We start from the raw sequence: 57,671 nt of genomic DNA, 5'->3' as shown, positions 1-57,671 counted from the left end.
GCTGCGACTTGTCGCCGGAAAAGGCGCGCGCCACGAAGCCCGCCCCCAGCGTCAGCGCCTGGATGCAGGGATCGATCGGCGTCTGCTCGTTGGGCACGCCCTTCTTGGTCGTCGAACCAATATCGGCCGAGGCCGAGAACTGCCCCTTGGTCAGCCCGTACACGCCATTGTTTTCAATGATGTAGAGCATGTTGAGATTGCGGCGGATGGCATGGGCGAACTGGCCAAAACCGATCGACAGACTGTCACCATCGCCGGAGATCCCGATATAGTGGAGATCGCCATTCACGGCATTCGCGCCCGTCGCCACGGACGGCATGCGGCCATGCACGCAATTGATGCCGTGCGACTGGCCCATGAAATAGGCCGTTGTCTTGGACGAACAGCCGATGCCGGAGACCTTGGCCGCGCTTTCCGGCGCCAGGCCGAGTTCCCAGAAGGCCTGCACCAGGGCGGCGGTGACCGAGTCATGGCCGCAACCGGCACACAGGGTCGACATCACGCCTTCATAATTGCGGACCGTCAGGCCCAGCTCATTCTTGGGAAGGTGCTTGTCGATGAAGGGTTTCGGCATGGAGGTCATGCGGCGTCTCCCAATTCGTCGAGATGGGCACAAATGCCCTCGACGATGAATTTCGGATTGGCGGACATGCCGGCATAGTCCAGCACGGAGACCAGCTTGTCCTTGTTCACATCGGTCTCGTTGACCAGAAGCGTGCGCAATTGCCCGTCGCGGTTCTGCTCGACGACGAAGACCTCGTCATGCTCGGACATGAAGGCCTCAACCTCGGCATTGAAGGGGAAGCCCCGCACCCGCAGATAATTGAGGTTCACACCCTTGGCAGAGAGCTGGTCCAGCGCCTCGATCACCGCCCCGTCACAGCCGCCGACCGAAATGATCGCCCGCCGCGTCGGCGCATCACAGCGCTTGATGACCGGGCCCGGCACGAAGTCCGCCGCCCGCTTCCACTTGCGCACCAGGCGGTCGACGACCTCCTTGTACTCCTCGCTGTCCTCGGTATAGCCGCCCTTCCAGTTATGGCCGGAACCGCGGGTGAAATAGGCACCCTTGGGATGCACGCCCGGCAGGGTGCGATAGGTGATCCCGTCGCCATCCTTGTCTTCATACCGGTAGAATTTCTCGATCGCTTCGAGCTCGTCCTTGCCCAGTACCTTGCCGCGATCGGGTTGGTAGCTGTCATCCCAGTCCAGCTCCGGCACCATCCAGTCATTCATGCCGATATCCAGATCCGTCATGAAGAAGATCGGCGTCTGGAAGCGCTCGGCCAGGTCGAAGGACTGGACCGCCATCTCGAAGCATTCCTTCGGATTGGCCGGGAAGAGCAGGATATGCTTGGTGTCGCCATGGCTGGCATAGGCCGCCAGCGTCAGATCGCACTGCTGGGTCCGCGTCGGCAGACCGGTGGACGGGCCTGCCCGCTGCACGTCGAACAGCACGACCGGCACCTCGCCATAATAGGCAAAGCCGATGAATTCGCTCATCAGGGAAATGCCCGGACCCGAGGTCGGCGTGAAGGCGCGCGCGCCATTCCAGCCCGCCCCAATCGCCATGCCCACCGAGGCCAGCTCGTCCTCGCCCTGCACGATGCAGAAATTCTTCTCGCCGGTTTCCTTGTCGACGCGGAACTTTTCGCAAAAGCTCTTGAACCCGTCCATCAGCGAGGTGGACGGCGTGATCGGGTACCAGGCACCGAAGGTCGCACCGGCATAGACACAGCCCAGGGCAGCCGCCGTATTGCCGTCGATCATGATATGCCCGGCCGTCGCATCCATCGCTTCGACCTTGAGCGGCAGCGGATCGGGATAGTGCTCGCGCGCATAGTCCAGACCCAGATTGATCGCCTTCATATTGGCCGTGATCAGATGCTCCTTGGTGCCGAACATCTCATTGACCAATCCCTTGATCACCTCGACATCCAGCCCGGTCAGACCGGCCACGGCGCCGACATAGGCCATGTTCTTCATCAGCACGCGGGTGCGGGCATTCTCGAAGACCTCATTGCACATCCGCGCCAGCGGCACGCCGATCGCGGTGACATCCTCGCGGGCATGCAGGTCCGGCCGCGGCCAGGTGCTGTCATAGAGCAGGAAACCGCCCGGCGAGACCTCGGCGAGATCCTGCTTGTAGGTCTCCGCATTCATCGCGACCATGAATTCCGCCGTGCCCGAACGCGCCATGTAGGCGTCCTTGGTCAGGCGGATTTCATACCAGGTCGGCAGGCCCTGGATGTTGGACGGAAACAGGTTCTTGCCCACCACGGGCACGCCCATGCGGAAGATTGCCTTCATCAGCAATCCATTGGCCGAGGCCGAGCCGGTGCCGTTCACATTGGCGATCTTGAGGACGAAGTCGTTCACACGCACTTCGCTGGCCGTTTCGACGAGGTCTTTCATTCCGCCGCTACCTTCCCGGCTTCATTGTCGACGTGCGGAATGAAGATGTCCGCATCCTGCATGTCCCAGGCCGCCGTCGGGCAGCGTTCGGCGCACAGGCCGCAATGCAGGCACAAATTCTCATCCTTGATCATCACCCGGCCGGTATCCTTGAGCGGCGCGGAGACATAGAGCGCCTGCTCCTTGTTCGTCGCCGGCACGCGCAAGCTGGCGCGCAGCGCGTCTTCCTCGCCATCGGGCACGATCGCCAGGCAATCGACCGGACAAATGTCCAGACAGGCATCGCACTCCTTGCAGAGCGGCGCCTCGAACACGGTCTGGACGTCGCAGTTCAGACAGCGCTGAACCTCGGTCGCGATCCGTTCCGCATCAAAGCCCAGCTCGACTTCCATCTTGCGGTTGGACAGGCGTTCCTGGAGCTCCACCAGCGGCATGTCGCGGCGGTGGGAACCGTCATAGGAATTGGAATACATCCATTCATTCACGCCCATCTTGGCCGAGGCCAGATTGACGCCGCGCGGCAGGCGCTCGTCCAGCGCCTCGCCCTCGCAATGCTTGTGGATGGAGATCGCCGCCTGGTGGCCGTGCTCGACCGCCCAGATGATGTTCTTCGGACCGAAGGCGCTGTCGCCGCCGAAGAAGACACCCGGCAGGGTGGAGGCATGGGTCGTCTCATCGACCAGCGGCACGCCCCACTTGTCGAACTCGATGCCCAGATCGCGCTCGATCCAGGGGAAGGCGTTTTCCTGGCCGATAGCCAGGATGACATCGTCGCACGGGATGATCTTGGTGCCGGCCTTGCGGGTCTCGGTGATCTCACCATCCGCGTCGAGCTCGTACTCCATGAGCTCGAACTCCATCCCGGTCAGCTTGCCGTCTTCGACGACGAAGCGCTTGGGCGAGTGGTTGACGATGATCTCGACATTCTCGTCCTCGGCATCCTCCAGCTCCCAGGGGGAGGCCTTGAAGAATTGCCGCGGCTTGCGGGCCATCACCTTCACATCATCCGCGCCCAGGCGCAGCGAGGTGCGGCAGCAATCCATCGCGGTATTGCCAACGCCGATGATCAGGACGCGCTTGCCGATCTTTTCGACATGCTCGAAGGCGACGCTTTCCAGCCAGTCGATACCGATATGGATATTGGCGTCGGCTTCGTCGCGGCCCTCGATCTTGAGGTCCTTGCCCTTGGGGGCGCCGGAACCGATGAAGACGGCGTCATAGCCCTCATCCATCAGGCCTTTCAGGCTTTCGATCCGGGAGTTGAGTTTGATCTCGACGCCCATCTTCTCGATATAGCCGATCTCCTCATCCAGCACTTCTTCCGGCAGGCGGAAGGAGGGAATGTTGGAGATCATCAGACCGCCGGGACGATGGTGCGCCTCGAACACGGTGCATTCATAGCCCAACGGCGCCAGGTCATTGGCCACGGTCAGCGAGGCCGGACCGGCGCCGACCAGGGCGATCTTCTTGCCATTCGTCTGCGCCGGTTTTTGCGGCACGAGATGGCTGACCTCGTCGCGATTGTCGGCGGCCACGCGTTTGAGCCGGCAGATCGCCACCGGCTCCTCTTCCACGCGCCCGCGCCGGCAGGCCGGCTCGCAGGGCCGGTCGCACACCCGGCCCAGAATGCCCGGAAAGACATTCGAACGCCGGTTGACGAGATAGGCTTCGGTAAATTTCCCCTGAGCGATCAGGCGGATATATTCGGGAACCGGCGTGTGTGCCGGGCACGCCCACTGGCAATCCACGACCTTGTGATAATAGTCGGGATCGCGCGTATCGGTCGGCTTCATGCTCCTCACCCCGGGCAATTGCCCGCAATTTGTTGCGCAGACCGCGAGAAAGGGCCCGCTTTTCTTGCGTCCATTCTCACATCCGTTACGCGCAGCGGGTCAAGCGAATTCCCTTGTAAAACCACGAGATGTGAACGGATATGTTTGCAGCTGAGAGTGAGTTGCAGAAATGCGCCTGACCGAGTCGAGGAGAATCGCTAAACTATGAGCTGCGAGCGAGTCGTGCAGGAATCCGAAATTGCAATATGTATTCGCACAGGTAGGCCAAACTACAGCAAGTTCACTCTGGGAAACGCTTATCTTTCCTTTGCTTGGCGTCGTAATAGGTGGCGCCATATCCTTGCTAACAGCGGTGTATTTTGACACCAAGAGCAAAAGAAAGCAAAGATTCGCGAATGGGATCATTTTTGTCACCCACGCAACAAGGCTTATAAATGACGTGGCTTCAATATACCGCCCAACAATGCGGCAAATAAACAAAGCCGGCGTTCTATTTGATGAACGCAATTATTGGGCCGCTATTCTTCCGTTCGTGTCCTCAAGAGACGACAATTTTACTACACCGATCGAGTGCACGAGCTTCGCAATTGAGGACCTGGGAGACGAAATAACAAATAACTTCAATCAATTGATTCTTTTCAGGAACTCACTTGTGCACGCTACGAATTACTACAGCAAACTCCGCCTGGAGCTCGCAGAAATGCTGGACGAGCATTCGACAATTGAGGAAGGAAATACAACCGGCGGGTTGATGACTTCGGCTTTTTCCAGCGAAGGAAATGCTGGTCTGCTAAGACGGATCGGAGAAGTTAGAGGACTAGCCTCAGAGCTAGTAGAAATCGCAAAAGATTCCAATAGATTGTCCAACTCTCTGACCGACCAAATCAACCAGAAGCTGAACCAAAAATTCCCCAAGAAGAACAAGTTATTTGGAAGCGGCACGAAGAGCGCATTTCCCTATCGCCTGGGAACTGCATAGAGAACGTTTCATTGGCGAAAAAGCGCCCTGGCTCATCCTGCCCCAGAGCCGCCAAGCCCTTGCTGGATAAAGCGCTCAAAAGTCGGATCAGGGGCAGCGCGAAGCGCCAGCAAACCTAAAGCTCATCCACCGAATGCTCATGCTCCCGCGCCTCACTCCTCAGCCAGGCAATAAACGCCTCCGCATCCGGCGAAAGCGGCCGGTTGCGCGCCGTCACGATGTGATAGGCCGAGCGCACGGGCGTCGTCCCGTCCGCGAACAGCGCCACCAACCGGCCTGAGGCCAGGTCATTCTGCGCCAGGGCGCGCTTGGCCAGGGCCACGCCGCGTCCGGCCACCGCCGCATCGATCACCAGGGCGGACTGGTTGAAGCGGACGCCCCGCGCTGTATCAACGCCGCGGACATTGCGGGCCTTGAGCCAGGAGGCCCAGTCGGCGCCGTCCACTTCGGTTTCCGGCGAGGCATCGTGCAGCAGGGTCTGGTCGGCCAGATCCCGCGGACGCCGCAACTCCACCCCGGCGCGCAACAGGTCCGGCGAGCAGACCGGCAGGACTTCCTCGGGCAGGAGGCGTTCCTCATTCAGTGTCATGTCGCCGCCCGGACCATAACGAATGCCCAGATCAGCGGCCCCGGCCGACAGGTCCACCCGTTCCGAGGTCGCCGCGATCCAGACTTCCAGCTCCGGATGGTTTTCCTGGAAGCGGAACAGGCGCGGCGCCAGCCATTTGCCGGCGAAGGAGGGCGCGACGGAGACCGTCAGGGCCCGGCGCTGCAGGGGCTGGCGCATCAATGAGACGGCCCGCTCCAGGGTTTCAAAGGCCTCCGACGCCACATTGGCGGCCGCCCGGCCGGCCTCGGTCAGGCTCAGCCCCCGCCCTTCCCGCACGAAGAGGGCGGCGCCGACATGCTCTTCCAGCGAGCGGATCTGCTGGGAGATCGCCCCCGGCGTCACCGCCAATTCATCGGCGGCGCGGGCAAAACTTTCCAGACGCGCCGCAGCCTCGAAGGCACGCAGCGCATTGAGCGGGGGAAGGCGGGAGGAACGAGCCATGGCCTCACTTTAGATTTTCTAATCTGAAATGCCAAGAAACGTCGTTTGAAATGGGGGCATCGAATAGAAATATTGCGTGTGTCGCGCCACGAGGGCGCAGGATCAACAAGAGTTTTCGATGCGTGTCTTTCCAGCCTCCATTCCCCTAGATGGGCGCACGGTGATCGTTGTCGGGTCAGGCCCGATGGCGGAACCGAAGGCACGCCTCTTCGCTCGCTCCCCGGCCCGGTTGCTGTGGTTCACCGGTACGGATACCGATCCTGTTGCTTCGGATATCGCCCAATATGCGGAGATTTTACGCCGGATGCCGACCCGGCGAGACCTTCGTGGCGCGGCTCTTCTCTTCATCGCAGGATCGGACGATATCCCGGTCGAGGCCCTGGCGCGGACCGGCCGCCGCCTGGGCATCCCGGTCAATATCGTCGACAGCCCGGCCGCCTCGGATTTCCAGACCCCGGCCATTGTCGACCGTGACGGCATTGTCGTCTCCATCGCTTCCGGCGGGGCGGCGCCCGTCCTCTCCGTGGACATCCGCGCCGCGATCGAACAGGTCCTGCCCGCCCGCATTGGCGGTCTGGCCGATCTGGCCCGCGAACTGCGCGGCACGGTGAAGTCGGTCCTGACGAAATTCGACGACCGCCGCGCCTTCTGGGAAAAAGCCCTGCGCGGCAAGGCCCGTGACCTGGTCCTGTCCGGCGACACCAGCGCGGCCCGGCGCGAAATGCTCCGCCAGCTCAATGGCGAGACCACCGATCGGACCGGCATCGTCCATCTGGTCGGCGCCGGCCCGGGTGATCCGGACCTGCTGACGCTGAAAGCCGCCCGCCTGCTGCGCGAAGCCGATGTCATCGTCCATGACCGCCTGGTCAGCCAGGGCGTGATGGATCTGGCCCGCCGCGATGCCCATCGCATCGATGTCGGCAAGACCAAGGGTCATCATCCCGTTCCGCAGGACGAGATCGGCCAGATTCTCATTCGCGAAGCCCGCAAGGGCCAGCGCGTCGTCCGCATCAAGGGCGGCGACCCCTTCATCTTCGGCCGCGGTGGCGAGGAGATGGAAATCGTCCGCGCCGCCGGCATCCGCGTCGAGGTTACGCCGGGCATCACCGCCGCCATGGCCTGCGCCGCCTCGGCCGGCATCCCGCTGACCCATCGTGATCATGCCCAGTCGGTCACCTTCGCCTCGGGCGTGGTGAAGAAGGACGGTCCGGACGCCGATTACCGCACCCTGTCCGCCCCGAACTCCACCAGCGTCTTCTATATGGGCGTCGGCGCCGCGCCGGAGATCCAGCGCAAGCTGATCGCGGCCGGCCGCGAGGCGTCCACACCGCTCGCCCTGATCGAGAACGGCACGCATGAGAATGAGCGCCGCGTCTTCGGCACGCTGGGCGAACTGGCCGATCTCGTGGTCCGCGAAGCCATCAGCGGCCCCACCATCATCATGGTCGGCGAGAGCGTCGCCATCGCCGCCTCCACCGCCACCGGAACCGACACGAAAACCCTGCTGGAGCAGAGCGCATGAAAACGATCACAGCCAACCGCCTCACCGATGGCCGGGTGATCTATCGCACCGCCGAGGGGGAGTGGACCGAGGATCTGGCCCGGGCCGAACGCCTGGCCGATGACGCCACCGCCGAAGCCCGCCTGGCCGAGGCCGAAGCCGAACCGGCCATCGCCGTCGGCCCCTATCTGATCGAGATCGAGGATGACGCGCCCGGCGGCCAGAAATGGCGCCGCGAGGGCATCCGCCTCACCGGCCCGACGACGGGCTCCACCAAAACCGTGAACGCCAGCCGCAAGGCCGCCTGACCCTATGTACAAGTACGACACATATGACCACCAGATGGTGCGCGAACGGATTGCCGAATTCCGCGACCAGGTGGAGCGCCGCATTGATGGCCGCCTGACCGAAGACCAGTTCAAACCGCTGCGCCTGATGAATGGCGTCTATCTGCAGCTGCACGCCTACATGCTCCGCGTCGCCATTCCCTATGGCACGATGAACAGCGCCCAGCTGCGCGTGCTCGGCCGCATCGCCCGCGAGTATGACAAGGGCTATGGCCATTTCACCACGCGCACCAATATCCAGTACAACTGGCCGGCCCTGACCGATATTCCGGACATTCTGGACGAGCTGGCCGCGGTCGAGATGCACGCGATCCAGACTTCGGGCAATTGCATCCGCAATGTCACCACCGACCCGTTCGCCGGTGCTGCCGCGGACGAGCTGGAGGATGGCCGTCCCTGGGCGGAGATCATCCGTCAATGGTCGACCTTCCACCCGGAATTCACCTTCCTGCCGCGCAAGTTCAAGATCGCCGTCAATGGCGCATCCGAGGACCGCGCCGGTCTGCGCGTCCATGATATCGGCCTGCAGCTGGTGAAAAACGAAGCCGGCGAGACCGGGTTTGAAGTCTGGGTCGGGGGCGGCCAGGGCCGCACGCCGCGCCTGGGCCACAGGATTCGCGACTTCCTGGAGCCGCGTGACCTGCTCTCCTACCTGACCGCCATTCTGCGCGTCTACAATCAACATGGCCGCCGCGACAATCTCTACAAGGCCCGGATCAAGATGCTGGTCGAGGCCATCGGGCCGGAGGAATTCGCGCGCCAGACCGAAGCGGAATGGGACGAGATCCGCGACAGCAATCTGGTCCTGCCGGCTGAAGAGATCGCCCGTATCCGGGCCTTCTTCGACGAACCGCCGGCCGCGACCGGCAGCGCCATCCCGGCCACCGGCCGCGCCGACTTCGCAGCCTGGCTGCGTCGCAATCGCCGCGACCACAAGGTCGAGGGCCTGTCCAGCGTCGTCATTTCCCTCAAGCCGATCGGCGGCACGCCGGGTGACATCACCGATGTCCAGCTCGAGGCCGTGGCCGATCTGGCCGAGAAGTTCGGCTTCGACGAAGCCCGTGCCACGCCGGACCAGAATCTGGTCCTGCCCCATGTCCGCAATTCCGATCTGGAAGCCGTGTTCGACGGTCTGGTCGCGGCCGGCCTGGCCACCGCCAATGCCGGTCTCGCCACCGATATCGTGGCCTGCCCGGGCCTGGATTATTGCGCTTTGGCCAATGCCCGCTCCATCCCGATCGCCCAGTCGATCTCCAATCTGATCGAGGCGGAAGGCCTGTCCGACCAGGTCGGGGATGTCACCATCAAGATCGATGGCTGCATCAATGCCTGCGGCCACCATCATGTCGCCCATATCGGCGTGCTTGGCGTCGACAAGCGGGGTGAGGAATTCTACCAGATCACGCTGGGCGGGAATTTCGGCAAGGACGCCTCGATCGGCAATATTGTCGGCAAGGGCCTGGCTGGCGAAGACGTGCCGGCCGCCATCGTCCGCGCCCTCAATACCTATCTGGAAATCCGGAACGAAAAGGAACGCTTCATCGACACGCTGCGCCGTGTCGGACCGGATGCGTTCAAGGAGTCCATCTATGCTGCAGCTTGACCGCAAGACCGTGACCCGCGAGGTCTCCAACGCCCAGATCGAAGCGGGCGGCGGGACCATTGTGGAGATCGACGGTGACACGCCCTGGCAAGAGGCCGCGACGCAGATTTCCGGTGCCGTCCAGGTCGATATCCGCTTTCCCAGCTTCAAGGACGGGCGCGGCTTCTCCCTCGCCACCCTGTTGCGCGAACGCGCCGGCTATACCGGCCGCCTGCGTGCCGTGGGCGACCTGATCCCGGACCAGGCGCAATTCCTCCACCGTGTCGGCTTTGACGATGTCGCGCCGGACCGGACCGATCTGGACGCCGACTGGGCCAGGGCCCGCGCCCGTTTCACCCATGCCTATCAGCCGGCCCAGGACCGCGTCACGCCGATCTTCGGCCAGCGCACCGCCACGCCCAAGGATGACCTCGCCGCGCTCAATGCCCGCTATCGCGGCGCGGATGCGATCGACATCCTGCGCGATGCCATCCGCAATGAGTGGACCGGCCGGATCGCCATCCTCTCCTCCTTCGGGGCGGAGGCCGCGGTCGGCCTGCACATGATTTCCCAGGTCGCGCCGGACACGCCGGTCATCTTCCTCGATACCGGCCGCCTGTTCGCCCAGACCGAGCAATACCAGCGCGCCCTGACCGACCAGCTCGGCCTGACCAATATCCGCATGGTGCGCCCGCAGGCCGAGGAAGCCATGGCCGAGGACCCGGACGATAAGCTGTGGCAGCGCGACCCCGATGCCTGCTGCGCCCTGCGCAAGGTGCGTCCACTGGACAATGTGATCGGCGATTACGACGCCCTGATCACCGGCCGCAAACGCTTCCATGGCGGTGAGCGCATGGCCCTGCCCGTGGTCGAACGCCTCGATGGCCGCATCCGCGTCAATCCGCTCGCCTCCTGGTCTGCCCAGCAGGTCACGGATTATTTCCAGCGCTACGATTTGCCGCGTCATCCCCTGAGCGATATGGGGTATGCCTCGATCGGTTGCTGGCCCTGCACGGCCCCGGTCCAGGATGATGATGATGTGCGCGCCGGGCGCTGGTCCGGCCGCTCCAAGACGGAATGCGGCATCCACACCCCGTCGCGGATCGCCGCCGAATAGTTTGAAAGGACACGCTGTCGTGTCGCACGTGCTCGACCTGATCGGCCAGACCCCGCTGATCCGGCTGGAGGGTCCGTCCGAGGCCACTGGCTGCGAGATCCTCGGCAAGGCCGAATTCCTCAATCCGGGCGGTTCCGTGAAGGACCGCGCCGCACTCAATATCGTGCGCGAGGCGGAAGCCTCCGGGACACTCAAGCCGGGTGGCACGATTGTCGAGGGCACAGCCGGCAATACCGGGATCGGGCTCGCCCTGGTCGGCGGCGCTCTGGGCTATGAGGTCATCATCGTGATGCCGCGCACCCAGTCCGACGAGAAGAAACAGGTCATCCGGTCCCATGGCGCCCGCCTGATCGAGGTGGATGCCGCCCCCTTCTCCAGCCCCAATCATTTCGTCCACTATTCGCGCCGCCTGGCCGAAGAGCTGAACGAAAGCCGTGAGGCCGGAGCGATCTGGGCCAACCAGTTCGACAATCTCGCCAACAAGCGCGCCCACACCCTCACCACCGGTCCGGAAATCTGGCAACAGACCGGCGGAAAGGTCGACGGTTTCATCTGCGCCGTCGGCTCCGGCGGCACGCTGACCGGCGTTGCCGAATACCTGCGCAGCCAGAAGCCGGATGTGACCATCGGCGTCGCCGATCCGGCCGGGGCCGCCCTGCACAGCTATTACACGACCGGTGAGCTGAAGGGCGAAGGCTCCTCCATCACCGAAGGCATCGGCGTCAATCGCATCACCGGCAATCTGGAAGGCCTGGCCGTGGATCATGCCTACCGGATCGAGGATGCGGAAATGCTGCCCATCCTGTTCGACCTGGTGAAGACGGAAGGCCTGTCCCTGGGCGGGTCGGCCGGTATCAATATCGCCGGCGCCATCCGCCTCGCCCGCGAGCTCGGCCCCGGCCACACCATCATCACCATGCTGTGCGACAGCGGGTCCCGCTATGCCGGCAAACTCTTCAATCCCGAATTCCTCTCCAGCCGGGGCTTGCCTGTCCCGCCCTGGGCCGATACCGAAGCGCCGCGCGCCTCGGCCTGAGACTTGGACATCAGCCCACAGCCGCACGAGATACGAGTATGAATGCCATGACGACGCCCACGCCGCCGGCCCGCCCGGCGAACACGATTTCGGCCAAGCCGGGCCCCTTCACCGTCGAGACCGTGCTCGAGGTGAAGCACTATACGGATCGTCTCTTCTATTTCCGCATCACGCGGCCGGACGCTTTCCGTTTCCGCTCGGGCGAATTCATCATGATCGGCCTGCCCAAGGAGGACGGCAAACCGCTCCTGCGCGCCTATTCCCTGGCCAGCCCCTTCTGGGACGAAGCCCTGGACTTCTACTCCATCAAGGTCGCCGACGGCCCGCTCACCTCGCGCCTCCAACACATCCAGCCGGGCGACCAGCTCCTGCTCGGCAAGAAGCCGACCGGCACGCTCGTCCTCGACGCGCTGAAGCCGGGCAAGCGCCTCTACATGGTCTCCACCGGCACCGGGATTGCCCCCTTCGCCAGCCTTATCCGCGATCCGGAGACCTATGAGAAATTCGACCAGGTCATCCTCACCCATACCTGCCGCGAAAGCGCCGAGCTGACCTATGGCAATGAACTGGTCGAGGCCGTGAAGTCCGACGAGCTGATCGGCGAGTTCGCCCGCGAGAAACTCGTCCACTTCACCTCCACCACCCGCGATGACGGGCCGGTGAAGGGCCGCGTCACCGACATGATCAATTCCGGCGAACTGTTCGACCGCCTCGGCGCCCCACCGCTCGATCCGGCGGTCGACCGCGTCATGATCTGCGGCTCCGAGGGCCTCCTCAAAGACACCAAACAGATCTGCCTCGAACGCGGCTTCATCGAAGGCTCCAACGCCGCCCCCGCCGACTTCGTCGTCGAGAAGGCGTTCGTGGCAACTTAGGGTTTTCTTCCCCATGAAAGGAGGAAGTGGGCCGATGCGCAGCATCGGGTCAAAGGCGTGAGACGTCCTCCTTCTCCCCTTGCGGGAGAAGGTGGTCCGAAGGACCGGATGAGGGGCACGCGGCGTGAGCCGCGTCACAAGGAGTCCGATTGCGTCCGCATAAATTGGACGCATGTCCGACGAAACCCGCTCCCATGCCCGCAACATGCGTCGCGAGCAAACCCCTGCCGAAGCGCGATTGTGGTCCCGCCTTCGGGACCGGAACTTCATCGGCGTGAAGTTCCGTCGCCAGGTGCCGATCGGACCCTATATCGTTGATTTTGTCAGTTTTGACGCCCGACTGATCGTCGAAGCAGATGGCGGCCAGCATTCCGATCAGGAAGCCTATGATGCGCGCCGCACAGCCTGGCTGGAATCCCAAGGCTTCACGGTCCTTCGCTTCTGGAACCGTCATATTCTCAAGCGAACCGATGCCGTGATGGATGTCATCGGCGAAGCCGTACACTGGGCGACACATCCGGAAAACGGCTCTTGATGGGCCGCTGACGCGGCCAACCCCTCACCCGGCGCTGCGCGCCACCCTCTCCCGCAAAGGGGAGAGGGAGCTTCCCATAGCGCTCCATGTCCTCCTTCCCCCCTCGCGGGGGAAGGTGCCCCGAAGGGGCGGATGAGGGGGCAGCGCGAAGCGCCACCCAGACTCCTTGACTGGATCGCCCACCCATCCCCTTGACTCACATATAAACATATCTTTATACGTGAAGTGCGCCGATTTGATGTTCAGCTTGCGGGCGCGGAATAAGTACGGCTAAAGCGGAGCATCGGAAGGCATGCAAAGGCAAAGACCGCCCGCTTTCCCTCTCCCGCAATCGGCGTCCGTGCTGTCCGCGCAAGTGGATTTAAGTCATGGCAAACCTTGCGGCTCTCGAACTCGACCGTCCTGAAACCGCCCCCCGCCCGGCCCGCCTGCGCGTGGTCCTGCTGGGTTGCGGCACGGTGAATACCGGTGTTCTGGATGCGCTGGCGCTCATGCCGGACCGGGTGGAGATTGCCGCCGTGGTGACGCGCCGCCGCCGTCCGGGCCAGACCGGACGCACGGCCTGGCTGACCGATATCCGCGACGCCTTCGATACCGGGCCCGATCTCGTTATTGACGGCCTGCCCGATTGCCCCGCCGCCGAGAAAGCCCTCGACCTCGCCGTCGAGCGCGGCATCCACATCATTTCCGCCAACAAGGCCGTCATCGCCCGCCGCCCAGATCTGGAAGCCCGCGCCCGGGACAAGGGCATCCGCTTTGCCTATTCTGCCGCTGTCGGGGGCGGCGTGCCGGTGCTGGAGACGATCCAGCGTCTGACCGCCTCGGGCGAGACCATCCAGAGCGTGCGCGGCGTCCTCAACGGCACGTCCAATTTCGTCCTGGGCCTTCTGGAACAGGGCACCGGGTTCGATCCGGCCATTGCCGCCGCCCAGGCCGCCGGTTTCGCCGAAGCCGACCCCAGCGCCGACATTGACGGTCTGGATGCGGCCGCCAAGCTCGCCCTCATTGCCCGCAAGGCCTATGGCAGCGCGATCGACACCCAGTCCATCCCCGCCGACAGCCTGCTCTCCATCGAGCCGGGCCGCGTCTGCGGCGCCCGCGAAAACGGTCTGCGCTATCGCCAGGTCGCCGAACTGTCCCGCGCCGAGGATGGCCGCGTCGATGCCCGCGTCCGCCTCATCGCCCTGCCGGAAGATCACCCGCTGGCCCGGGTCGAGAATGAGGAAAACTCCGTCGAAATCGTCTGTGAAAGCGGTCTGAAAATCGTCCTGCACGGCAAGGGCGCCGGTCAGGACCCGACGTCTGGCTCGGTGCTCGCGGACGTCCGCGATCTGCTCTCCGGCGGAGAGGCTTGATGGCCGTGACCCTGGATTGTCTGCCCGCCACCCGCTGTCGCGACATCACCACGATCGCCTTTGCCGAGACCGGCTCGCCGGTCCAGGTCACCGGCCGCGTCGCCGGCCCCGAACACGGGCCGGCCATTCTTGTCTTGGGCGGGATTTCCTCCGGCCGTATTGTCGCCGACAGCGATACTGAGACCGGCTGGTGGTCCGACCAGGTCGGTCCGGGCCGCGCCATCGATACCGACACGACCCGTGTCCTCTCCTTCGATTTCATCGGCGATGAACTCACGCCCTTCCCGACCACCCAGGACCAGGCCCGCGCCATTCTCGCCCTCGCCGATGCGGCCGGCATTGAGCGCTTCGATATGGCCGGCTCCTCCTATGGCGGCATGATCGCCCTCTCCTTGGCCGCCCTGGCCCCGGAACGAGTCGGCAAGCTCCTGGTCATTTCCGGCGCCCACCGGGCCGGTGCCATGGCCCAAGCCTGGCGCTCGATCCAGCGCGAGACCGTCGAGATGGCCCTGCGCCTCGGCGACGGCAAGGCCGGGCTCGACCTGGCCCGCCGCCTCGCCATGACCACCTATCGCACGCCGGACGAGCTGGAAGACCGCTTCTACAATCCCCAGCCGGGCAGCCGCGACGAGAACGGCATCGCCGCCTATCTGGAAGCCCGCGGCCGCGCCTATGTCGAGACCGTCACGCCGCACCGCTTCCTGGCCCTGTCGCGCTCCATGGATGCCCACCAGGTCGACCTGTCCGCCATCACAGCCCCGGTCACCTATCTCGCCGTCGCCGAGGACCGCCTCGTTCCGCTCGACCAGATGGAGGAGGCCGCCGCGGCCACGCCCGGCGCCACGCTGAAGACCATTCATTCGCGCACAGGCCATGATGCCTTCCTGACGGAAGCCGCTATCGTGTCGGAAACGCTCACCGATTTTCTCAAGGACTGACATGTCGGACGAACAACGGACCAAGGCGATCCGGGCCGGGTTGAACACCGACCGGAGCTGGAACGCCGTCATCCCCCCGCTCTCCCTGTCGACCGCCTACCGGCGTGAAGACCCGGCCATCCAGCCGGCCTTCGACTATGCCCGCACCGGCAATCCCGGCCGCTCCCTCCTGGCCGATGCGATTGCGGAACTGGAAAATGCCGCCGGGGCCGTGGTCACGGGGTCCGGCATGTCCGCCATCGATCTTCTGCTGCACGACCTGCCCTTCGGCGCCCGCGTGATCTGCTCCCATGACGCCTATGGCGGCACGCGCCGCCTGCTCGATGCCCGCGCCCGCGGCGGCCGTCTCGTCCCCGTCTACGTCAACACGTCCGATCTGGACGCCGTGGCCGCGGCCCTCAATGAGGACGCCGCCCTCATCCTGGCGGAAACCCCGTCCAATCCGCGCCTGCGCATCACCGACCTCAAGGCCCTGGCCAAGCTCGCCCGCAATGCCGGCTGCGAACTGGCTGTCGACAACACGGTCATGTCGCCCGTCCTCCAGCGCCCGCTGGATCTGGGTGCGGACTATTCCGTCCAGTCCATCACCAAGCTGATCAATGGCCATTCCGACATGGTCGGCGGTGTCGTCTGCTGCGCCGATCCGGAACGGGTGGAAACCCTGAAATGGTGGGCCAATTGCGTCGGGGTCGGCGCGGCCGCCTTCGACAGCTATCTCGCCCTGCGCGGCCTGCGCACCCTGCCCCTGCGCGCAAAGGCCCAGTGCGAAACCGCCCTCGAGATCGCCCGCTGGCTCGACGCCGACCCCCGCATCGCCTCGGTCGACTATCCCGGCCTGGCAAGCCATCCCGGCCACGACATCGCCCAACGCCAGCAGGACGGCTACGGCCAGCTCATCTCCCTCCAACTCGCCCCCACCGCCCCCAGCGCAAGGGACATCGTCTCCACCCTCGACATCTTCACCCTCGCCCAATCCCTCGGCGGCGTCGAAAGCCTCTGCTGCATCCCCGCCTTGATGACCCACGCCTCCATGTCGCCCGAAGCGCGGGAAGAAGCGGGCGTGCCGGATACGCTGATCCGCTTGTCTGTCGGGCTAGAGAGTGCGGGGGATTTGATCGCGGATCTGGATCGGGCGCTGGGTGGGGCGGGGTCTTGAGAACAACCTCATTTCCCCCGGACGAAGGTCCGGGGCCCACAAGCCTTATTCTCAAACGATGAGATTCAAGCCGGTCCCGGACAGCGCTGACGCGCTTCCGGGGAAAATGCGTTGAGCCTGGCAGATTAGACCCCACCCCTTGTCATCCCGGCCGAATGGCCTGCGAAAGCAGGCCGCAGAGCCGGGACCCATAACCCCAGGCCAGCCCCGAAAGCAGGCTCAACCGATATCGCGGACTGGTTTCACACCGGGACTATGGGTCCCGGACTTCCACCCGGCCTGCGCCGGGTATCCATCCGGGATGACAATGAATGATATACAATTTATAATTGTATATCATGGAGCGCACCTATTACGTTTACCTGCTCGCATCCCGAAAGCACGGCACGCTTTATTGCGGTGTCACCAACGAGATCCTTCGCCGCGTCTTCGAACACAAATCACGACAGGTCCCGGGCTTCACCCGGAAATACGGCGTCGACCGCCTCGTCTGGTATGAATGTCATGGTGATATCGGTGTCGCCATTGAACGCGAAAAGCGGATCAAGCGCTGGAAACGCGCCTGGAAGATCAACCTGATCGAAGAGAATAATCCGGACTGGAATGACCTCTATCTTGAGCTGAGCGGCACCCTGCCCGAAGCCCTCAAACCCGATTGATCACAACACTTGTCATCCCGGCCGAATGGCGTGCGAAGGCAGGCCGCAGAGCCGGGACCCATAATCACAGGACAAGCCCGAAAGCAGGCTCAGCCTTCAGAGCACGCTGGAAACACACTGGGCGTATGGGTCCCGGATTTCCACCCGGCTCAAGGCCGGGCATCCATCCGGGATGACAAGGGTTTTGAATGGGTGTTTGTCCCTTTTACCTCCGCTACCCAATTGCGAAATGCTTTTCCGGGTAGCTTTCGCAATCATCAACGGGGCACACCAACAATCCAAGATACTCACCGGAAAAATTCGCGCCCACGACAATGTATTTTTGGAACACAACCAAATGGTTCTGTTGCCTGCACACGAAAAAAATCCGGTTTGTTTCCTGCCCAACTGCGACAAGGCTGTTGTCCTGGTCAAATGCAAAATCTGACGGACTGCACTGACTGGCGATGCTGCGAATTCCGTCCAGAGAATAATCCGTCCCCCACTGCCGCAGAAACATCAGCCGGCTGGTCAAGAGATCGGGGGTTTCGCTGTAGATTCTCTCGATGTCTTGCCGTGTCGAGTCGACCATTTGATCGACGGTCGCTGGCGCTTGGGTGCAGCCGGCGAAGAAGAGCAGTGAACCCAAGAACATTCGCATAGGCCCCTCCAGAAGCCCTTTGGAAAAGCCGGGGCACAGACCATCTATCCCTAAAAAACCGCGACACACACCAACCACGACGACCACCTAACCTTCCCCCGTCAAAACCCGCCCCACAGCCTCCGCCCAGCCTGCCCGACTCGCCTCCCGCGCCTCATCCGCACAATCCGGCACGAACCCCCGATCCTGCTTCCAGAGCGCCCGGCCCGCCTCCAGATCCTCATAAATCCCCGCGCCCAGCCCCGCCAGGAAGGCGGCGCCCCAGGCGGTGGCTTCGGACTGGACCGGGCGGACGACTTCGATGCCGGTGAGGTCGGCGAGGCGTTGGAGGAGGGCGTTGTTTTTGGCCATGCCGCCGTCCACGCGCAGGCGCTGGACATCGGCGCCATCGGCTGTCATCGCGTCGAGCAAATCGCAGGTCTGGTGGACCACGGAGTCCAGGGCGGCCGCGGCGATCTCGGCGCGGCCGGAGCCGCGGCTCAGTCCGACCAGGGCGCCGCGGGCCTCGGCATCCCAATACGGAGCGCCCAGACCGGTGAAGGCCGGCACCAGATAGACGCCGCTGTCCGGATCCGCCGAAGCGGCCAGGGCTTCGACCTCCGAGGCCTTCGCAATCAGGCCGAGACCGTCGCGCAGCCATTGTACCGTCGCGCCGGCCGACAGGATGGAGCCTTCCAGCGCATAGACCGTCTCCCCCTTCACCCGCCAGGCGATCGTGGTGAGGAGCCGGTTCTTCGACAGGACCGGTTCGGTGCCGGTATTGATCAGCACGAAGGCGCCGGTGCCATAGGTCGACTTCATCTCGCCGGGCGCCAGACAGGCCTGTCCGATCGCCGCCGATTGCTGGTCGCCGGCCACACCGGTGATCTCCAGCTTCACACCGAGAACGCTCTCCTCGACCGATCCGAAATGGCCGGCACTGTCGCGGACCTCGGGCAGGACTGAGGCCGGGACCTCGAACATCTCCAGCAGGACCGGATCCCAGGCATTGTCATGGATATTGTAGAGCAGGGTCCGGCTGGCATTGGTCGCGTCGGTCGCATGGACCTGGCCGCCGGTGAGATTCCAGATCAGCCAGGTGTCGACCGTGCCGAAGGCGAGCTCGCCGCGCGCTGCCCGATCGCGAGCCCCCTCCACCTGATCCAGGATCCAGGCGATCTTGGTCCCGGAGAAGTACGGATCCAGGACCAATCCGGTGCGGTTGCGGACCTCTTCCTCACCCCTCGTGACATTAAAATGCGCACATTGTGATGCTGTTCTGCGATCCTGCCACACAATGGCATTGTGGATCGGCTCACCCGTCTTGCGATCCCAGATCAGCGTCGTCTCGCGCTGGTTCGTGATGCCCAGATGGTGGATTTCATAGCCCTTTTTCTGGGCCTGCTTCAGCGCTTCGCGGGCCGTGGCGCGAACGGTCGCCCAGATCACGTCCGGGTCGTGCTCCACCCAGCCGGAGCGGGGATAGATCTGCGGAAATTCACGCTGCGCGACGGCGACAACTTCATAGTCCGGCGTGAAAATCACGGCGCGCGAACTGGTCGTGCCCTGGTCGATGGCCAGAATGGCTGTCGGCTTGTCGGTCATCTCTCCTCCCCCTGTCGTCCGGGTGCTCTTATGAGTACAGCCATGACGCGATTGGACAAAACGCGCTAGGGTCGACATGAAACCCGATGAGGATGCGCATGAGCGACGAGATTTTCCCCTTTGCCCATCTGGACAGCCCGACCGGCGCGTCCCTGGCCCTGCATACCCGCGAGGCCTCGGCGCCTGTCCGGGGGATAGTCCATATCAATCACGGCCTCGCCGAACGCGCCGGCCGCTACGGCAAATTCGCGGATTTCCTGTCCTCCCGCGGCTATCACGTCGCCGCCCATGACCATCGCGGACACGGTCGAACCACCGCGAAAGACGGGGGAGAGCGCCGCTTCGCCGACGTGGATGGCTGGGACAAGCTGATCACCGATGTCGCTGTCGTGGAAGGCGAATTGCGCAATCGCTGGCCGGGATTGCCGCTCGTGGTTTTCGGGCACAGCATGGGTTCTGTCATCGCCTTCAATCACGTCATGCGCGCGCACGGATCGCTCGCCGGCGCCGCGATCTGGAATGGAAACATGGCCCTGGGCGGGCTGAAATCCGTGATGCGCTTCGTGCTCTGGTGTGAAGCCCTCATCGGCGGCGATCTCACACCCAGTAACACCTTGGATAAATTGACGTTCAAGGCCTGGAACAAGCGTTTCCCTGAAGGCCGGACCGATGCCGACTGGCTCAGCTCCGACACGGATGAAGTGGATGCCTATGTCGCCGATGAACTCTGCGGCTGGCCGTCCTCCGTCTCGCTCTGGCGGGACTTTCTCGACGGCGTGGAAGCGGCTGAAAAGATGAGGAATCTCAAAGATGTCCCGCGCGATTTCCCCTTCCATCTCATCGGCGGCAGCCTCGATCCGGCGACCAATAAGGGCCAGGCCGTCCAGACCCTCGCCGACCGGCTCGGCAAGGCCGGTTTCACCGATGTAAGTTGTAAAATTCTCGAAGGTTTCCGGCACGAGACCATCAATGAGACCGGCCGCGAAAAGCCCTTGAACGACTTCGCTGACTGGCTCGACCGCGTCACGGCCAACGCTTCGGCCTGATACCCATGTCCCGCTGTGATGTCGCCATTATCGGGGCCGGTGCCGCCGGCATGATGTGCGCCATCGAGGCCGGCCGGCGCGGCCGCTCTGTCCGCCTGATCGAGCACGTGAAATCCCCGGGCGAGAAGATCCGCATCTCCGGCGGCGGGCGGTGCAATTTCACCAATCTGCATGCCACAGCCGCCAATTACATTTCCGGCAATCCGCACTTCATGAAGTCGGCGCTCAAGCGTTACACGCAATGGGATTTCATCGACTGGGTCGACCGCAAGGGTATTGCCTGGCACGAGAAAACCCTGGGCCAGCTCTTCTGTGACGGTTCGGCCCGCCAGATCATTGACGGCCTGGTCGGGGACCTCCGCGAGGCCGGCGTCACGCTGCAGCTGGAGACCGGTGTCACCGCCCATGAGCGGACCGCCGACGGGTTCGCGCTCACCCTGAGCGATGGCAGCACACTGGATTGCGCCTCGCTTGTCATCGCCTCGGGCGGCAAGTCCATCCCCAAAATGGGCGCGACCGGGTTCGGCTATGATGTGGCCCGGGAGTACGGTATCCCGCTGACCGAGACCCGTCCCGGCCTGGTGCCCCTGACCTTCGATCCGGACACGCTGACCCGGTTCAAACCCCTGTCCGGTGTCTCCGTCCCGGTCCGCGCCAGCCACGGGAAAACCCAGTTCGATGAAGCGCTTCTCTTCACCCATCGCGGACTGAGCGGGCCGGCCATCCTGCAGATATCCTCCTATTGGCGCGAGGGTGAGAGCGTCGATCTCAACCTGCATCCGGAGCTCGACTGGTTCGAGACACTGCGCGCCACCCGGCAGGAGAATGGCCGGCGTGCCTTGCCCACTGTGCTGGGGGAAAGCCTGCCCAAACGACTGGTCCAGCTCTGGGTTGAGGAGGGCTTGTCCACGGGCAATCTCGCCGACCAGTCGGATCGCGCTTTACGCGAATTGTCGCAGAAGCTCGCGCACTGGACGGTGCGCCCGACCGGGTCGGAAGGCTATCGCACCGCCGAGGTCACCCTGGGGGGTGTCGACACGCATGCACTCGACAGCAAGACAATGCAGGCACTTAGCCAGCCCGGCCTGTTTTTTGTTGGAGAAGTTGTTGACGTGACAGGCTGGCTTGGCGGATACAACTTCCAATGGGCCTGGTCATCGGGATGGTGCGCCGGGCAATACGCATGACGCGCCGGAACGGGTCGGGGGGACCGTCCGGATAGCGGCTCGAAAATCCTCGCCATGCGACTCGTTGGGGGTTATCTAAGGTGTCGGTACTTTGTACGTTCAGGCTCCCGTTTGCGCGGCCTGAATCCAGTCTCTTGAGTCGGCCATGACCCTGAACAAGTCCTATATCGCCGCTCTGTCCATCCTGGTTGCAGTCTCCCTCCTCTTTATCGTGGGCACGCTATTGCAAGCCGGACAGGCCGATTCGCATGAAACCGCCAACACCGGTCACGATCGCCTGTTCGAGGTCGTGACCCGCACGGTCACCGCCCAACCCCGGGCTGCCAGCCTGTCCCTGCGTGGCCGGACCGAAGCTTTCCGGGAAGTCCTGGTGCGCGCCGAAACCGGCGGCCGTGTGGCTGAAGCCGCGATCGTGGAAGGCAGTGAAGTGGAAGCCGGCGACGTGTTGTGCCGCCTCGATGTCGATGCCCGCTCCGCCGCCGTCGGCCAGGCAGAGGCCGACCTTCGGTCGCGCGAGCTGGACTTCAACGCCGCCCGCGAACTGGCCGAGCGCGGCCATCGCTCCACCAATCAGGTTGCCGCGGCCGAAGCGGCCCGCGATGCCGCCCAGGCCCGCCTCCAGGCCGCCCGCGAAGAATTGGACAATATCTATCTGCGCGCGCCTTTTGACGGTGTCTTCGACGGCCGCGCGGCGGAAGTCGGCGATTTCCTGCGCGCCGGTGATCCCTGCGGCACCGTGGTCGAGATGAACCCGATCCTGGTGGTCGCAGAAGTGTCCGAACGCAATGTCTCCGCCCTGGAACCGGGCATGCCGGGCCGGGTCAATCTGGTCACCGGCCAGCTGGTGGACGGTCAGGTCCGTTTTGTCGAACGCCGGGCCGACCAGGCCACCCGCACCTTCCGGGTCGAGGTTGAGCTGCCCAATGAGGACATGTCGATCCGCTCCGGCGTGACGGCAGAAGTCATTCTGCAACTGCCGGAACGTCCGGCCCATCGGGTGCCGGCTTCCATCCTGGCCCTCGACTCCGAGGGCGAGCTGGGCATCCGCATTGTCGAAGACGACCACCATGTCCGTTTCGTGCGGATCGACCTGCTCAGTGATGATGGCGAACAGGTCTGGGTCGCCGGTCTGCCGGAGACGGCCAACATCATTGTCCTGGGTCAGGAATTCGTGGCCGACGGTGTCGAAGTCCGGGTTGCCCGGGAGGGAGATGCCCGGTGACGGGAATCGTCGATTTTGCCATCGGGCGAGCCCGTATGGTGCTCGCCATTTTCATCTGTGCGCTGGCCGCAGGATTGATGTCCTTCCTGACCCTGCCGCGTGAGGCTGATCCGGATATTCCCTTTCCCTTCGTCATCGTGGTGGTCCCGCTGGACGGGATTTCGCCGGAGGATGCCGAACGCCTGATCGTGCGCCCGACCGAAACCGAGATGCGCTCGATCGAGGGCCTGGTCGAGCTCAACGGCACGGCCAGTCTCGGGGCCGGCCAGTTGGTGGCCGAGTTCGCAGTTCCTTTCGATGCCGACCAGTCGGTCCTCGATGTCCGCGAAGCGGTCGACATGGCACGTCGCGAATTTCCCGAGGATGCCCGCGAACCGGTGATCCAGGAGTTCAACTCGGCCCTGGCCCCCACCATCGCCGTCCAGGTCTATGGCGAAGCGCCCGAGCGCACCCTCTACCGGATCGCCCGCGATCTCGAGGAAGAGATCGAGACACTGTCGCAAATCCTGCAGGTCGACGTCCAGGGCATCCGGGAAGAAGTGCTGGAGATCGTCATCGATCCCACACTTCTGGAAACCTATGGCATCACCTACAGCCAGCTCTTCAACGCCGTGCAGTCGAACAACCGGCTGATCGCGGCCGGCTCGCTGGACAGCGGCGAAGCGCGCTTCCAGGTCAAGGTGCCCGGCCTGTTCGAGAGCGCGGAAGACGCCTTCAACCTGCCTCTGACCCGGTCCGGCGACACGGTCGTGACCCTGCAGGACGTCGCCACCGTGCGGCGGACCTTCAAGGATGCGGACAGCTTCTCGCGCTATAATGGCTCCCCCGCCTTTACCCTCCAGGTCGTTCGCCGTTCCGGCGAAAACATCATGGATACGAGTGAAGCGGTTCGCGAACTGACCGCCGAGGTCGCCGAGCGCTGGCCGGAAACCGTCCGCTATGCCTTCAGCCTCGACCTGTCGACCTATGTTCGCGACAGCCTGCAGAGCCTGACCTCCTCCATCATGCTGGCCATCGTGCTGGTGCTGATCATCGTCGTCGCGGCGCTGGGTCTGCGCTCGGCGCTCCTGGTCGGTCTGGCGATCCCGTCCAGCTTCCTCTTCTCTTTCCTGCTCTTGAGCATTTACGGCCTGACCGTGAATTTCATGGTGATGTTCGCCATGGTGCTGGCCGTCGGCCTTCTGGTGGATGGCGCCATTGTCGTGGTGGAATATGCCGACCGGAAACTCGCCGAGGGCGAAACGCGCCGGCAGGCCTATGCCAGTGCCGGCAAGCGCATGTTCTGGCCGATTGTCTCCTCCACGGCGACGACCCTGGCGGCCTTCGTGCCCTTCCTGTTCTGGGATTCCATCCCCGGCCAGTACATGGCCTTCCTGCCGCTGACGCTGATCTTCGTGCTCAGCTCGGCCCTGGTCATGGCGCTGATCTTCCTGCCGACGCTCGGCTCGGTCCTGGGCCGCAAGGGCGGTGTCGCAGACAAATCCTCCGCGCTCGCGCAACTCAATGCCGAGGAGGAGGGAGACCCTTCCAGACTGCCCGGCATTACCGGGGCCTATGCCCGCATGATCGGTGCCCTGGTGGTCCGGCCGATCACCGTCACGCTGACAGCGCTGGGCGTGGTGGCGGTGATCCTGTTTTCCTTCATCGCATCAGCCTCGTCCATGCGGACCGAATTCTTCCTCGATGCCGAACCGGAACAGCTCTACGTCTTTGTCCGGGCGCGCGGAAACCTGTCGCCATCGGAACAGTATGAACTCGCACTGGAAGCGGAACGCCGGCTGGACGGAATCGAGGGCATTGCCGGCTACTACACCGTGGCCGGACAGCCGCCGGGCCGGTCACCGTTTGACGGCACAGGGGCCGCGCCGGCCGACAGTGTGGCGCGCATCTTCATTGAGTTCGAACCCTTCGGCCAACGCCCGAACGGTCGCCTGATCGAACGCAATATCCGCGAGGCCATGGTCGGCATTCCCGGCGTCATCATCGAGATCCGCCCCTTCCAGCAGGGCCCGCCTGTCGGCAAGGACATCCAGGTCGAACTGCGCTCCAGCAATGCCGTTGCACTGGAACAGGCCGCCCGCCTGATCCGCGCCCGCATCGACACCATGGATGGCACCACCGATATCGAGGACACCCTGCCCCTGCCGGGCGTGGAGTGGCGACTGGACGTCGACCGCGAGGAAGCCGGACGCTTCGGCGCGGACGTCACCCAGGTCGGTGCCGCCGTACAGCTGGTCACGACCGGTTCGCTGGTCGGCCGCTACCGGCCCGATGATGCCGATGAGGAAGTCGATATCCGCGTCCGTTTCCCGGCGATCGACCGGGACATTTCCCGCCTGGACGATCTGCGCGTGAACACGGCGAACGGCGCCGTCCCGATTTCCAACTTCGTGACCCGCGAAGCGCACCAGCGCATCGACTCGATCAATCGCCGAGACGGCAAACGCGTCCTCATGGTACGGGCCAATGCTGCAGAGGGCTATGCCGGCAACCTGCTGGTCGCCGAGCTGCGGACCTGGATCGAGGAACAGGTAGAGGCCGGCCGGATCGATCGCTCGGTCGATATCGACTATCTGGGCGCGGATGAAGAGAATGCCGAAGCCGGTGCCTTCTTCGCCGGAGCCATGCTGGCCTCCCTCTTCATGATGGCCGTGATCTTGCTCTGGCAATTCAACAATTTCTGGCACGTCGTACTGACGCTGCAGGCCGTGGTGCTTTCCGTGGTCGGGGTCCTGCTCGGCGTCCTGCTGACCTTCCCCTACATCTCCATCCTCTTCCTGGGGACGGGTGTGGTGACGCTGGCCGGGATTGTGGTGAACAACAATATCGTGCTGATCGACACCTTCCAGCGCCTGCGCAGTCTGGGCATGGCGGTCGATGAAGCGATTGTCCGCACGGCGGCCCAGCGGCTGCGTCCGGTCATGCTGACGACGATCACCACGATTTTCGGTCTTCTGCCCATGGTGTTCCAGATCAATGCCGATTTCGCCCATGGCGTCCTGTCCATCGGCGGACCGGCTTCGGAATGGTGGGTGCAATTGTCCTCCGCCGTGGTCTGGGGGCTGGGCTTCTCCACCCTGCTCACCCTGATCCTGACCCCGGTACTGCTGGGCACCCCGCACCGGCTGGGCAATTGGCGCCGCCGCGTGTTCGGCCGCGCCCTCGATCTGGTTGGCTATGAGCGAAAACCCCAGACGGCCGAGTGATCGCGCTAGGGCGTGACCTGGATCAGCTGGCCGTTTTCGTCATCGGTCAGCAGCCAGACCGTGCCGTCCGGGGCGACCCGGACATCGCGGATGCGCGCCTCGAGCCCGCCGAACAAAATGGTCTGGCCGACCACTTCGCCATCTTCCAGTTCCACGCGCCGGACATGACCTGACGGTGTTCCGGCATCGCCGGCGATCAGGGCGGCCACCAAAAGGTCACCCTCCCAGTCCGGGAAGACATCACCGCGATAGATCGCCATGCCGGCCGGAGCAATGGAGGGGGTCCAGTTCACCAGCGGATCCTGCATGCCCTCATAGGCGTCAAACGGCGTCACCAGGGCACCGGTATAATCGATCCCCTGACTGACGATGGGCCAGCCATAATTGCGTCCCTCGACCAGGATGTTGATCTCGTCTCCCCCACGCGGACCATGCTCATTCGCGTAGAGAATCCCACTGGCAGCGTCATAGACAACGGCCTGCGGATTGCGGTGTCCGATCGAGAACACGCCCGGCGCGGCGTCCGGAAAGCTGGAGGCCAGTGGCTCGCCGTCCAGGCTCAGGCGCACGAAACTGCCGAAATGACTGCCCGGATTCTGGGCCTGTTCCCGATAGTCGAAACCGTCTCCGATCCCCAGAATGAGGGTGGCGGGCGTCTCCGCCTCATCCGGCAGGAAGGCGATCCGGCCACCATAATGGACATTGGTCCGGCGCGACGGGCTGGCGGTGAACAGGATTTCGAAATCCTCCAGCGCCTGCCCGGTCAGACGCCCGGCTCCCAAGTGGAGCGTATTGTTGCGTTCCGGGCCTGCCGTCCAGGTGAGGTAGACCCGGCCGTCCTCGGCAAAGTCCGGTGACAGGGCGACATCCAGCAGTCCGCCCTGACCGGAATAGAAGACATCCGGAACACCGGCGACCGTCTCCGGGACCAGCCCGTCCTCGTCGACGATCCGCAAGCGTCCCGGCTTTTCGGTCACCAGCATGCGGCCATCGGGCAGGAAGGCGACACTCCACGGGTATTCCAGACCGTCCGCCACGGTGTGCAGGGTCTGAGCCTGGGCCGTCCCGGCCAAGAGGAACGCACTCGTCAAGCCTGCCAGCAATCGCAACATGGTTACCCCCGTGATTGTCGCTGTCCTTGTCTCACGATAGGCTCCGTCTCAGCAAGCAAAGCCCGGTCCGGGCCGAGGGGAGACGACGCCATGGCCGGCCTTCGAATGCTCGGCATTTTCCTGTTCGCGGTGATTGTGGGCACGCTTCTGGTAAGCCTGGGCAACACCCATGTCGATCTGCAGGCCCTGATCCGGGCCGGCGCGGAGATCCCGACACCGGTCCGCATTGAGGCCATCAAGCGCGACCTGATCGGGTTTGCCCCCACCCTGTTTGTGCTCATCCTTCTGGGCTATGCCATCGCCTTTCCGGTGGCGGGTTTCACGGCCCGGCTGCTCGGTCCCGGCTGGCGCCGTTTCGGTTTCACCCTGGCCGGCGGACTGGCGATTGCCGTCATGATGATGGGCATCAAGATCTTCTATTCAGCGCTCATGGATTCGACGATTACCCCTGTCGCGGCCAGCCGCGACCTGCAAGGCCTGCTGACCCTGTGTCTGGGCGGAGCCGTCGGCGGATATATTTTTGCCGCTTTGCAGCCGGCCAACACCCCGGAATAGAACACGAAAATTTTCGCCCCCCGGAGTTGCGCCGCATTCTAATCAATTCTGCCCGGTCTGGCAGACCTCTCCTTAAAGCACACCGGGGTAGGGATTCGGGGCTGAAGGAGTGTCTGCATGGCCCGCATCCGAGAAACCCTGCGCTCTGATCTGCGCAACATCGTCAAAGGCGGTGCGACCTCCCGGATTCTCGACCTGCATTCGATTGCCCGCCGGTATGGCCATACCGATGCGCATTCGGAAAAACCCTTCTTCCTCCACCCCCGGCTGAACAAGTGTTTCGTGATCAAGCACACAGTGCGGGTCCATGAACGCCCCTATGTCATGTCCTCCCAGCCGGTTGTGACCAAGGTTCTGGTGCCGCTGGCCCATGATGATCTCTCCCTCGGCGGCCATGCCGTGTTCGTGGAGGAGACCGGCTTTGCCTCCAAGATGCGCACTCTGTTTGATCGCGCCGATGAGCCGCACCTGCTGGATCTGGACCTGATCCGCCTTCGGGAATTGGCCGCCCTGCCCAGTTTCGACCCTTTCCTCCTGGCCGAACGCTATCGCGAGCATGCCCGCCCGATCGACGAGCTCTATTTCAACATTTCCGATGACGAGATGGAGCGGATGGAGGACTCAGTGGCCCGCCAGATCGTCTCGGTTGTCGCCCTGGCCTTCGGCAATGAGGCCCATGATCGCGACGATGACCGTGCCATGCGTTTCACCCGGCAATTGCTGGCCTGCGACCTGGACGGCAAGCTGTCCGTCCTGCGCAAATCGCTCGACATGACCGAGATCGAATTCAAGGCCGGCATCTTCGGCTGGCGCGGCGTGCTGTACTACCGCTTCCACATGGCCGAGGCCCTGGCCGCGCTGAAAGCTTTCATCCAGGAGCTCAAGGCGGTCACCATTGTCGGTGCCAGCGATCATGAATACACGGAACTCCAGCACATGCGCCGGGCGATCATCGAAGAGACCCGCGCCCGCTGGAGCAGCCTGACCTGCGTCATGGAAGAATACGAGACCGTGTTCGGCCGCTTCTGCCGCGGCGAGGACGCCAATGGTTTCCGCAAATTCCTGATGAAGGCGCCGACCCTGTTCTATGATGTCGGCAGCGATCTGTCCGTGGTCAGCCATGTGCCCGGATATTGGCGCTATTGGGCCAGCCAGAACGGCAAGGGCTTCCTGCATGCCCGCGAGGCCGTGACACTCTTCTCCGACTTCATCGCCAGCGTCACCCGCGTCTCCCCGGGAACACGCCTCAATGGCGATGGCATCCAGCGACGCCTGCGCTCGCCCATTCCGGCGCCGCACGTCTTCGCCCCGAACGCCGCCTGACCCGTCCCGCCACGGGGCTGCCACCGGCCACCCTTCCGGTGGCGGCCCCCGCATGTGCCTGCGCACACGGTCAGTTATCGGATATTAAATCCTGCCCGCTAAAGTGTCCGGAACTACGCTGTTCGGACGGGAATAATGAGTGGTTCAGATCGACAGAGTCTCCGCAGAATTGTCCGCGGTGGTGCCACGCCGCGCATTCTCGATCTGTGGTCGGTCCAGCGTCGTTATGGCGAGAGCCTGGAAATGGCCGCCAAACCCTTCTTCCGCAATCCGCGGCTGAATGCGAGCTTCATCCTCAAGCACACCGTCCGGCCGCACGAGAAGCCGTACCTGTATACCGAAAACCCGGTGGCCACGAAGATCATCATTCCGGTCAGTACCGAGGATCTGGGCATGGGCGGGCATTCCTTCTTCGTCGAGGAGAAGGGGTTCGAGGTCCGCCTCAAGGCCTTTCTCGGCGTCGGCGTGGTGAACAAGCATTATGAAAGCGACCTGGCCCGGATCCGGGAACTGGCCGAGATCCCGTCCTTCGACCCTTTCCTGATGGCTGACCGCTACATCAAGGGCGAACGGCCGATCGCCCGCTTCTATTTCAACATTTCTCCGGGTGAGCAGGAGGCGATGCTGGGCAATGTGACCCGGCAGATCTGCGGCATGGTCCGTCTCGCCTTCGGGGATGATCAGATCCAGGCGGATGATGAGCGCGCCCGCCGTTTTGCCGAGCAATTGCTCGACAGCGAGGACACGGAGCGCCTGTCCGGCCTGCGCCATGTCCTGGGCATGGATGAAGAACAGTACGAGCAGGGCATTTTCGGCTGGAAGGGCATTCTCTACTACCGCTGGCGCCTGCGCGAGGTGAAGGATGATCTCCGCCAATTCCTGATCGAGCTCAATGATGCGGTCGTCCGCGGTGCCCGGCCGGACGAGAACAAGGAAATCAACGAGATCCGAAAGGCCATCCTGGCCAAGGTTCGCGAGCGCTGGACGGCGCTGACGGACATCATGGATGATTATGACAGCGAGTACCGCCGCTTCTGCGCCGGCGCGGATGCCTCCGCCCTGCGCAGCTTCCTGCTCAAGGCGCCCGGCCATTTCGGACAGCTCGGACGGGATCTGTCCGCCGTCTCGCACGTGACGTCCTATTGGGCCTATTGGTGGCAGGGCCGGGAAAAAGGCAATCTCTCTGCGGCCGACGCCATGGAGATGTTCCCCAGCTTCCTGCGCTCCTTGGTGAACAAGCGCGAGGAACGCTCGCTGGACGGCGATACACCCTACGCCGCGAACGGCTGACCGGCCCGCCCGAAGGCGAGCCGGCCCGAGCCCTATTCCGCTTCCACGATCTCCACACGGACCAGATTGTCGTCGGAGTCGCGGTCGATCAGCTTGTTGTAGGGATCAATCCCGACATAGAGCGGCTGCTCGTCCACGATCAGCTCGATCCGCATCGTGTTCTCGTCGATCCGGTGCTTGTCCATGTAGAGCACATGATCCGTGCCCTCATAGGCATCGTCCAGGTCTTCCGTGAACACGCCGATATCAATGAGATAATCGATCGGTTCCTCCGTTTCCTGACCGGCACCATCGGCCTCGAACTTGTGCGCCTCGATCTCCAGCGCCACATCCCAGCGGCCGTCCTCGCGCTGCGTGGCGGTCGCGGTTGATGCTTCCAGATCAAACACCACGATCCGCTCGAAGAAGTCATGGATGACGTCTTCCCACTCCGGACCGGCCTCCTCGCGCAGGATGCGCAGGAAATCGTGCGTGGTGGCATAGGGATCGGAGGAATAGGCCCGCAGATCGATCAGGCGCTGCATCGCGCGGTTCACGACCTCCTCGCCGACATAATCCTGCAGCGCGTACATGATCACCGCGCCCTTGCGGTAGTGAACGTATTGCTGGTTCTCGACACGATAGAGGGGCAGTTCCTCGATCGACTCGGAGCCCCGGCCACCCAGATAACTGTCCAGCTCGAACTTGAGGAAGCGGCGCATATGGTCTTCGCCATAAGTCTCCCGCATCACCATCAGGGCCGAATACTGGGCGAAGGTCTCGATCAGCATCGTGGAGCCCTGGACATTCGCAGCCATCACCTGGTGCGCCCACCACTGGTGCGCCGCCTCATGGGCCGTGACGTAGTAGACATAGTCGATCTCGGTCGGGTCCGAGAGGTTGGCGATGAAACCGATCCCTTCCGAGAAGGGAATGGTGTTCGGGAAGGCCTGGGCAAAGGTCTGATAAGCCGGGAATTCCAGAATGCGGTACTGGCGGTACTGGTAGGGGCTGAAATGCTCGGAAAAATATCCGATCGAATCCTCGCCCGCTTCCAGCATGCGCTCCACATTCCAGGCATGATCCGGATGGTAGAAGACCTGGTAGAGAATGCCGTCGGTCTCCCGCTCGGCCACCTCGTACCGCGCTGACAGCCACGAGTAGAAGTTCAGGATCGGGCGATCCATCACATACTCATAGCATTGCCGCGCACGGCCCTGCTCATCCGTCTCCGTCCATTCACGCTCCAGATAACCCGGGGCGATCGCGATCTGGTCCGCCGATGTGCAGACCTCCGAACGGAAGCCGACATAGTGGGAATTGGTGATCCCGTTCTCGTTCCAGTGGCTCTCATCCTCCAGCGGGAAAGCCCGGTCGATGGGCTCCAGCCCTTCGCGCCGGCGCTGCTGGCGGTCCGTCAGGCGCCAATTGTCGTTGAAGCCGACAATCGCCATCGACTCCCCATTATTGAAGAAGGTGCCGTTGTGATTGACGGTCGTCACATTGCCGGAATTGCGGAAGCCGGGATTGGCCCGCTCGACCCGGAAGTCGAAGCTCCGGCTTTCACCCGGTGCCAGCGGCGGCTCCAGGGTGAATTCATAGAGGTAGAAATCCTCATCCTCACTGGCGAGCGAACCGCCCTCGACCGCTTGCTCCAGAACCGTCGTGCCCTGGCCGTAGGAAATCCAGAGCGTGTCCAGCGTTTCGCCGGTCTGGTTTTCCAGCTCGTACCGGCCATCGGCCACATAGCGGCGCTCGGACGGATAGATCTCCACCTCATAGGCCGTGTCGACAATGGTCGGCTGCGGCACGTCCCGCAGGTGCAGATACTGACGCTCATACTCCGCCGCCTGCGCGCGCGCCGCATTGGAGGACTGATAGCTGTTGAGGATATTGGTGTTGTAATAGATCCAGCCACCGGTCGAGACCATGCCCGCCACGGCGATCAGGGCCACGAAGGCCGTCCCCGGCTGGGCAAAGCCGCGCGGCAGGGCCGCAATCCGGCGCTTGATGGAGGTCAGCGAGCCCCGGCTCCACAACAGATAGGACAGGGTCAGGAGCAACAGCCCCCAGAAAGCCCAATAGGCATAGAACCAGAGCTGGATGCCCAGGAAATGCCCATACCCGTTCATGTCGGTGTACGGAGCTGCCGGCGCGCTGCCGAAATTGTAGAGATTGTGATCGAGGCCGACATTGCCCATCACGATGGACACAATCTGGTAGCCCAGAAGGGCCGCCATGCCGAGCCAGCGATTGTTGAACAGGACCTGGGCGAAGATCGCCAGTGTCGCCACCAGAACGGCCGGCGCGATCATGCCAACCAGGCCGCGGATCAGGTATTGGTCGACCTCGACATTCGGGAAGCCACGGATCAGCTGGGCCAGTCCGGCGGCAATCAGGGCCGTTGCGATCAGCGCCACGATCACCACGCCCAGGGCGAGGAATTTCGTGGTGATGAACACCCAGCTCGGTGTCGGCGTGGCATCGACAATATAGGAGAAGCCGAACCGGCGTTCCCGCCACATCACTTCTGACGCGTAGTAGATGACGACCACGAAGGGCAACCAGGCAAAGGCTCCCTCAACCACCTGCACCATGATGCGGGTGACGGGGAAATTGGGCGTGCCGTAAAACTCATTGCCGAAAAAGAAGCCCGGGACCGTGTTGAGAAGCCCCAGCGCCAGGAGGATCCAGAAGGCAACATTGAGCACAACGCCCTTCACCTCAAAGCCCAGGCGTGACCGGAACTGCTGCAGCACAGCTGCGCCATCGAGGCGCGGCGTGACGCGCGGCAGATCGAACTCGGAAATGGCATGGGTCGGTCCGGCTGCGGCCAGCGCCTTCTTCTTGGACACTTTTCCGGTGGACCCCCGGCGAAAGCGGAACGTCAGCAGGTTCAGAACCAGCAAGGCCGCCCCGATACCCACCCACATCAAACGGTTGGTGAGCAGGATGCCTTCCAGGGGCACCACACGCTCATTCTGGTCGAAAATCGTCCAGTAACGCGTCACTTCGCCGAACGTGTTCAGGCCGAACGGGTCGATCAGGGCAATGAACTCACGCAAGTCCGGTTGCGACTGTGCCAGGCCCAGCCCCACGAAGTAGAGCACAAGCAGCCCGACAAAGGAGGCATAGGTCATGACGGTCGAACGCGTGAAATTCGCCACGGTGAACAGGATCGTGCCCACCACCCACATGTTCACGACACCGAATACGGCGAAGAGATAAGGGTACCACCACAGCACGGTCGGCCCGATCAGTTCCGGGTCAAGCCAGGGCATGAGGGACCCGATGAAGAAGGCCAGGGGCACACTGGCAAACACGGCCAGCGTGATGACAAAACCGCCCAGAAAGCGCCCGAGCACGAAGTCGAATTCGCTTACGGGCCGGGAGTAGAAGAGCTCGGCCGTCTTGAAACCCTCATCCCGCAAAACGCCGGATGACAGGAAAACGGTCGGGATGATCGCTCCAAAGAAGGAGAAGATCATGATGTTGGTGGTCAGGGCATTGGGCGAGTTGATATTGACCGCGCCGCCAGACCCCACTTGTAATTGATCCCAGGTCACACCGCCGAATACGAGCAGGAAGAACATCGCGAAAATCGCGATGGAAGCGGGTGAAAGAAGCTGAAACCGGAATTCAAAGCCGGCAATTTTTCCAAGCATGTCGCGTCCTCCGCAGCCGGCCGGATCAGGCCGCAGCCGCGGCCTGGCGGCCTTCGGCGATGGTGGCGAAATAGACGTCTTCCAGATCGGCCGGGACGGGTTCGAACCCGTCGCCCGGATTGGTCTCGGCGACGACACGGATCACCACCTGGCCCACGACCAGGCGCTCGGAAATGACATTGTAGCGCGACCGCATTTCAGGCAGGTCGGCCTTGGCCACGGTCTTGGCGAAGACCTTGCCCTCAAGCTGTTTAACCAGATCGCCCGGCGCGCCTTTCGCAACAATCCGGCCCTGGTTCATGATCGCCATGTTGGGGCAGAGATCGGCGACATCTTCCACGATGTGGGTGGACAGGATGACCACGACATTCTCGCCGATTTCCGACAGCAGATTGTGGAAACGGTTGCGCTCTTCCGGGTCGAGGCCGGCGGTCGGCTCGTCCACGATGATGAGTTGCGGATCGCCCAGCAGGGCCTGGGCAATGCCGAAGCGCTGCCGCATGCCGCCGGAATAGGAGGCGACCGACTTGTTGGCGTGCTGCTTCAGATTGGTCTGTTCCAGCAGGCTCTCGACCACCTGTTTGCGCTCCTTGCCATTGGTCAGGCCCTTGAGCACCGCCAGATGATCGAGCATGGCCCGCGCCGACATGCGCGGATAAACACCGAAATCCTGGGGCAGATAGCCCAGCGTGGCGCGCAGGGCCTTGGGTTCCTTGATCGGGTCGATATCACCGAACTGGATGGTCCCGCTGTCCGGATATTGCAAGGTCGCCAGGGTCCGCATCAGCGTGGATTTGCCGGCGCCATTGGGGCCCAAAAGACCGAACATGCCCTTGGGAATGGACAGGCTGACCCCGTCCATCGCGCGCACACCATTGCCGTAGGTTTTCGTCAGACCATTGATTTCAAGCATTTGATATCCAGACCCGTGAGATTCGGGTCCGCCCTCTCCTGTCCCTGCCGGAAGCTTACGCCCGGCCCGATTGTGGAACAAATGAGACCTTGTTCATCTTGGCCGCCAGAGGGACGCTGCCCGAAATCATCCCTCTTCGTTTTGGTAATCTGCCGGAAAGGCGTGACCGCGGACGCGTCGGCTTGTATGCGGAACCCCATGTCGCCACCGCTTTTGACCCTTCAGAACATCCATCTCACCTTCGGGGTGACGCCCCTGCTCGACGGAGCCGATCTGCAAGTCGCAGAAGGCGAGCGTCTGTGCCTGGTCGGGCGAAACGGGTCCGGCAAATCCACCCTCATGAAAGTCGCGGCCGGTCTGGTCGAAGCGGATGACGGCGAGCGCTTCATCCATCCCGGAGCCACGATCCGCTATCTGGAACAGGAGCCGGATCTCGCGGGGTTCGAAACGCTGCGGGACTATGTCGTGGCAGGGCTCGCGCCCGGGGACATGGACTACCGGGCCGACTATCTGATGGAGCAGCTCGGCCTGACAGGACAGGAAGACCCGGCGAAGGTCTCCGGCGGCGAAGCACGCCGGGCCGCCCTCGCCCGCGCCCTGGCGCCCGATCCCGACATTCTCATGCTGGACGAGCCCACCAACCATCTGGATTTGCCCGCCATTGAATGGCTGGAGAGCGAATTGGCCGCCTGCCGTTCGGCGCTGGTGCTGATTTCGCACGACCGGCGGTTTCTGGAGAACCTGACCCGCAAGACGCTGTGGCTGGACCGGGGACGGACGCGTTTGCTGGACAAGGGGTTTGGCGCGTTCGAGGCCTGGCGGGACGAGATTTTCGAGCAGGAAGAACTGGAACAGCACAAGCTGGACCGCAAGATCGTCCGCGAGGAAGACTGGCTGCGTTATGGCGTGACGGCCCGGCGCAAGCGGAATGTGCGCCGCCTCGCCGAGCTGCACGACCTGAAACGCCAGCGTGCCGAGCATCGCGGTCCCCAGGGACAGGTGAAGCTGGAAGCCAGCGAGAGCCAGGATTCCGGCAAGCTGGTCGCCGAGGCGAAACATGTCTCGCTGAGCTTTGGCGAGCGGGTGATCGTGAAGGATTTCTCGATCAAAATTGCGCGCCGTTCCCGCATCGGCCTGGTCGGGCCCAATGGGGCGGGCAAAACCACGCTGCTCAACATGCTGATCGGCCAACTACCGCCGGATGAAGGGGAAATCCGCTTGGGCACCAAGCTGGACATGGCCAGTCTGGACCAGAAACGCCTGGCGCTGAAGGATGACTGGACGGTCTCCGAGGCCCTTACCCAGGGCGGGGGCAACCAGGTCGAGGTCGGCGGCAAGACCAAGCATGTCATGGCCTATATGAAGGACTTCCTCTTCCCGCCGGAACAGGCCAACACGCCGGTCCATGTCCTGTCGGGCGGGGAGAAGGCGCGCCTCATGCTGGCCCGCGCCCTGGCCCTGCCGTCCAATCTCCTGGTGCTCGACGAGCCGACAAACGATCTGGATCTGGAGACGCTGGACCTGCTGGAAGGTCTGATTGCGGACTATGCCGGCACGGTTTTCCTCGTCTCCCACGACCGGGATTTTCTCGACCGGGTCTGCACCAGCGTCATCGTATCCGAGGGACAGGGTGTGTGGCGGGAGTATGCCGGCGGCTATTCCGACATGCTCTCACAACGGGGCCGGGGCGTCTCCCAGAGTGACAAGACGGTGTCAAAACAGGATCAGAACGGCACCAAAACGGCATCGGAAAAGGTCCAGAATACGGCCAAGCCGGAACGGCGACGCATGGCCAACAAGGACAAATACGCCCTGGAACGGCTTCCCGGTGAAATCGACGCGCTGGGCGAGACCATTTCCAAACTCGAGGCAAAGATGGCCGATCCGGCCCTGTTCAACGACAGCGTCAAATTCGCCGAAGTCTCCCAGGCTCTCGCCGACGCGATGGCCGAGCGGGACGAGAAGGAAGAGCGCTGGCTGGAGCTGGAAACCCTGCGCGAAGAAATAGAGGGCGAGGCCTGAGCCCCGCCCTCTTTTCAATCTTCCCAGGTTCGAACCGCGAAACCGGTTCCCCTAGTAGCGATAGGTCCGCGAACGGGCCGGTCCCAGGACCACCGCATTCAGCAGGAGCAGGTCCAAGCCTTCCAGATAGGCGCGGGTGGTCGGTGACTGGGTGAAGGCCACGACCTGTCCCGATCCGTAGGAATTGGACAGGAGATAGGGTTTGTAGGCCAACTGGTCGGCGAACTCGTCCCACAGATAACCCCCGGCCAGCAGTTCGTCCCGCGGCGCATAGCGCAGGGCCGTCACGGCATCATCCATCGCCACCGGCGCATAAATGTCCGAACCGGTGACCAGGGCAACGCCCCCGTCTTCATAGCCCGCGGACATCCAGGCCACCGGATTGGCGGTCAGATTGACCAGGGCGCCCGGCGAGGAATCCGGCATCGCACCGGCTTCCGCTTCCAGGGCGGCGAGTTCGGCAGCGTTTTCCAGAACGGTGCCGTCAATCACCTCACCCGTACTGGCCCCGCCTTCACGCGGCGTGTCGGCCGCGCGTTCGCGCTGGGCCGGGATCAGACCGGTCTCACTGTCCGCCAGCCAGCGCGTCGCCGAGCCCAGGCCAATCACGACACCGCCTTCACGGGCAAAGCGCTGGATCGCGGTCCGGCCACCGCCGCCCAGCGCGTCATCCAGACCCCACTGTTCCGGAATGATCAGGACGTCATAGCGGCCCAGATCGGCCCGGCTGATCGTGCCCGTGCGGATGACGGCGACCGGAATGCCATAGCGGCGCTCCAGCACAAACCGGGTCGGACCGGCCGACAGGGGAGACACGCCCTCATCCCACAACATCGCCACCTGGGGCGCCTGCAGGACATGGAAATTGTCCGAGCCCGGATTGGGGCCTTCATCCACCCAGCTGGTTTCCAGGCCTTCCACATGCGCCCCGATCTCGGCGGAGAGACGGGTGATCAGCGCATCCAGATCCGCCGGGGCGGAATGGCGCGGCACCACGACACTGCCGCGCGGGAAATTGCGGTCGCCGACCCGGAACGCCAGATCGGTCGTGCGCATGGGCACGCCTTCCTGCAACAGCGCCATGACCAGGGCGGCCTGGCCGGCATCAGTCCAGGGAATGGCATAGCCATATTCGGCCGAATGGTCCGAGGTGACGCGGGCGATCGGCATTTCCGCATTCACCGGATCCGTCGCGACCGACGGAGCCCGGCGGCAATAGGTCGGCGTCACATCGCTCATCAGCGGCAGGGACCAGGCCGTCACATCATAGAGCTGATGCCCCTGGCCCTCCGCGCGGCGGCGCTCCTGCTCTTGCATGAAGTCGGCCGGCAGATCGGTCGTCTCTTCCATCAGCGTGCGGGCCAGTCGGCCGGACGGCTGGTTGAAGTCGACCAGGAAAGCGCCCTGCTCAAACCGGGTCCCGCACGCGGAAACACCCGGCGCAACACGACCCACCTCGATGTCCTGGGCGGCCAGATTGCGGGCCAGACGTTCTGCCCCCCAGCGGTTCGACGCGATATCCAGCAGGACCGCACCGGGTTCCCCCGTGCCATTGGCGGCCGTGAGCCGGAAATTCATCAGATTGCGCAGGAATTGCGCACGGTTTTCGGCCACGGCCTGGGCCGTCGACACGCTAGCCACGAAATGACGGTCCACGCCATCCCCATAGGTCAGCAGAGACCCGTCCCGGCGGCGCCAGGCCAGACCCCGCGAGGAAGCCTGTTCATAGGTCATCGCCACCGCACCCTGCATGGTCGGCCACATGTCGCCATAGCCCGGATAGAAGGCGTCGAAGACTTCCCGCGTATAGTAATGATAGCCCAGCGCATCGAAATAGCGGCTGTGATTGCGCCCGATCAGGTCCTGGGCATTCCGCTGGCTGGACAGGATGTTCGGATTGAAGGGCTCTGCCGACGGCGCGAAGAAGTAATAGCTGTCGCCGCCCATTTCATGGGCATCCACCACCACAACCGGGCGCCAGTCCAGGATGGCTTGCGTGCGGCCGCGTGTTTCCGGCTGGGTCCGCGCGAACCAGTCCCGGTTCAGGTCGAACAGATAGTGGTTGTAGCGACCGCCCGGCCAGGGCTGGTCATGCTCGGCGGTGAAGCGGTCCTCGCTCGGCTCAAGCCCGCGGGCCGCCGTAAACGACTGGATAAAGCGATTGCGGCCATCAGGGTTCTGAGTCGGGTCGATCACGACAATCGTATTCTCGAAAATCGTGTCGACAACCGGATCGCCCTGCGCCGCCAGAAGATGATAGGCTGTGCGGATCCCGGCATCGGTGGAGGAGATCTCGTCCCCGTGCACGCCATAGGACAGCCAAACCACGGCGGGCAGGTCCGCGACCAGGGCGTCACGCGCGTCCGCAGACAGGCCCTGCGGATTGGCCAATTGCTGCAAATCCGCCTGGATCTCATCAAGCCGGCCCATCACGTCCGGACTGGCGATCAGCGCATAGACCAGCGGCCGGCCTTCCCAGGAGCGCGCATATTCCACGACGCGCATCCGGTCCGGTGCCGCGTTTTCCAGGGTGTAGAGATAGTCGACCGCCTGTTCCGGCGGCGTGATTTCCTCACCGAACTCATAGCCCAGCGTCGCAATGGCGCTCGGAATGGCCGGATCATATTGCGTGTCGAACGGCGAGGATTGTGCCATCGCGCCCGTCAGTCCCGCAAAGGCGGTCACTGCCGCCATCACCCATGCCCGCATATCTCAAACCCCTGTTTTTCTTCCGCTCGCCAATAAATCAGGTTTATCGCCACTGGCCAAAACTGCAATCACCCAAAGGCGGATTTCCATGTCCGGTCTTCGGACGGCGCGGTAAAGCCCGCCTCGCCGGTCACCCGCCACAGCCCGCAGCTGCGCCGCCGGAGAAGGCAAGCCTTCCCGATGCCGCGGCAGGGCCGGCCTGCCCCGAAGTCGGATTGATGATTGGCCTGACGCTCGAACACTGTAACAATCCGTACCGGGGGCAAATCAGGGAACGGCAGGATGCGCCGTTTTCCTTCTGTACAGTAAGGATCCACATGCGGGACGAAGCTTGGCGCATGGCCCTTGATGCCCTGGACATTCTGGATGGCGAAGCCCGTCAAGCCCTGGTCGAGACCGCCGACCGGCGCTTCGTGAAGGCCGCTACCACCATCATTTCCCAGGACGAGCAGGATGATCATGTCTACCTGCTGCTGGAGGGCTCGGTCCGGGTGGTCCTGCTGTCGGAGAATGGTCAGGAAATCTGGCTGGACTGGTTCGGCGCCGGAACGGTCTTCGGCGAGATGGCCGCGCTGACCGGCAAGCCGCGCACCTCGGAAATCGTCGCAGAAACCGATTGTGTGCTGGCCGTGCTGAACGGCGACAATTTCTTCGCCCTGATGCGGGAGCATGGCGAGATCGGCGTGGCCCTGTCGAAGATCCTGGCCAACCGGATCCACAACACAACCCAGCGCATGTTCGAATTGTCGGCCCTGTCGGCGCCGGGCCGGATCTATGCCGAGCTCCTGCGGATGTCGGAACCCTCTGTCGAGGACACGACCCGGCGGACGATCCGCCGCGCGCCCTCCATGACCGAACTGGCCCGCCGAGTGAACACGACGCGGGAGACCACGTCCCGGACCGTCAATGATCTGGAACGGCGCGGCCTGTTGCGGCGCTCGGATGACGCCTTCGAACTGGTCGACCCGGACCTGCTAAACCGGATGCTCAGTGCGAGCTGACAGGCGCCGGTTCTGCGCTTCCAGGGAATCCGGTGCCACCGCCCGCAAGGCATAGAGCGGCATGTCCGGCAGATAGGCATCAATTTCGGTCAGACCGACATATTCACAGCGCAGGCCCGGCTGAGCCGACATGGCGAGGCGTGCCGCAAAAATCTCGCTGACAAAAATCGTCCCGGGCACTGTCACGGACTCGATCCGTGAGGCGATCGCCACCTGGGCGCCAAACGGCGCCTTGCGGTGCTGGATCGGGTCCTGTCCCTCATGCACCGGCCCGCAATGCCCGGCGATGCGCAGTCCGAGCGTCGGTGGAAGATTGAGCGCGGCCAGATCGATCCGGCTGAAAACCTGCTGTAGACGGGTCGCCGCATGGGCGGCGTCGGCAACGGTCGAGAAGGTCAGGAACAGACCGTCTCCCCAGCTATCGGCGTAGACGGGAGCCGGATCCAGCGCGTCACAGGCTTCGGCCAGCTGGCCGAGCACATGGCGGACAAAGTCGGGAATGCGGTCATCCGGCACCGTTGATGAACCACGCACATCCAGAAAAAGCATGGCGCGAAGCGCCGGCTCGAACCCGGCCCGGGCCGGGGGCACTGGCAGTTCGGAGGTCGCGCCCGGCGCGCCGTCGCGGCGGAAGGGAATGATGCATTGGGCCGCGCCGGTCTCCGCCCAGGCCGCAGCATCGCGATAGGTACCATAGGCCGCATCCGTCCGGACCTGGTCATCCCGGATCAGTAGCTGGATCGGTCGGGAGCCGAGCACATCGGCCCGGATCCGGCTGAGCCCCATCGCCACCGAACTGGCGTGATTGAGGCTGAGCTGGGACATCAATTGCCGGTCGGACGTCACTTCGACAATGTCGGTGGCCCGCTCCAGACAGTCCTCACAGCGCCGCACCCAGTTCTGGCCGAAAGGCCGCACCGACGTGTCGATGAAGACCGAAACCGGGACCGGAAGCACGACGGTGAGGGGCTTGCCGGCCCCCAGCGCGGCTTCGGCAAACAGGATGTCGGAACCGGCGGCCATGGCTCCGTAGAGAGAGCCGATATTCTGGCCTGCCATAACGTCCGCCACGGCCTGCCGCAAACGGCTCTCGCGCCGGGCAAGCTCCGGATGATCCGGGTCCGCTTGTTCGAAGATATGACCGGCATAATGCGCCGGGCGCGGCGGCTCCAGCCCGGTCAGCCAGGCTTCCGGAAGCTCCAGTGTCCGGGAGACCAGCCGCAATTGGCGCAGCGTGGTCGCATGGGCGATGAAATTGTCCCGGTCCTGGGCGATCGCCCGGCGCAGCGCCAGATTGGCCGCGCCCAATTCACCAAGAAGAAGATAGGCTTCCGCCTCCGAAGCGCACTGGTAGTAGGCGTCCTCCGGCTCATCCGGCAGGTCTTCCTGACACGCTTCCAGAACGCGGCGCGCGAGGCGCCTGGACAGATCGGCCTCGCCGCCCAGCCGGTACATGGTGGCGGCATTGATGCCGGGGTAGTGACCCCCGGTTTCCTGAAAGATCTCCGCATAGGTGCGGGCAGCCTCCCGGGCGCGGCCGGCAAAGCGCGAGGCATCGGATTCCAGGGCCACCGCCTTGAGCAGGCGGGCCCCAAGGGCCCGGCAGTCTTCATCATGCCGGGCTTCGGACAGACGAAAGCGCTCGTAATCGGCCTGCGCCCGCTCCAGGGCACCGGAGCGGATCAGACAGAGAACCGCCCGGTGCCGGAGCCAGAGATCATCGGGATTGCTGCGCAGGGCTTCCATGCACAGGTCGTACGCACGGGCGAGATCCCCCCGCTTGAAGCGTTTGGCAATGCTCTCGCGCTGACCCATGAACACCCTTCCACCACCCCGGTCAGGTGGAGAGTCTATCAGGGTTAGTTCGGAATGACTTCGATTTTCGGATCGATGATCACACGGGTGAGCTGGCTTCCCGCGCTCTGGGACGCGCGAATGTAGAGCGCGTACTCATACGAACCCTGTGTGACGCACTGGGCCCCAAGCTCAAAGCTGTAAGGCGCGCAGGTCGAACCATTCAGCGTGAGCCATTTCAGGCCGCAGAACTCGCCAGACGGCAAGTCCGTCTTGAACTTGATCCGGGCCGGCTCGAAGCCCCAACCGGGAACGTGAACGTGGAAGATCAGACGGCTCGGCGCGGTCACTTCCTCATCGAAAGGACAGCCTGCAACCATGTTGCACGGCGTCCATTGGCCGGAGAGGGCCTGCTGCACCGCCGTCCGCAAAGTGGACGAATCGGCCCCGGGATATTCCGAAACCGTCTCGGCAAAGGTCACGAAAATCGCGGAAAGGTCCGCATCCGAGAACGTGTCCCGGTTGGCGTCACTGCCGTGCACCACGACGAAGCCGTCGGTCGCCTGGGCGACCAGGCCCAGCTGGGTCACCTCCGGCGTGAATCCGCAATCGGCTTCAAGCTCGGTTTGAACAATCGTTCCGTCAAAGGATTGAGCATCAATTCCAGGCATGGATTTCCCCCTGTTTGCCCCCAACAAGCCGGCCCGCCATCCGGGCCGGCGCAAAACACGCGCTATTCAGCGCTCATCCGTTCAGCCCCCAGGCGGGCTTCAGCCCGCCGCAGCTCGGCCCGCGCATCGATCGGCAATCTCTCCCGGAGCGGCGACAAACGATGCACCATGCTGGCCCGGATACGGGCCGCTTCCGCCGGATCACCCCGTCTTTCGACCAGATCGGCCAAGCTGTTGGTGGTTGCGGCGTAAAGATAGGCGCCCTTGGACAGGCGGGACGACCAATCCTCGACCTGCTGCAGACTGGTCAGAAGATGGGCCAGGGACAGGCTCGCGGAGTCCAGATCCCCCATCGCGATGAACAGGCGGGCCTCGATCAGCGAGGCATGAAGGCGCGTATCTTCATAACGCTGCCCTTCAACATCAGCCCAAGAGGCGTGCGCCATGAATGATGTGGCGTCGAGATAGGCCTGCCGGGCTGCATCGATATTGTCCGCGAGCAGATTGGCCTCGGCCAGCCAGATGCGCTGGCGAATGCCCAGAAGGCGCCATTCCACATTGGCCGGCTCGTGGCGGATCAGCGCATCCGCCTCAAAGGAGGCGGTTCGCAGAAGATCGAGCGCGGCGGCCACGTCTTCCGGCTCGCTATCGACCCCTTCAGAGATGTAGAGGCGGGCCAGCGCGTACTCGGCCGCCATGGCGCTGCGCCGAACGCTCCAATTGTCCGCATCGGAAAGCTGGGTTTCATAGACGTCGATCTGGTCAAGGATCGCAGCCATGGCCGCCTCGCGGCCATCCGTCGGCTCGGACACAAAGGCGATCCAGCCATAGGCGTCGGCCACATCGATCCAGGCCTGTTCAGACGCATCCGGCGCCTGGGCGATCACCAGAAAGCGCTCCAGCGCCTGCTGCATCTCGGTTTGGGCGAGTTCCAGGCGGTCCTGGCTGATGTAGAGCGTGCCCAGATTGGAGTGGGCGTAGGCGGCCTCGGCCTGCCATTCCAGGTTTTCCGCATCAATCGACAGGAGACGCTCGGACAGGTCGCGATACTCGATGAAGCGCGATTCTGCCGTTTCCAGTTCGCTGCGGCGCCAGGCGAAATAGCCGGCCCAGAAGGCGCTCTGGGCGTGCTGGTAGATGCGGTCGGGCTGGTTCGGATCGACGGCGATGATCCGGCTGGTCGCGTCATAGGCGGTGTTGAAGTGCTGGTAGGCACTCTCCAGGTCGCCCTTGTCGCTGTCGATTTCGCCCAGCAATTGGAAGGCCCGGGCCCGGCGCCCAAGATCATCCAGCGACAAATGATGGGCCGCCTGGCCGTCATAATACTCGATCACCTTGGCCCCGACGGCATCCAGCACGTCCAGCCGTCCGACCGGCTCCAGTCTTGTTCTCAGATCACTCAGCATGAACTCGATCAGGTCCTCTGCCTCGGCTTTTCGCCGTTCGGCCTCGGACTGCGCCGAGACGGCGAACAATGTCAGTGTCGCCATGGTTAGCGTCAGAGCGATGAGACCGCCTGTGATCACCGTCACACGGCGTTGCCGGCGCTGAAGATCCCGCTGGATCAGCTGGTCCAGCCGCAGGTCGAGCAGGCCCGCGACCAGTTTGAGAAGGGCGATGCGGCGGCCATCCCCGGTCGGGCGAAAGTCGGCCGCAACCGGCTCCGGCGCCCCCGCACCTTCGCCCCGCAGGGCGGGCGGAAAGCATTCCAGATCTGCCGCATGCCCACCGGCCTCGGCCCCGGGCTCGCCGGCGACGATCGCGGCCAGCACGTCGCCGTCGGGATTGAGCTCCCGGAAGGCGCGGATTTCCGCATCCACCCAGCGCGAGCGGGCCGCCGAGGGGGAACACAGCACGATCAGGGTCTGCGAGCGCGACAGGGCATCCCGCACCGATTCCGACAAATCGCCGGCCGCGGGCAGATCATCCCGGTCCCGGAAGATCGGCGTCAGCCTGCGGGGGACGTCACCCTTGCGGGTTTTTAGGCCCACCAGGCGGTCGGGAACCCGGAAAGTCTCCAGCGCCTTGTGAATCCGGCTGGCCACTCTCTGGTCGTCATGACTGTAGCTGATGAAGGCGCGAAACCCGTCGTGATCGCCCATGAATCCGTCCCTGCCTGTTCGCCTGGCCGCATCATCTCGCCTGCCCCGGCGCGGCGCAACCTTACAGGGGACCCCCGGCCGCCTGCGCAGGGCGCTATCAACAGGTTTGCGCGCGCCGGTCGGGTTTCACGCGACAACACAATGACTTGGGAGAAAAGAAAGAGATGCCGGGAAAGCAAGGAATGCAAGGCGAAGTTGGGGCTTCGCATTGGGCAAGGTTTGCATTGCCTCGCCTCCCCGGCCCTGAACTCTTCCTAGGGAGGAGTAGGGTCGCTCGCGAGCGACGGACGCAAACTACCCTGGCGTGCGTCGAAAGGGTGTGATCCGGATCACACTTTTTCCTGAAATTTCAGCTCAAATGCGGTCGATCCGTATATCCCGGGCCTCGATCGTGACGCCCCCGAAACCGGCCCGCGTATGCAGCCGAACGGGCAGATGGATATCACTGTCCGGGAAGGCGGCCAGCCAGATCGTCAGCGGATGCCGCAATTCCGACTCCGAGGGATAGTCTTCCGGATCATAGCCGGAAATGGGTTCGTAATAGGCTTCGCAGACCCGGGCTTCGCCCTGCCAGGCACGGGTGCGGATGCGGGACAGGCCGGCATCCTCCAGCCGGAGGTCATAGCGCTGCTTGCCGTCAAAGACCGGAATCCGGCCGCTGCAGGTCTCGCCCGGCGAGGCTGCCAGGGCGTCGGAGAGGGCAAAGAAGGCGGTCATCGGGTCGAGCACACCGGTGCGTTCGGCGGCACTGGCCGGCGGCTGCCCCCAGGAGCCGAAGGGCGGTTCGGCGCGGGACTCGGCCACCTGGTCATCAAAGCTGACCGTGACCGAGCGGACCTTGTCGCCCGTGCGTTCGACATGGGCGTATTCGCGGGGCTGCACGCCGGACGGGGAGCGCTCACCGGCGACTTGCGCCTGGATGTCGAAATCCGTGAACAAGGCCGCCAGACCGGCAGCGCCCACCGTGCTGCGGGCGCTGTATTCATGATCGGAGAACACCGCCTCCAGCTCGACCTCGCCCACCTTGAAGATCAGGACGGAACTGGAATAACGCGCCCGGACCCGCAGGGCGCCATCTTCGGTCCCGGCCGGTCCGGACCGGAGCGCCTCATCCCCATCGCCGCCCGCCAGGGAAGGCGAGACGAGGACCAGCGCCAGCGGCACGGCTCCCAGGCCGAGACATTTCAGCGATTGTGACAGGCGCAGCATGGAACACTCCGGAAACCGATCGGTTCAGACTGCCGAGCATTCATGGCGAATTGAGGTCAATCAAGCCGGAAGGGTTTCCAGCGCTGTCAGCGAGACCTGGTCGAGGCCCGGAATGCTCAGCCCGCCTTCCTCGGCCGGCCCGGCCAGCTGACGGAAACCGGTGAACAATTCCCGGCCCATGCCGATCTGCGCACTGGCGGGTGCCAGCGCGGAAGGCCGGTCTGCCAGACCGTCCACCTCGACCCGCAGCGTCCCGGCCGCCGCGTCAAGAACCACCGGGTCGCCATCCTGGACCTTGTCGATCAGACCGCCCAGCGCGGCTTCCGGACTGACATGGATGGCGGCGGGCACCTTGCCGGACGCGCCGGACATGCGCCCATCGGTGACCAAGGCGACCTTGAACCCGCGGTCCTGCAGCGAACCCAGCGCCGGGGTGAGGCGGTGGAGTTCCGGCATGCCATTGGCGCGCGGTCCCTGGAAGCGCAGCACGGCGATGAAATCGCGCTCCAGCTCGCCGGCCTTGAACCGGTCCATGAAATCATCCTGGCTCTCGAAGACGAGGGCCGGGGCGGAAACCTGGCGATGTTCCGGCTTGACCGCAGAGACCTTGATCACCGAACGGCCGATATTGCCGTCGAGCACTTTCAGCCCGCCATCAGCCGCGAAGGGATCGGAGACCGGACGGACCACGTCCAGATTGGCGCTCTCCGCCACGGCATCCTTCCAGACCAGCTCGCCATCCTGCTGCAGCGGCTCTGTCGCATAATGGCGCAGGCCCGGACCCATGACGGTCTGGACATCTTCATGCAGAAGACCGGCATCCAGCAGTTCGCGGATCACGAAAGACAGGCCGCCCGCGGCATGGAAATGGTTCACATCGGCCGGCCCGTTCGGATAGACGCGGCACAGGAGCGGCGTGACCTTGGCCAGATCGTCGAAATCATCCCAGTCGATCAGGATGCCAGCGGCGCGGGCAATCGCAATCAGGTGGATGGTGTGATTGGTCGATCCGCCGGTCGCATGCAGGCCGATGATCGCATTGATGATGGCCTTCTCGTCGACGATCTCGGCCATCGGGATATAGCTGTCGCCATGCGCGACGATCGCCGCGGCCCGGCGGGCGGCCGCCTGGGTCAGCGGATCGCGCATCGGATCACCCGGATTGATGAAGGCCGAGCCCGGGATGTGCAGACCCATGATCTCCATCAGCATCTGGTTGGAATTCGCGGTGCCGTAAAAGGTGCAGGTGCCCGGCGAGTGATAGGATTTGCTCTCCGCATCCAGAAGGGCATCGCGCCCCACCTTGCCCTCGGCATAAAGCTGGCGGACCTTGGCCTTTTCTGGATTGGGCAGGCCGGACCGCATCGGACCGGCGGGCACGAAGATCACCGGCAGATGGCCAAAGCGCAGCGCGCCGATCATCAGGCCCGGCACGATCTTGTCGCAGACCCCCAGGCACAGCGCCGCATCGAACATGTTGTGGGACAGGGCGATCGCGGTCGCCATGGCGATGGCATCGCGGGAGAAGAGCGACAGCTCCATGCCCGGCTGACCCTGGGTGACCCCGTCACACATGGCGGGGACACCGCCCGCCACCTGGCCGACCGCCCCGACCTCCTGAAGCGCCGATTTCAGCAGGGCCGGGAAGCGTTCATAGGGCTGGTGTGCCGAGAGCATGTCATTATAGGCGGTGACAATCCCGACATTGGCGGAATCCCCGTCCTTCAGGGCCCGCTTGTCCCCGCCCGGGCAAGCGGCAAATCCATGCGCCAGGTTTCCGCAGGACAGGACGGACCGGTTGCGGCCTTCCTCGCCGGCCGATCGCATCTGGGCGAGATAGGCGGCGCGGGTTTTCGCGCTGCGTTCGCGGACGCGGTCAGTGACCTTGGCGATGATGGGATTGAGGGTCTGGGCCATGGGATTGGCACCTTTCAATAGCGTTATTCGGTCCAGTGGACTTCCAGCGGCAGATCACGGGCGCGCAGCAGGGCCCGCACAGGCTGATCGGCGACCGGGCCGTCCTGCAGGGCACGCTCCAGCGCCTCGCGCTTGGACGCCCCCGAGATCATCAGGACGATCCGCTCCGCCGGTGCGATGGCGCCGAGGGTCAGGGTCATGCGCTGGGTGTGCGGCCCGGTGACATCGGTCTGGGCAGCCTGGACCGCGGCAATCCGCGGGCCTGACATCGACAGGGCCGCGTCCAGCCCCTGGGCCCGCGGGAACCAGGAAGCGGTGTGGCCATCCGCGCCCATGCCCAGCACCACCACATCCGGCTCACCGATATCCGCCAGGCGGGCCTCGACCTCGTCCCTGGCGTCCAGCGGGGTCTCGGCCGCGGTTTTCAGGCCGATGAACTGCGCCTTCGCGGCGGCGTCCTGGAGCAGGGTGTCATGGATGAAGTGCGCATTCGATCCGGGCGCATCGAAATCCACCCAACGCTCATCGACCAGCACGATGGTGACCCGCGTCCAGTCGATATCGGCCCCGGACAGGCGCTTGTAGAGCGCCGCCGGCGTCGACCCGCCCGACACGGCCAGGACCGCTGTGCCGTGTTCCAGCAGGGCGCGGCTGAGATCATCGCGGATCCGGTCGGCCAGCAGAGAAGCCATGGCCTCGCCATCAGCATGCTCCGTCAGGGGGAAGGCGGTCTCAGCGGGAAAGGCCATCGAACCACTCCCGGCTTTCGCGATCCAGCATCAGGGCGGACTGGGTCGGACCATCCGACCCGGCCTGATAGCCATAGAGTTTGGCCTGCCCCTCATCCCAGGCCTGGATGATCCCGTCGACCCAGCGCCAGGCGGCCTCGACCTCGTCGCGGCGCATGAAGAGGGAGAGATTGCCCCGCACCACGGCCATCAAAAGCCGTTCATAAGCATCGGGATAATCCGCCTCGAAATGTTCGGCATAGGACAGGTTCAGCGGCACATAGCGCAGGCGCAGGCCGCCGGGCCCCGGATCCTTGGTCATCAGCATCAGTTTGACGCCCTCATCCGGCTGCAGGCGGATGACAAGACGGTTGGGATGCAGCGTGCCCTTGGCAACCCCGACAATATCGTGGGGGATTTCCTTGAACTGGACGATGATCTCGGAGCGTCGCGAAGCCATGCACTTGCCGGTCCGCATGTAGAAGGGCACGCCCGCCCAGCGCCAATTGTCCACCATGGCGCGGATGGAGACGAAGGTTTCCGTGTCCGTGTCATGACCGACTTCCTCGGCATATCCGGGAACTTTCTCGCCATCGACGGCACCGGCCTGGTATTGGCCGCGCACCACATCATTGGGGACGGTCGCCGCCGTGATCGGGCGCAGCGCCTTGAGAACCTTCAGCTTCTCGGTGCGCACCGAGTCGGCCTCCAAGGATTCCGGCGGTTCCATCGCAACCAGGCAGGCGAGCTGAAGCAAATGGTTCTGCACCATGTCCCGCAGGGCGCCGGACCGGTCGTAATAGGTGGCGCGTTTCCCCGCACCCAACGTTTCGGCAACGGTGATCTGGACATGGTCGATCCCGTTGGCATTCCACAAGGGTTCGAACAGGTAATTGGCGAAGCGCAGGATCAGGAGGTTCTGGACGGTTTCCTTGCCCAGATAGTGGTCGATCCGGAAAATATTGTTCTCGCGGAAGACCTCGCCGACCTTGTCATTGATTTCGCGAGCCGTGTGGTAGTTCGAGCCGATCGGCTTTTCCAGCACGATGCGGGCATTCCAGCTATTGAGCGACTGGCGCGCCAGACCGGCACAGACCGATCCGTAGATCGAGGGCGGAAGCGCCAGATAATAAAGGCGGATCTTGTCCTCATTCGGATCCATCGCCGCCTTCAGATCATTCCAGTCTTCGCCGTCACGGCTGACATCCAGCGCGGTATAGCGGATCAGCTGGGTGAAGCTTGTCCACGACTTGCGGCGTTCGTCAGACATGGATTTGTCCACGATATGCGTGGCGGCGAGCTCACGGAACGCTTCATCGCTCATCGTGTCGCGGGCGGCCGCGATGATGCGGCTGTCCTCGGTGATCTGGCCGTCGCACCAGCGGTGGAAAAGCGCCGGGATCAGCTTGCGCAGGGCAAGATCGCCCGTCGCGCCAAAGACAACGATATCAAACGGTTCAACTGGGACGAGTTCGGCCATTCATACTTTCCGATCGTGGATTGCCCGCAGGTCTCAACCCCACTCTATAGCGAGAATGTTACCCCTACCATAGCCGGAACCAGCGGTCGACCGGAACCGGCCAATCCGCATCGGGTGCAACCAATTGTCGCTGCGCGTTTTGGGCACATGGCGGTGTGCGAGCCCGCGGATAATCTGCCCGCCAAACGCGCGCAGACATCGCGCATTCGTGTGAATTTCGACCGCGAACACTTTCAAATACCGGCGCTTGGCAAAAACGGGCCGGACCGAACGGGACAGCAGACCATGGCGCATAACGACACCGCCCCGACCGCTCCTTTCCTGCAGCGCTATGTGCTGGAAGCGGTGCCGCGCTACACCTCCTATCCGCCGGCCACACGTTTCCATGACGGTGTGGGCGCGGCGGACTGGAAAAGCTGGATGGACGACCAGCCGGAACGTCCGGTTTTGTCGCTCTATATCCACATCCCCTTCTGCAAGACGATGTGCTGGTATTGCGGTTGCAACACCACGGTGCCGAACAAGGATGACCGGGTGGCGCGCTATCTGGATGCGCTGGACAAGGAGATCCAAACCCGGCCGATACCGGCCGACGGTATCGTCCACCATATCCATTTCGGCGGCGGGTCCCCGGACATGCTGTCACCGGCGCGTTTCCGCCGGATCATGGAGGCCTTCCGGGAGCGCTTCGAGATTGCCGAAGACGCCGAGATCGCGGTCGAGCTAGACCCGCGCGGTGTGACGGAAGACCTGGCCGCGGCCCTGGCCGGCGCCGGGGTCACCCGGGCCAGCCTGGGCGTGCAGGATCTGTCGCCGGAAGTGCAGACGCTGATCCACCGCATCCAGCCCGCCGAAAGCGTCGCCCGCGCCGCGATGCGGCTGCGCCGGGCCGGGATTGCCGCGATCAATATGGACATCATGTACGGCCTGCCGGCCCAGACCGTGGAACGGGTCGAAGCGACGGCAAGGGCCGTGGCCGATATGGGCGCCGACCGGGTATCCGTGTTCGGCTATGCCCATGTGCCCTGGTTCAAGAAACATCAGCGCGCCATTCCGGAAGACCGTCTGCCCGGCGCCCGCGAACGCTTCGACCAGATGCATGCGGCCGCCGCCTGCCTGAAGGATACCGGCTATCAGGCCATCGGCTTCGACCATTTCGCCCGCCCCGATGACAGCCTCGCCCGCGCCGCCCGCTCCGGCCGGCTGCGCCGCAATTTCCAGGGCTATACGAATGATCCCTATGACGTGCTGATCGGCTATGGCGCCTCCTCGATCAGCGAGAGCCGCCAAGGCTATCTGCAGAACCTCACCGACCCGGCCCATTATGCCAATGCGCTGGAAAGCGGTGCGCCGGTGCAGGTGCGCGGCCTCAGCCGGACCGCAGAGGAATGCGCCACGGGCGAGCGGATCGCGCGCCTACTGTGTGACTTCGAGGTCGAGGCGGGTCCGGACGGGTTCGACCGCAACGCCCTGGCCGATGTCATCGCCGACGGGCTGGTTGAGCTGAGCGGCGACCGCCTCATCGTCACCGCGGCCGGCCGTCCCTATGTCCGCAATATCGCCGCCCGCATCGACCCGGCCTTCCAGACCGCCCAGAACCAGCACAGTCAGGCGGTGTGAATTTGGACGCCCAAAAATAGCTTGAAAGCTATATAGCCTTCAAGCTATATAGAGGCATGGATTGGGATGTCGCGTTTCACGACGAATTCGAACGTGAATTCGATCGCTTTCCGGAAGGCGTCCAGGATTCGATCCTCATCATGGCCGGGCTGCTGGCCAAAATCGGACCCGGTCTGAAACGCCCGCATGCCGACACGTTGAACGGCTCGAAACATGCGAACATGAAGGAGTTGCGCTGCAGGGCGGAGGACGGTGTGTGGCGGATTGCCTTCGCCTTCGACCCGAAAAGGAAGGCCATTCTCCTGGCAGCCGGCGACAAGGCCGGAGTCAGTGAGAAACGCTTCTACAAGATGCTGATCGCAACGGCTGACAGACGCTTCGACACACATTTGTCAACACTTAGAGGAGGACGGTGATGGGCAAGTCACTGACGGAAAAACTGAATGCGCTTCCTCAGGCGCGGCGGGAACGGATAGAGGCGGAGACTGACCGTCTCCACGCCGAATATCTGACATTGCAGGAATTGCGCAAAGCGCGAGAGCTGACGCAGGTCCAGCTGGCGGAAACCCTGAACATCCGCCAGGCCACGGTTGCCCAAATGGAAAAGCGAAGCGACCTCATGCTTTCGACCTTGCGCAGCTATGTGGAAGCCATGGGTGGCAAGCTCAGCCTTCTGGTCGAATTTCCGGACCATGCCCCGGTATCCCTCGAGGGGCTGGGTGATCTTGATGAACGGCGGGGCCGCCCGGGGCGATAGCGCCTTGATGAGTAGGTGCCCTGAAGGGGCGGATGAGGGGGGGACGGCGAGGTCGTCGCGATCGTGTTCAGCACCGGGATTTCCCCTCACCCGGCGCATGCGCGCCACCCTCTCCCCAGGGAGAGCGTGTGGCGACGCCGATTTCTGCACCCACCCCACCGACCGCCATCATGCCGCCGCAAAACTCTCTGAGAGGTAATCCGCCGGCCCCATAAAAGGGGAGGACTTCCCGGGGGAGGTCTTATAGAACCGGACTGGACAGTCTCGGTGAATTGGTGTGAGAGCGCTCCTTCTTTCAGCTTGCGTGATGTGCGTTGCAGGGCCCGCCTGGGCCCAGCCCCTGGCCCAGGTGGAGGGGGTGGAGGATGCACAATTGCGCGCGGCGCTCATCGAGGCGATCGGCGAGCGGTCCTCAGCCACGAATGGTGCGTCCAGCGCCCTGCGCCAGGCGCGCAATGCGGCCAGCCGGGCCCGGCGCCTGCTGCGCTCGCAGGGCTATTACGCGGCCACGGTGACACCGGCCCTGGGAGCCGGGCGCCAACCCGTGGTGCGGGTCGAGACGGGACCGCGTTTCCTGATTTCCTCCGTGACCGCGCAGACCGGTGACGATGCGGCGGCCCGCGATGTGGCCGGAGAGGCCATCGACCTGCCCCTGCAGGATCCGCTTGTCGCCCAGGCCGTGATCGATGCCGAGGCGCGCGGCCTGCACGCCCTGCAGGAAAACGGCTGGCCGGATGCCGTGGTGGGTGAACGCGATGTCGTGGTCGACCATGCGTCCAGCGCCGGGCAGATCACTTTCCGCTATACGCCGGGACCCTGGTCGACCTATGGCGAGATCAGCCGCGAGACCGGTCAATGGCGACCGCAATTCATCGCCCGCATGTCGCCGCTGGAACCGGGCGCACCGGCGAGCCGGGAAGACTTGCTGACCTATCAGCGCCGGCTGGATGCGCTGGACAGTGTGCGCTCGGCGCGGATCAGCCTGGGCGATGTCGGCGAGGACGGACACCGGCCGGTCGAGATCGAGCTGACCCCCGCGCCGCGCCACTCCATCGAGACCGGGCTGAGCTATTCCACCAGTGAGGGCGGCGGCGGCACGGCGCGCTGGATCCGCCGCAATCTTCTGGGCAGTGACGAGACCCTCACCCTGACCGGCAATCTGGCCACGCTGAACCAGTCGGTCGGCGCGGAAGTCTCGCGACCGCACTGGCGGCGCTATGACCAGACCCTGTTCGTGCATACCGAACTGAAATCGGAAGACACGGACGCCTATGCCCAGGACCAGGCCGAGATCGGCGCGGAGATCACCCGCGAGGATGGCCGCCGGCTGTATGGCGCGGGTGTCCGGCTGGACTGGTCCGATGTCACCGATGCCGTCGGCCAGCGCGAGGTGATCACCGCCGCGCTCGATCTGGTGGCGGGTTATGACAGCCGCAATGATCCGCTCGATCCGACCTCGGGCGTGCGAGGTCTGGTCCAGGTGACACCGGCGGCCACGCTGGGCGATTGCGGCTGCCAGTATGTGCGGCTGGAAATGCGCGGCAGCGCCTATCAGGGTCTGGGCGATGGCCTGGTGGCCGCGGCCCGGGTGCGGCTGGGCTCCGTGCTCGGCACGACCGCCACGGCCATGCCGGCCGACCAGCGCTTTTATGCAGGCGGCGGCGGGTCGGCGCGCGGCTTCGACTATCAATCCCTCAGCCCGCTGGCCCCGGACGGCACGCCCTTTGGCGGCACGTCTGTGGTGGAAACCAGTTTCGAATTGCGCTGGAGGGTGCGTGAACGCTGGGGTGTGGTCGGCTTTGTCGACAGCGCCATGGCCGCCGATACCAGCCAGCCCGATGTCTCCGACATCCGCAGCGCGGCCGGTGTGGGCGTGCGCTATTATTTCGACTTCGCCCCGGTGCGCGTCGATATCGCCACGCCGCTGGACCGGCGCGATGGCGAGGACGCCTTCCAGATCTATTTCAGTCTGGGCCAGGCCTTCTAGATGACCAAGCGCGCCCCCCTCATCAATTTTGCCATCTGGCTGGGCCTGATCGGGCTGAGCCTGGTCCTGCTGGGCGCCGGATTGCGCTGGGCGGCCGGCTCGGCGCCGGGCCGCTGGGCGGTGATGAGCATGCTCGATGGTCGCGTGGTGGCGGGCCAAACCCTGTCGCTGGAAGGCCTGTCAGGTGACCCGCTCTCCAGCCTGCGCCTGGAACGGCTGACCCTGAGCGATGCCGAAGGTGTGTGGCTGGACGCGCAGGAGATCGAACTGGACTGGCAGGCGCGCAGCCTCGCCTCCGGTCCCTATATCGTCGACCGGTTGATCGCGGAGCGGGTCCATGTTCTGCGCCGCCCGATCCGGGCGGACCGCGAAACGGATACGGGCTCGGGAAGGTCGGGCCTGCCCGCCCTGCAATTGGGTGATTTGCAGATCTCAGAGATCGTTCTGGAGGAAGGCGTGGCGGGCCCTGCCGCACGGCTGCAGGTGGAGGCCCGCGCCGATATCCGCTCCCTGCAGGCCGCCTCCGGACACATTCGCGCCGAGCGTCTGGATGCGCCGGGTGATTATCTCCTGGCCGACCTGACCCTGACCGGAGACACCGTGTCCGGCTCGCTGGACGCCCACGCCGCTCCGGACGGTCCGCTCGCCGCACTGGCACGCCTGCCGGGCCGGGAACTGGCCGCAAACGGTGTCCTGGACGGGAACTGGAACGGCGGCGAGGGCACACTGGCCCTGCAGGCGGATGGTCAGGACCTGCTGCAAGCTTCGCTGGGCTGGTCGGAGACAGAGTGGCAGGCGGAGGGCCGCGCCGATATCCGCAGCTGGGGCCTGCTGCCCGAGGCCTATCAGGACCTGGTGGAGCACGCGGATTTCCAGGCCGAAGGCGGCCGCGAGGCCGGCTGGAGCCTGACCCATTTCCGGGCGCGCAGCGAGGGGGCTGATCTGACCCTGCGACCGGCGCCGGATCGGGACACCGCCGGCTGGGACGTGTCCGCGGAAATCGGCACCCGCCTGATCACCGCGCTGAGCCGGGGAAGGCTGGACGGTGATCGCCTCGCCTGGGCGGGCCGCGTCCGGCGCGATATGGCGGGCTGGCATTTGCGCGGTTCCACCGAAGCGTACGGGCTGGTCTGGCAGGAGCGGCGGATCGGCCATGCGGAGGGCCCGCTGGATCTGGACTATGCCCGCCCGGTCCTGATGATCGACACGCAATTGGCACTGGAAGGCCTGTTGACCGGCCAGGACCGGCTGGACACGGCACTGGCAGACGGCGCCAGTATCGCCCTGACCGGACAATGGCAGGGCGATCGCCGCACGATCGATATCGAAACCGCCCTGCTGACCTCGCCCGCTGGACAATTGACGGCGAGCGGACTTTACCCGCTGGACGGCACGCCGGCGCTGACCGCGACGCTGGACCTGGCAGATGCCGGGCTGGTGCATGGCGAGCTGGGCGGTCCCGTCCAGCTGCGCGTCTCGGCAGCCTCACTGGATGCGGCCCTGGTCGAGCTGAATGGCCAGGACATGGTCTGGCCGGAACGGGCGAATGGCCTGTTGGACGGGATGGACGGACGGGTGCGCGTGTCGCGGACCGATGCGGGCTGGCGCTTCGAGGAGATTGATCTGAGCGCGACTGGCTTGGTGCTGGATGCGCGCGGTCTGTGGTCGCCGTCGAGCTGGACGCTGGACGGGGATCTGGCCGTGTCCGGACGCCTGCCGGTCGAGCGCGTCGAACTGGACGGGGCCCTGGCGACGGCGTTCAGCGCACGCTCCGACCGGACCGGCCTGCACTGGCGCAGTGTCTCCCGCTCGACCGCGCTGAGCGCCGGACCGGTCCGGCTGGACGAGCCCGGCCTGGTCCTGGAAGCGGTGCGGACCGGACAGGCCCTGACCGCCGACTGGCAGATCACGGCCCAGCGCAATGGCAAGCCGGTCGACCTGTCCGGTACGGCCGGCTGGTCGCCGCAGGCCTGGCAGGTCGAGCTGGCGGAAGGCCGGCTGAGCCCCTTTGCCCTGACGGGATCGGCGCAGAGCCGCGATGGCGAACTGGCCGCCGCCCTCGACATCGAGCTGGGTGACCGGGCGTCGGCCGTGCTGCGCTTTACCGGCACGCCGGCTGGCTGGCGCGAGGGACAGCTGGACGCGGACATCCGGCTCAACGGCCATGATTTTTCCGGCGGCTATATCGAGCATGCCCGCCTTGGCCTGTCCGGCCCGCTGTCGGACCTGACGATCGACAGTGAAGTCGCCGGCCAGTTGCGCAGCGGATTCCAGCTGACCGCGCCGGGGCGGCTGCGCCTTTCGGAGACGGGTGAGCTGGACCTGACCCTGGAACCGGACGGCCGCTGGGCCATCCACCCGATCAGCCACCGCGAACCGGTCCGCCTGACCCGCAATGATGACGGGCTGGACCTGACCTCTGTCCTGACCCTGGGTTCCGGCGCGATCCGCCTGCACTATCGGGACGGACCCGACGCCCGCGACCTGGCGCTGGACATTGAAGGCCTGCCGGTGGACGCCCTGTCGGACATTGCCGCCATGCCGCCGGCCGGCGGCTCGCTGTCCGGCCAGGCGCGGCTGGCCGAAGTCGAAGAGTCGTGGCGGGGCGATGCC

At 64.1% G+C, this 57,671-nt stretch carries 43 protein-coding genes (2 of these 43 running past the window's edge); 26 read left to right on the top strand and 17 right to left on the bottom strand.

Annotation, left to right across the window (positions count from 1 at the left end; translation table 11 throughout):
- The 3 genes in view from FCS99_RS06200 to FCS99_RS06190 are tightly spaced (each overlapping or abutting the next) and all read right to left on the bottom strand, a layout consistent with a single transcriptional unit that may run on beyond the window.
- Positions 1–583 carry the 5' portion of a 2-oxoacid:ferredoxin oxidoreductase subunit beta gene (locus tag FCS99_RS06200; RefSeq protein ID WP_138511201.1) on the bottom strand. The gene continues 470 nt to the left of window position 1, outside the view, so only the first 583 of its 1,053 coding nucleotides appear in the window; the start codon lies at positions 581–583; its stop codon lies off the left edge, out of view.
- Entirely contained in the window at positions 580–2,415 is a 1,836-nt protein-coding gene (locus tag FCS99_RS06195) for a 2-oxoacid:acceptor oxidoreductase subunit alpha (RefSeq protein ID WP_138511200.1), read from the bottom strand. Before FCS99_RS06195 ends, FCS99_RS06200 begins: the two co-directional genes overlap by 4 nt.
- The gene (locus tag FCS99_RS06190; RefSeq protein WP_138511199.1) at positions 2,412–4,208 is read right to left on the bottom strand and encodes an FAD-dependent oxidoreductase; all 1,797 of its coding nucleotides are present in this window, start codon (positions 4,206–4,208) and stop codon (positions 2,412–2,414) included. The genes FCS99_RS06195 and FCS99_RS06190 overlap by 4 nt, the downstream gene beginning before the upstream one ends.
- Positions 4,209–4,446: 238 nt before the next feature.
- On the opposite strand from FCS99_RS06190, the gene FCS99_RS06185 reads away from it, so the two are divergent.
- Positions 4,447–5,187 (top strand): hypothetical protein, encoded by a 741-nt coding sequence (locus FCS99_RS06185; protein ID WP_138511198.1) that lies wholly within the window; start codon positions 4,447–4,449, stop codon positions 5,185–5,187.
- A gap of 115 nt (positions 5,188–5,302) precedes the next feature.
- Here the strand turns inward: FCS99_RS06185 and gcvA are convergent, their stop codons facing one another.
- A complete protein-coding gene (gcvA, locus tag FCS99_RS06180; RefSeq protein WP_138511197.1) occupies positions 5,303–6,238 on the bottom strand; it encodes a transcriptional regulator GcvA in 936 nt (311 codons plus the stop codon).
- A gap of 118 nt (positions 6,239–6,356) precedes the next feature.
- Between gcvA and cysG the strand changes: the two genes are divergently transcribed.
- From cysG to FCS99_RS06125, 11 genes are all read left to right on the top strand, one after another.
- A complete protein-coding gene (cysG, locus tag FCS99_RS06175; protein ID WP_138511196.1) occupies positions 6,357–7,760 on the top strand; it encodes a siroheme synthase CysG in 1,404 nt (467 codons plus the stop codon).
- Positions 7,757–8,047 (top strand): DUF2849 domain-containing protein, encoded by a 291-nt coding sequence (locus tag FCS99_RS06170; RefSeq protein ID WP_138511195.1) that lies wholly within the window; start codon positions 7,757–7,759, stop codon positions 8,045–8,047. The genes cysG and FCS99_RS06170 overlap by 4 nt, the downstream gene beginning before the upstream one ends.
- A 4-nt stretch (positions 8,048–8,051) precedes the next feature.
- Entirely contained in the window at positions 8,052–9,689 is a 1,638-nt protein-coding gene (locus tag FCS99_RS06165) for a nitrite/sulfite reductase (protein ID WP_138511194.1), read from the top strand.
- Positions 9,676–10,785, top strand: a complete 1,110-nt coding sequence (locus tag FCS99_RS06160) for a phosphoadenylyl-sulfate reductase (RefSeq protein ID WP_171036256.1) — start codon at positions 9,676–9,678, stop codon at positions 10,783–10,785. Before FCS99_RS06165 ends, FCS99_RS06160 begins: the two co-directional genes overlap by 14 nt.
- Positions 10,786–10,804: 19 nt before the next feature.
- On the top strand, positions 10,805–11,821 hold the full coding sequence (locus FCS99_RS06155; protein WP_233352680.1) for a cysteine synthase A: 1,017 nt from the start codon (positions 10,805–10,807) through the stop codon (positions 11,819–11,821).
- Between the two features lie 38 nt (positions 11,822–11,859).
- Positions 11,860–12,696, top strand: a complete 837-nt coding sequence (locus tag FCS99_RS06150) for a ferredoxin--NADP reductase (protein ID WP_233352679.1) — start codon at positions 11,860–11,862, stop codon at positions 12,694–12,696.
- Positions 12,697–12,868: 172 nt separating this feature from the next.
- Positions 12,869–13,231, top strand: coding sequence for an endonuclease domain-containing protein (locus FCS99_RS06145; RefSeq protein WP_138511192.1), 363 nt, complete (start codon positions 12,869–12,871; stop codon positions 13,229–13,231).
- A 368-nt stretch (positions 13,232–13,599) separates the two neighbouring features.
- Entirely contained in the window at positions 13,600–14,586 is a 987-nt protein-coding gene (locus tag FCS99_RS06140; protein WP_138511191.1) for a homoserine dehydrogenase, read from the top strand.
- Positions 14,586–15,524, top strand: coding sequence for a homoserine O-succinyltransferase MetX (gene metX, locus FCS99_RS06135; RefSeq protein ID WP_138511190.1), 939 nt, complete (start codon positions 14,586–14,588; stop codon positions 15,522–15,524). The genes FCS99_RS06140 and metX overlap by 1 nt, the downstream gene beginning before the upstream one ends.
- Position 15,525: 1 nt before the next feature.
- Positions 15,526–16,680 (top strand): trans-sulfuration enzyme family protein, encoded by a 1,155-nt coding sequence (locus FCS99_RS06130; RefSeq protein ID WP_138511189.1) that lies wholly within the window; start codon positions 15,526–15,528, stop codon positions 16,678–16,680.
- 338 nt (positions 16,681–17,018) lie between these two features.
- Positions 17,019–17,339 (top strand): GIY-YIG nuclease family protein, encoded by a 321-nt coding sequence (locus tag FCS99_RS06125; protein WP_138511188.1) that lies wholly within the window; start codon positions 17,019–17,021, stop codon positions 17,337–17,339.
- 214 nt (positions 17,340–17,553) lie between these two features.
- Here the strand turns inward: FCS99_RS06125 and FCS99_RS06120 are convergent, their stop codons facing one another.
- Both FCS99_RS06120 and glpK read right to left on the bottom strand, forming a co-directional pair.
- On the bottom strand, positions 17,554–18,066 hold the full coding sequence (locus tag FCS99_RS06120; protein WP_138511187.1) for a hypothetical protein: 513 nt from the start codon (positions 18,064–18,066) through the stop codon (positions 17,554–17,556).
- A complete protein-coding gene (glpK, locus tag FCS99_RS06115; RefSeq protein ID WP_138511186.1) occupies positions 18,067–19,563 on the bottom strand; it encodes a glycerol kinase GlpK in 1,497 nt (498 codons plus the stop codon).
- Between the two features lie 98 nt (positions 19,564–19,661).
- On the opposite strand from glpK, the gene FCS99_RS06110 reads away from it, so the two are divergent.
- The 4 genes from FCS99_RS06110 (at position 19,662) to FCS99_RS06095 (ending at position 26,224) form a co-directional block, all read left to right on the top strand.
- Entirely contained in the window at positions 19,662–20,609 is a 948-nt protein-coding gene (locus tag FCS99_RS06110) for an alpha/beta fold hydrolase (RefSeq protein ID WP_171036255.1), read from the top strand.
- 5 nt (positions 20,610–20,614) lie between these two features.
- Positions 20,615–21,796, top strand: a complete 1,182-nt coding sequence (locus tag FCS99_RS06105; RefSeq protein ID WP_138511184.1) for a BaiN/RdsA family NAD(P)/FAD-dependent oxidoreductase — start codon at positions 20,615–20,617, stop codon at positions 21,794–21,796.
- A gap of 145 nt (positions 21,797–21,941) precedes the next feature.
- Entirely contained in the window at positions 21,942–23,018 is a 1,077-nt protein-coding gene (locus FCS99_RS06100) for an efflux RND transporter periplasmic adaptor subunit (RefSeq protein WP_138511183.1), read from the top strand.
- Positions 23,015–26,224, top strand: coding sequence for an efflux RND transporter permease subunit (locus tag FCS99_RS06095; RefSeq protein ID WP_138511182.1), 3,210 nt, complete (start codon positions 23,015–23,017; stop codon positions 26,222–26,224). The genes FCS99_RS06100 and FCS99_RS06095 overlap by 4 nt, the downstream gene beginning before the upstream one ends.
- 5 nt (positions 26,225–26,229) lie before the next feature.
- On the opposite strand, the gene FCS99_RS06090 is transcribed toward FCS99_RS06095, so the two are convergent.
- On the bottom strand, positions 26,230–27,336 hold the full coding sequence (locus FCS99_RS06090) for a PQQ-dependent sugar dehydrogenase (RefSeq protein WP_138511181.1): 1,107 nt from the start codon (positions 27,334–27,336) through the stop codon (positions 26,230–26,232).
- Between the two features lie 90 nt (positions 27,337–27,426).
- On the opposite strand from FCS99_RS06090, the gene FCS99_RS06085 reads away from it, so the two are divergent.
- From FCS99_RS06085 to FCS99_RS06075, 3 genes are all read left to right on the top strand, one after another.
- Entirely contained in the window at positions 27,427–27,891 is a 465-nt protein-coding gene (locus FCS99_RS06085; RefSeq protein ID WP_138511180.1) for a hypothetical protein, read from the top strand.
- Positions 27,892–28,008: 117 nt separating this feature from the next.
- Positions 28,009–29,214, top strand: a complete 1,206-nt coding sequence (locus FCS99_RS06080) for a hypothetical protein (RefSeq protein WP_138511179.1) — start codon at positions 28,009–28,011, stop codon at positions 29,212–29,214.
- 135 nt (positions 29,215–29,349) lie between these two features.
- Positions 29,350–30,504, top strand: a complete 1,155-nt coding sequence (locus FCS99_RS06075) for a hypothetical protein (RefSeq protein ID WP_138511178.1) — start codon at positions 29,350–29,352, stop codon at positions 30,502–30,504.
- Positions 30,505–30,536: 32 nt separating this feature from the next.
- Here the strand turns inward: FCS99_RS06075 and FCS99_RS06070 are convergent, their stop codons facing one another.
- Both FCS99_RS06070 and FCS99_RS06065 read right to left on the bottom strand, forming a co-directional pair.
- Positions 30,537–34,148 carry an ABC transporter permease/M1 family aminopeptidase gene (locus FCS99_RS06070; RefSeq protein WP_138511177.1) on the bottom strand — a complete coding sequence of 1,204 codons (3,612 nt, stop codon included), beginning with the start codon at positions 34,146–34,148 and terminating at the stop codon, positions 30,537–30,539.
- Between the two features lie 25 nt (positions 34,149–34,173).
- Positions 34,174–35,061 (bottom strand): ABC transporter ATP-binding protein, encoded by an 888-nt coding sequence (locus FCS99_RS06065; protein ID WP_138511176.1) that lies wholly within the window; start codon positions 35,059–35,061, stop codon positions 34,174–34,176.
- A gap of 198 nt (positions 35,062–35,259) precedes the next feature.
- On the opposite strand from FCS99_RS06065, the gene FCS99_RS06060 reads away from it, so the two are divergent.
- Complete coding sequence (locus FCS99_RS06060; RefSeq protein WP_138511175.1) at positions 35,260–37,083, top strand: ABC-F family ATP-binding cassette domain-containing protein; 1,824 nt, start codon at positions 35,260–35,262, stop codon at positions 37,081–37,083.
- 51 nt (positions 37,084–37,134) lie between these two features.
- On the opposite strand, the gene FCS99_RS06055 is transcribed toward FCS99_RS06060, so the two are convergent.
- Positions 37,135–39,777 carry a M14 metallopeptidase family protein gene (locus FCS99_RS06055; RefSeq protein WP_233352678.1) on the bottom strand — a complete coding sequence of 881 codons (2,643 nt, stop codon included), beginning with the start codon at positions 39,775–39,777 and terminating at the stop codon, positions 37,135–37,137.
- 332 nt (positions 39,778–40,109) lie between these two features.
- Between FCS99_RS06055 and FCS99_RS06050 the strand changes: the two genes are divergently transcribed.
- A complete protein-coding gene (locus FCS99_RS06050; RefSeq protein WP_171036254.1) occupies positions 40,110–40,793 on the top strand; it encodes a Crp/Fnr family transcriptional regulator in 684 nt (227 codons plus the stop codon).
- Here FCS99_RS06050 and FCS99_RS06045 read toward each other — a convergent pair.
- From FCS99_RS06045 to zwf, 7 genes are all read right to left on the bottom strand, one after another.
- Positions 40,767–42,608 (bottom strand): adenylate/guanylate cyclase domain-containing protein, encoded by a 1,842-nt coding sequence (locus FCS99_RS06045; RefSeq protein ID WP_138511172.1) that lies wholly within the window; start codon positions 42,606–42,608, stop codon positions 40,767–40,769. The two genes, FCS99_RS06050 and FCS99_RS06045, sit on opposite strands and share 27 nt — an antisense overlap.
- A gap of 44 nt (positions 42,609–42,652) precedes the next feature.
- On the bottom strand, positions 42,653–43,258 hold the full coding sequence (locus tag FCS99_RS06040; protein ID WP_138511171.1) for a hypothetical protein: 606 nt from the start codon (positions 43,256–43,258) through the stop codon (positions 42,653–42,655).
- A 62-nt stretch (positions 43,259–43,320) separates the two neighbouring features.
- Positions 43,321–45,360 (bottom strand): toll/interleukin-1 receptor domain-containing protein, encoded by a 2,040-nt coding sequence (locus FCS99_RS06035; protein ID WP_138511170.1) that lies wholly within the window; start codon positions 45,358–45,360, stop codon positions 43,321–43,323.
- A 354-nt stretch (positions 45,361–45,714) separates the two neighbouring features.
- Positions 45,715–46,569, bottom strand: coding sequence for a DUF3108 domain-containing protein (locus tag FCS99_RS06030; protein WP_138511169.1), 855 nt, complete (start codon positions 46,567–46,569; stop codon positions 45,715–45,717).
- A 60-nt stretch (positions 46,570–46,629) separates the two neighbouring features.
- Positions 46,630–48,486: a phosphogluconate dehydratase gene (gene edd, locus FCS99_RS06025; protein WP_138511168.1), complete on the bottom strand. Its 1,857-nt coding sequence runs from the start codon at positions 48,484–48,486 to the stop codon at positions 46,630–46,632.
- A gap of 23 nt (positions 48,487–48,509) precedes the next feature.
- A complete protein-coding gene (pgl, locus tag FCS99_RS06020; protein ID WP_138511167.1) occupies positions 48,510–49,235 on the bottom strand; it encodes a 6-phosphogluconolactonase in 726 nt (241 codons plus the stop codon).
- Positions 49,219–50,694 (bottom strand): glucose-6-phosphate dehydrogenase, encoded by a 1,476-nt coding sequence (gene zwf, locus FCS99_RS06015; RefSeq protein ID WP_138511166.1) that lies wholly within the window; start codon positions 50,692–50,694, stop codon positions 49,219–49,221. The genes pgl and zwf overlap by 17 nt, the downstream gene beginning before the upstream one ends.
- Positions 50,695–50,979: 285 nt before the next feature.
- Here zwf and hemN point away from each other — a divergent pair, with 285 nt between their 5' ends.
- The 5 genes from hemN to FCS99_RS05990 all read left to right on the top strand — a co-directional run.
- Entirely contained in the window at positions 50,980–52,314 is a 1,335-nt protein-coding gene (hemN, locus tag FCS99_RS06010; protein ID WP_171036253.1) for an oxygen-independent coproporphyrinogen III oxidase, read from the top strand.
- Between the two features lie 56 nt (positions 52,315–52,370).
- Positions 52,371–52,730, top strand: a complete 360-nt coding sequence (locus FCS99_RS06005; RefSeq protein WP_138511164.1) for a type II toxin-antitoxin system RelE/ParE family toxin — start codon at positions 52,371–52,373, stop codon at positions 52,728–52,730.
- Positions 52,730–53,071 carry an XRE family transcriptional regulator gene (locus FCS99_RS06000; protein WP_138511163.1) on the top strand — a complete coding sequence of 114 codons (342 nt, stop codon included), beginning with the start codon at positions 52,730–52,732 and terminating at the stop codon, positions 53,069–53,071. The genes FCS99_RS06005 and FCS99_RS06000 overlap by 1 nt, the downstream gene beginning before the upstream one ends.
- Before the next feature lie 307 nt (positions 53,072–53,378).
- The gene (locus FCS99_RS05995) at positions 53,379–55,058 is read left to right on the top strand and encodes an autotransporter assembly complex protein TamA (RefSeq protein ID WP_233352677.1); all 1,680 of its coding nucleotides are present in this window, start codon (positions 53,379–53,381) and stop codon (positions 55,056–55,058) included.
- Positions 55,059–57,671 carry the 5' portion of a translocation/assembly module TamB domain-containing protein gene (locus FCS99_RS05990; protein WP_138511161.1) on the top strand. It continues 1,458 nt past the right edge of the window, so 2,613 of the gene's 4,071 nt are visible here — the first part of the coding sequence; the start codon lies at positions 55,059–55,061; the stop codon falls past the right edge of the window.

Origin of the sequence: Maricaulis alexandrii, assembly GCF_005871165.1 — a bacterium.
Lineage (GTDB): Bacteria > Pseudomonadota > Alphaproteobacteria > Caulobacterales > Maricaulaceae > Maricaulis > Maricaulis alexandrii.
Note: the sequence above shows the minus strand (reverse complement) of the source record. Positions and strands in the feature narration are given on the sequence as shown.

Excerpts from the sequence above, each read along its gene's own strand:
- FCS99_RS06055 (WP_233352678.1), bottom strand. The coding sequence starts at position 39,777 with ATGGCGGCAGTGACCGCCTTTGCGGGACTGACGGGCGCGATGGCACAA.
- gcvA (WP_138511197.1), bottom strand. The coding sequence starts at position 6,238 with ATGGCTCGTTCCTCCCGCCTTCCCCCGCTCAATGCGCTGCGTGCCTTC.
- FCS99_RS06125 (WP_138511188.1), top strand. The coding sequence starts at position 17,019 with ATGGAGCGCACCTATTACGTTTACCTGCTCGCATCCCGAAAGCACGGC.
- pgl (WP_138511167.1), bottom strand. The coding sequence starts at position 49,235 with ATGGCCTTTCCCGCTGAGACCGCCTTCCCCCTGACGGAGCATGCTGAT.
- edd (WP_138511168.1), bottom strand. The coding sequence starts at position 48,486 with ATGGCCCAGACCCTCAATCCCATCATCGCCAAGGTCACTGACCGCGTC.
- FCS99_RS06040 (WP_138511171.1), bottom strand. The coding sequence starts at position 43,258 with ATGCCTGGAATTGATGCTCAATCCTTTGACGGAACGATTGTTCAAACC.
- FCS99_RS06110 (WP_171036255.1), top strand. The coding sequence starts at position 19,662 with ATGAGCGACGAGATTTTCCCCTTTGCCCATCTGGACAGCCCGACCGGC.
- FCS99_RS06090 (WP_138511181.1), bottom strand. The coding sequence starts at position 27,336 with ATGTTGCGATTGCTGGCAGGCTTGACGAGTGCGTTCCTCTTGGCCGGG.
- FCS99_RS06050 (WP_171036254.1), top strand. The coding sequence starts at position 40,110 with ATGCGGGACGAAGCTTGGCGCATGGCCCTTGATGCCCTGGACATTCTG.
- FCS99_RS06065 (WP_138511176.1), bottom strand. The coding sequence starts at position 35,061 with ATGCTTGAAATCAATGGTCTGACGAAAACCTACGGCAATGGTGTGCGC.
- FCS99_RS06160 (WP_171036256.1), top strand. The coding sequence starts at position 9,676 with ATGCTGCAGCTTGACCGCAAGACCGTGACCCGCGAGGTCTCCAACGCC.
- FCS99_RS06145 (WP_138511192.1), top strand. The coding sequence starts at position 12,869 with ATGTCCGACGAAACCCGCTCCCATGCCCGCAACATGCGTCGCGAGCAA.
- FCS99_RS06000 (WP_138511163.1), top strand. The coding sequence starts at position 52,730 with ATGGGCAAGTCACTGACGGAAAAACTGAATGCGCTTCCTCAGGCGCGG.
- FCS99_RS06070 (WP_138511177.1), bottom strand. The coding sequence starts at position 34,148 with ATGCTTGGAAAAATTGCCGGCTTTGAATTCCGGTTTCAGCTTCTTTCA.
- FCS99_RS06045 (WP_138511172.1), bottom strand. The coding sequence starts at position 42,608 with ATGGGTCAGCGCGAGAGCATTGCCAAACGCTTCAAGCGGGGGGATCTC.
- zwf (WP_138511166.1), bottom strand. The coding sequence starts at position 50,694 with ATGGCCGAACTCGTCCCAGTTGAACCGTTTGATATCGTTGTCTTTGGC.
- FCS99_RS06130 (WP_138511189.1), top strand. The coding sequence starts at position 15,526 with ATGTCGGACGAACAACGGACCAAGGCGATCCGGGCCGGGTTGAACACC.
- metX (WP_138511190.1), top strand. The coding sequence starts at position 14,586 with ATGGCCGTGACCCTGGATTGTCTGCCCGCCACCCGCTGTCGCGACATC.
- FCS99_RS06140 (WP_138511191.1), top strand. The coding sequence starts at position 13,600 with ATGGCAAACCTTGCGGCTCTCGAACTCGACCGTCCTGAAACCGCCCCC.
- FCS99_RS06170 (WP_138511195.1), top strand. The coding sequence starts at position 7,757 with ATGAAAACGATCACAGCCAACCGCCTCACCGATGGCCGGGTGATCTAT.
- FCS99_RS06035 (WP_138511170.1), bottom strand. The coding sequence starts at position 45,360 with ATGGGCGATCACGACGGGTTTCGCGCCTTCATCAGCTACAGTCATGAC.
- glpK (WP_138511186.1), bottom strand. The coding sequence starts at position 19,563 with ATGACCGACAAGCCGACAGCCATTCTGGCCATCGACCAGGGCACGACC.
- FCS99_RS06005 (WP_138511164.1), top strand. The coding sequence starts at position 52,371 with ATGGATTGGGATGTCGCGTTTCACGACGAATTCGAACGTGAATTCGAT.
- FCS99_RS06030 (WP_138511169.1), bottom strand. The coding sequence starts at position 46,569 with ATGCTGCGCCTGTCACAATCGCTGAAATGTCTCGGCCTGGGAGCCGTG.
- FCS99_RS06080 (WP_138511179.1), top strand. The coding sequence starts at position 28,009 with ATGGCCCGCATCCGAGAAACCCTGCGCTCTGATCTGCGCAACATCGTC.
- FCS99_RS06105 (WP_138511184.1), top strand. The coding sequence starts at position 20,615 with ATGTCCCGCTGTGATGTCGCCATTATCGGGGCCGGTGCCGCCGGCATG.
- FCS99_RS06100 (WP_138511183.1), top strand. The coding sequence starts at position 21,942 with ATGACCCTGAACAAGTCCTATATCGCCGCTCTGTCCATCCTGGTTGCA.
- FCS99_RS06190 (WP_138511199.1), bottom strand. The coding sequence starts at position 4,208 with ATGAAGCCGACCGATACGCGCGATCCCGACTATTATCACAAGGTCGTG.
- FCS99_RS06085 (WP_138511180.1), top strand. The coding sequence starts at position 27,427 with ATGGCCGGCCTTCGAATGCTCGGCATTTTCCTGTTCGCGGTGATTGTG.
- FCS99_RS06195 (WP_138511200.1), bottom strand. The coding sequence starts at position 2,415 with ATGAAAGACCTCGTCGAAACGGCCAGCGAAGTGCGTGTGAACGACTTC.
- FCS99_RS06075 (WP_138511178.1), top strand. The coding sequence starts at position 29,350 with ATGAGTGGTTCAGATCGACAGAGTCTCCGCAGAATTGTCCGCGGTGGT.
- FCS99_RS05995 (WP_233352677.1), top strand. The coding sequence starts at position 53,379 with ATGTGCGTTGCAGGGCCCGCCTGGGCCCAGCCCCTGGCCCAGGTGGAG.
- hemN (WP_171036253.1), top strand. The coding sequence starts at position 50,980 with ATGGCGCATAACGACACCGCCCCGACCGCTCCTTTCCTGCAGCGCTAT.
- FCS99_RS06060 (WP_138511175.1), top strand. The coding sequence starts at position 35,260 with ATGTCGCCACCGCTTTTGACCCTTCAGAACATCCATCTCACCTTCGGG.
- cysG (WP_138511196.1), top strand. The coding sequence starts at position 6,357 with ATGCGTGTCTTTCCAGCCTCCATTCCCCTAGATGGGCGCACGGTGATC.
- FCS99_RS06150 (WP_233352679.1), top strand. The coding sequence starts at position 11,860 with ATGAATGCCATGACGACGCCCACGCCGCCGGCCCGCCCGGCGAACACG.
- FCS99_RS06165 (WP_138511194.1), top strand. The coding sequence starts at position 8,052 with ATGTACAAGTACGACACATATGACCACCAGATGGTGCGCGAACGGATT.